Annotated in this window: 44 protein-coding genes and 1 pseudogene (2 of these 45 running past the window's edge); 19 read left to right on the top strand and 26 right to left on the bottom strand. The window is 58.0% G+C overall.

All coding sequences use genetic code 11. The features are described from left to right. Positions 1-1,309, top strand: the 3' portion of a protein-coding gene (locus Q7W83_RS14910) for an MBL fold metallo-hydrolase RNA specificity domain-containing protein (protein ID WP_224787788.1). 53 nt of this gene lie to the left of the window's left edge; the window shows 1,309 of its 1,362 coding nt (coding positions 54-1,362); its start codon lies beyond the left edge, outside the window; its stop codon occupies positions 1,307-1,309. Positions 1,310-1,383: 74 nt separating this feature from the next. Here the strand turns inward: Q7W83_RS14910 and Q7W83_RS14905 are convergent, their stop codons facing one another. Together Q7W83_RS14905 and arcD are read right to left on the bottom strand one after the other, a co-directional pair. Continuing rightward, positions 1,384-1,926: an Hsp20/alpha crystallin family protein gene (locus Q7W83_RS14905; protein ID WP_150636543.1), complete on the bottom strand. Its 543-nt coding sequence runs from the start codon at positions 1,924-1,926 to the stop codon at positions 1,384-1,386. 86 nt (positions 1,927-2,012) lie between these two features. Beyond that, on the bottom strand, positions 2,013-3,506 hold the full coding sequence (arcD, locus tag Q7W83_RS14900; RefSeq protein ID WP_150629460.1) for an arginine-ornithine antiporter: 1,494 nt from the start codon (positions 3,504-3,506) through the stop codon (positions 2,013-2,015). Between the two features lie 254 nt (positions 3,507-3,760). Here arcD and Q7W83_RS14895 point away from each other — a divergent pair, with 254 nt between their 5' ends. Next, entirely contained in the window at positions 3,761-6,043 is a 2,283-nt protein-coding gene (locus Q7W83_RS14895) for a heavy metal translocating P-type ATPase (RefSeq protein ID WP_473656276.1), read from the top strand. Positions 6,044-6,220: 177 nt separating this feature from the next. On the opposite strand, the gene Q7W83_RS14890 is transcribed toward Q7W83_RS14895, so the two are convergent. From Q7W83_RS14890 to Q7W83_RS14860, 7 genes are all read right to left on the bottom strand, one after another. Continuing rightward, positions 6,221-7,024: a 2OG-Fe(II) oxygenase gene (locus Q7W83_RS14890; RefSeq protein WP_473656275.1), complete on the bottom strand. Its 804-nt coding sequence runs from the start codon at positions 7,022-7,024 to the stop codon at positions 6,221-6,223. A gap of 85 nt (positions 7,025-7,109) precedes the next feature. After that, positions 7,110-7,919: a glycosyltransferase gene (locus Q7W83_RS14885; protein WP_473656274.1), complete on the bottom strand. Its 810-nt coding sequence runs from the start codon at positions 7,917-7,919 to the stop codon at positions 7,110-7,112. 478 nt (positions 7,920-8,397) lie between these two features. Further along, the gene (locus Q7W83_RS14880; RefSeq protein ID WP_150636551.1) at positions 8,398-9,099 is read right to left on the bottom strand and encodes a VIT1/CCC1 transporter family protein; all 702 of its coding nucleotides are present in this window, start codon (positions 9,097-9,099) and stop codon (positions 8,398-8,400) included. A gap of 46 nt (positions 9,100-9,145) precedes the next feature. Then, positions 9,146-10,117 carry an FAD:protein FMN transferase gene (locus tag Q7W83_RS14875; RefSeq protein ID WP_473656273.1) on the bottom strand — a complete coding sequence of 324 codons (972 nt, stop codon included), beginning with the start codon at positions 10,115-10,117 and terminating at the stop codon, positions 9,146-9,148. Then, entirely contained in the window at positions 10,101-12,281 is a 2,181-nt protein-coding gene (locus tag Q7W83_RS14870; protein WP_473656272.1) for a PepSY domain-containing protein, read from the bottom strand. Before Q7W83_RS14870 ends, Q7W83_RS14875 begins: the two co-directional genes overlap by 17 nt. 24 nt (positions 12,282-12,305) lie before the next feature. Further along, on the bottom strand, positions 12,306-12,776 hold the full coding sequence (locus Q7W83_RS14865; protein ID WP_150629448.1) for a DUF2271 domain-containing protein: 471 nt from the start codon (positions 12,774-12,776) through the stop codon (positions 12,306-12,308). A 92-nt stretch (positions 12,777-12,868) separates the two neighbouring features. Further along, positions 12,869-13,192: a PepSY domain-containing protein gene (locus tag Q7W83_RS14860; protein WP_473656271.1), complete on the bottom strand. Its 324-nt coding sequence runs from the start codon at positions 13,190-13,192 to the stop codon at positions 12,869-12,871. Positions 13,193-13,324: 132 nt separating this feature from the next. Here Q7W83_RS14860 and Q7W83_RS14855 point away from each other — a divergent pair, with 132 nt between their 5' ends. The 4 genes from Q7W83_RS14855 to Q7W83_RS14840 all read left to right on the top strand — a co-directional run bounded on the left by Q7W83_RS14855 (position 13,325) and on the right by Q7W83_RS14840 (position 20,437). Next, complete coding sequence (locus Q7W83_RS14855) at positions 13,325-13,984, top strand: response regulator transcription factor (protein WP_064677633.1); 660 nt, start codon at positions 13,325-13,327, stop codon at positions 13,982-13,984. After that, a complete protein-coding gene (locus Q7W83_RS14850; RefSeq protein WP_473656270.1) occupies positions 13,981-15,318 on the top strand; it encodes a sensor histidine kinase in 1,338 nt (445 codons plus the stop codon). The genes Q7W83_RS14855 and Q7W83_RS14850 overlap by 4 nt, the downstream gene beginning before the upstream one ends. 235 nt (positions 15,319-15,553) lie before the next feature. Continuing rightward, complete coding sequence (locus tag Q7W83_RS14845) at positions 15,554-17,455, top strand: potassium transporter Kup (RefSeq protein ID WP_150629442.1); 1,902 nt, start codon at positions 15,554-15,556, stop codon at positions 17,453-17,455. Positions 17,456-17,626: 171 nt separating this feature from the next. Further along, entirely contained in the window at positions 17,627-20,437 is a 2,811-nt protein-coding gene (locus tag Q7W83_RS14840; RefSeq protein WP_473656269.1) for a cation-translocating P-type ATPase, read from the top strand. Positions 20,438-20,542: 105 nt separating this feature from the next. On the opposite strand, the gene Q7W83_RS14835 is transcribed toward Q7W83_RS14840, so the two are convergent. From Q7W83_RS14835 to Q7W83_RS14805, 7 genes are all read right to left on the bottom strand, one after another. Then, complete coding sequence (locus tag Q7W83_RS14835; RefSeq protein WP_473656268.1) at positions 20,543-21,448, bottom strand: amino acid ABC transporter substrate-binding protein; 906 nt, start codon at positions 21,446-21,448, stop codon at positions 20,543-20,545. Positions 21,449-21,496: 48 nt separating this feature from the next. Next, positions 21,497-22,837 (bottom strand): putrescine-ornithine antiporter, encoded by a 1,341-nt coding sequence (gene potE / locus Q7W83_RS14830; RefSeq protein ID WP_150629436.1) that lies wholly within the window; start codon positions 22,835-22,837, stop codon positions 21,497-21,499. A 177-nt stretch (positions 22,838-23,014) separates the two neighbouring features. Then, the gene (locus tag Q7W83_RS14825) at positions 23,015-24,448 is read right to left on the bottom strand and encodes an efflux transporter outer membrane subunit (RefSeq protein ID WP_150629434.1); all 1,434 of its coding nucleotides are present in this window, start codon (positions 24,446-24,448) and stop codon (positions 23,015-23,017) included. Position 24,449: 1 nt separating this feature from the next. Beyond that, a complete protein-coding gene (locus tag Q7W83_RS14820; RefSeq protein ID WP_150629432.1) occupies positions 24,450-27,659 on the bottom strand; it encodes an efflux RND transporter permease subunit in 3,210 nt (1,069 codons plus the stop codon). Beyond that, positions 27,656-28,813, bottom strand: a complete 1,158-nt coding sequence (locus Q7W83_RS14815) for an efflux RND transporter periplasmic adaptor subunit (RefSeq protein WP_224788030.1) — start codon at positions 28,811-28,813, stop codon at positions 27,656-27,658. Before Q7W83_RS14815 ends, Q7W83_RS14820 begins: the two co-directional genes overlap by 4 nt. Positions 28,814-28,967: 154 nt before the next feature. Then, positions 28,968-30,158, bottom strand: coding sequence for a cation:proton antiporter (locus Q7W83_RS14810; RefSeq protein WP_150629429.1), 1,191 nt, complete (start codon positions 30,156-30,158; stop codon positions 28,968-28,970). Between the two features lie 164 nt (positions 30,159-30,322). Continuing rightward, positions 30,323-31,213, bottom strand: a complete 891-nt coding sequence (locus Q7W83_RS14805; protein WP_150629427.1) for a LysR family transcriptional regulator — start codon at positions 31,211-31,213, stop codon at positions 30,323-30,325. A 166-nt stretch (positions 31,214-31,379) separates the two neighbouring features. Between Q7W83_RS14805 and Q7W83_RS14800 the strand changes: the two genes are divergently transcribed. The 6 genes and pseudogenes from Q7W83_RS14800 to Q7W83_RS14775 all read left to right on the top strand — a co-directional run bounded on the left by Q7W83_RS14800 (position 31,380) and on the right by Q7W83_RS14775 (position 38,373). Next, positions 31,380-32,462, top strand: a complete 1,083-nt coding sequence (locus Q7W83_RS14800) for a 4-oxalomesaconate tautomerase (RefSeq protein ID WP_150629425.1) — start codon at positions 31,380-31,382, stop codon at positions 32,460-32,462. Between the two features lie 44 nt (positions 32,463-32,506). Further along, positions 32,507-33,832 carry a dicarboxylate/amino acid:cation symporter gene (locus Q7W83_RS14795; protein ID WP_458377423.1) on the top strand — a complete coding sequence of 442 codons (1,326 nt, stop codon included), beginning with the start codon at positions 32,507-32,509 and terminating at the stop codon, positions 33,830-33,832. Positions 33,833-33,970: 138 nt separating this feature from the next. Continuing rightward, positions 33,971-35,275, top strand: a complete 1,305-nt coding sequence (locus tag Q7W83_RS14790) for a CitMHS family transporter (RefSeq protein ID WP_150629421.1) — start codon at positions 33,971-33,973, stop codon at positions 35,273-35,275. Between the two features lie 91 nt (positions 35,276-35,366). Next, positions 35,367-36,620 (top strand): OprD family porin, encoded by a 1,254-nt coding sequence (locus tag Q7W83_RS14785; protein WP_473656267.1) that lies wholly within the window; start codon positions 35,367-35,369, stop codon positions 36,618-36,620. A 79-nt stretch (positions 36,621-36,699) separates the two neighbouring features. After that, positions 36,700-37,515: pseudogene (locus tag Q7W83_RS14780) on the top strand (cache domain-containing protein); the annotation flags it as partial. 36 nt (positions 37,516-37,551) lie between these two features. After that, positions 37,552-38,373, top strand: a complete 822-nt coding sequence (locus Q7W83_RS14775) for a methyl-accepting chemotaxis protein (RefSeq protein ID WP_473657629.1) — start codon at positions 37,552-37,554, stop codon at positions 38,371-38,373. 79 nt (positions 38,374-38,452) lie between these two features. Here the strand turns inward: Q7W83_RS14775 and Q7W83_RS14770 are convergent, their stop codons facing one another. Beyond that, the gene (locus Q7W83_RS14770) at positions 38,453-39,355 is read right to left on the bottom strand and encodes a LysR family transcriptional regulator (protein ID WP_473656266.1); all 903 of its coding nucleotides are present in this window, start codon (positions 39,353-39,355) and stop codon (positions 38,453-38,455) included. A 337-nt stretch (positions 39,356-39,692) separates the two neighbouring features. Here Q7W83_RS14770 and Q7W83_RS14765 point away from each other — a divergent pair, with 337 nt between their 5' ends. Together Q7W83_RS14765 and salA are read left to right on the top strand one after the other, a co-directional pair. Beyond that, positions 39,693-41,033 carry an MFS transporter gene (locus tag Q7W83_RS14765; protein ID WP_473656265.1) on the top strand — a complete coding sequence of 447 codons (1,341 nt, stop codon included), beginning with the start codon at positions 39,693-39,695 and terminating at the stop codon, positions 41,031-41,033. 176 nt (positions 41,034-41,209) lie between these two features. Further along, a complete protein-coding gene (salA, locus tag Q7W83_RS14760) occupies positions 41,210-42,493 on the top strand; it encodes a salicylate 1-monooxygenase (RefSeq protein WP_473656264.1) in 1,284 nt (427 codons plus the stop codon). A gap of 64 nt (positions 42,494-42,557) precedes the next feature. Here the strand turns inward: salA and Q7W83_RS14755 are convergent, their stop codons facing one another. From Q7W83_RS14755 to Q7W83_RS14745, 3 genes are all read right to left on the bottom strand, one after another. Next, entirely contained in the window at positions 42,558-43,172 is a 615-nt protein-coding gene (locus Q7W83_RS14755; protein WP_150629408.1) for a nitroreductase family protein, read from the bottom strand. 72 nt (positions 43,173-43,244) lie between these two features. Then, positions 43,245-43,598 (bottom strand): putative quinol monooxygenase, encoded by a 354-nt coding sequence (locus Q7W83_RS14750; protein WP_191623633.1) that lies wholly within the window; start codon positions 43,596-43,598, stop codon positions 43,245-43,247. A gap of 85 nt (positions 43,599-43,683) precedes the next feature. Beyond that, entirely contained in the window at positions 43,684-43,881 is a 198-nt protein-coding gene (locus Q7W83_RS14745; RefSeq protein WP_191623632.1) for a tautomerase family protein, read from the bottom strand. A gap of 161 nt (positions 43,882-44,042) precedes the next feature. On the opposite strand from Q7W83_RS14745, the gene Q7W83_RS14740 reads away from it, so the two are divergent. Then, positions 44,043-44,945 carry a LysR family transcriptional regulator gene (locus Q7W83_RS14740; RefSeq protein WP_150636571.1) on the top strand — a complete coding sequence of 301 codons (903 nt, stop codon included), beginning with the start codon at positions 44,043-44,045 and terminating at the stop codon, positions 44,943-44,945. A 5-nt stretch (positions 44,946-44,950) separates the two neighbouring features. Here Q7W83_RS14740 and Q7W83_RS14735 read toward each other — a convergent pair whose 3' ends face one another. The 6 genes from Q7W83_RS14735 to Q7W83_RS14710 form a co-directional block, all read right to left on the bottom strand. Next, positions 44,951-46,489: a cryptochrome/photolyase family protein gene (locus tag Q7W83_RS14735; RefSeq protein WP_473656263.1), complete on the bottom strand. Its 1,539-nt coding sequence runs from the start codon at positions 46,487-46,489 to the stop codon at positions 44,951-44,953. 25 nt (positions 46,490-46,514) lie between these two features. Next, positions 46,515-46,820 (bottom strand): DUF6482 family protein, encoded by a 306-nt coding sequence (locus Q7W83_RS14730; RefSeq protein WP_150636576.1) that lies wholly within the window; start codon positions 46,818-46,820, stop codon positions 46,515-46,517. Between the two features lie 13 nt (positions 46,821-46,833). Beyond that, complete coding sequence (locus tag Q7W83_RS14725) at positions 46,834-47,544, bottom strand: SDR family oxidoreductase (protein WP_150636578.1); 711 nt, start codon at positions 47,542-47,544, stop codon at positions 46,834-46,836. Continuing rightward, a complete protein-coding gene (locus Q7W83_RS14720; RefSeq protein ID WP_150629396.1) occupies positions 47,541-48,083 on the bottom strand; it encodes a DUF3833 domain-containing protein in 543 nt (180 codons plus the stop codon). Before Q7W83_RS14720 ends, Q7W83_RS14725 begins: the two co-directional genes overlap by 4 nt. Positions 48,084-48,220: 137 nt before the next feature. Then, complete coding sequence (locus tag Q7W83_RS14715; RefSeq protein WP_473656262.1) at positions 48,221-48,694, bottom strand: thiol-disulfide oxidoreductase DCC family protein; 474 nt, start codon at positions 48,692-48,694, stop codon at positions 48,221-48,223. Positions 48,695-48,865: 171 nt separating this feature from the next. Next, on the bottom strand, positions 48,866-50,689 hold the full coding sequence (locus Q7W83_RS14710; protein ID WP_150653377.1) for an NAD(P)/FAD-dependent oxidoreductase: 1,824 nt from the start codon (positions 50,687-50,689) through the stop codon (positions 48,866-48,868). A 244-nt stretch (positions 50,690-50,933) separates the two neighbouring features. Here Q7W83_RS14710 and Q7W83_RS14705 point away from each other — a divergent pair, with 244 nt between their 5' ends. The 4 genes from Q7W83_RS14705 to Q7W83_RS14690 form a co-directional block, all read left to right on the top strand. Beyond that, positions 50,934-52,829, top strand: coding sequence for a sigma-54-dependent Fis family transcriptional regulator (locus Q7W83_RS14705; protein ID WP_150653376.1), 1,896 nt, complete (start codon positions 50,934-50,936; stop codon positions 52,827-52,829). A 356-nt stretch (positions 52,830-53,185) separates the two neighbouring features. Continuing rightward, complete coding sequence (locus Q7W83_RS14700; protein ID WP_150636582.1) at positions 53,186-53,803, top strand: dTMP kinase; 618 nt, start codon at positions 53,186-53,188, stop codon at positions 53,801-53,803. A 440-nt stretch (positions 53,804-54,243) separates the two neighbouring features. Continuing rightward, on the top strand, positions 54,244-56,454 hold the full coding sequence (locus tag Q7W83_RS14695) for a putative bifunctional diguanylate cyclase/phosphodiesterase (RefSeq protein ID WP_473656261.1): 2,211 nt from the start codon (positions 54,244-54,246) through the stop codon (positions 56,452-56,454). Between the two features lie 163 nt (positions 56,455-56,617). Then, a protein-coding gene (locus Q7W83_RS14690) for a xanthine dehydrogenase family protein molybdopterin-binding subunit (RefSeq protein ID WP_473656260.1) crosses the window boundary here: on the top strand, positions 56,618-57,671 show its 5' portion. It continues 1,946 nt past the right edge of the window; the window shows 1,054 of its 3,000 coding nt (coding positions 1-1,054); the start codon lies at positions 56,618-56,620; the stop codon falls past the right edge of the window.

Raw genomic sequence — 57,671 nt, 5'->3', positions numbered from 1 at the left:
GCTGGAACATCGCGACCAACACGTATTGATCGATTGCGGCCTGTTCCAGGGCTATAAACAACTGCGGTTGCATAACTGGGACACGTTCCAGCTCCCGGTTGGTGAGCTCGGCGCCATCGTTCTTACCCATGCCCACCTGGATCACAGCGGCTACCTGCCTGTATTGGTGCGCAGCGGTTATCGCGGCCCGGTGTATGCCACACCCGCCACCTGTGAGCTGGTGAAAATCCTGCTGTTGGATAGCGGCCGCTTGCAAGAAGAGGCCGCCGAGTTCGCCAATCGGCATGGTTTCTCCCGGCACCACCCGGCTTTGCCGCTTTATACCGAGCAAGATGCCGAGCGGGCGCTGAAACTGTTGCGACCCGTGGAGTTGCATCACAGGGTCGAAATTGCCGCGGGCATGACCATCCAGTTTCGTTGCGCGGGGCATATATTGGGCGCGACGACGGTGGAGGTGATCGCCGATGGCATCACGCTGGTCTGTTCCGGGGATCTGGGGCGGCCAGATGATCCATTGATGTTCGCTCCAGAACCCGTCGAGCAGGCTGATTACCTGCTGGTGGAATCGACCTATGGAGATCGCAAGCATCCGGCCGAGTCACCTGAAGCGCAATTGGCCGAAGTCATCACCCGCACCTCGTTGCGTCATGGCATCACCTTGGTGCCGTCGTTCGCAGTAGGGCGCGCCCAGTTGTTGATGTACCACCTGTATCGGCTGAAACAGCGCCATGCGATTCCCGATGTGCCGATCTATCTCAACAGCCCGATGGCCACCGACGTCACCAGTTTGTACCAGCGTTTTCGCAGCGAGCACCGGTTATCCCTCGAGGAATGCGAAGGCATGTGTCACGTCGCGAAATTCGTGCGCAGCACTGCTGATTCGATCAAGCTGGATCAGCAACGCGCCCCGGCGGTGATCATCGCTGCGAGCGGCATGGCCACGGGGGGGCGTGTGATCCACCACCTCAAGGCGCTGGCCCCCAACCCGATCAACACGCTGCTGATGCCGGGATTCCAGGCCGGCGGTACCCGTGGCGCGCAAATCGTCGCGGGCGCTCCTTCGGTGCGCATCCACGGCAAGGATGTGCCGATCAGGGCTGAGGTGGTGCCGATGGAAACCCTGTCCGCGCACGCCGACGCCGATGAAATCATGCAATGGCTGCGCGGGTTCAAACGGCCGCCCAGACACACCTATGTCGTGCACGGAGAACCCAATGCCTCGGATGTGCTGCGCCGGCGTATCAGCCTGGAGTTGGGGTGGTCGGTTTCGGTGCCGGAGTATCGCGACAGCGTTGAGCTCACGCCCTGAGCCCGGTTCAGGTGAACGGTGCGATGACATAAAACCCCGGCCGTTTTCACGGCCGAGGCGGTGTAAGTCAAGCGTCAATCAGCCTTGATTGGCACAACTTTGTCGGCTTTCATGGCTTCGGGCTTTTTCGGTAACGAGATGCTCAACACGCCTTTGCTGAAACTCGCGTCGATCTTCTCGGCATCGACACCTTTGGGCAGGTTGAACACCCGCTCGAAGGAACCATAGTGACGCTCGCTAAGGTGATAGCCCTTCCTTTTTTCTTCCTTGTCCTCTTTCTTTTCGCCTTTGATGATCAGGCTGCCGTTGGACAGTTTGATCTCTATGTTTTTCTGATCCATGCCGGGCAGCTCAGCTGTGATTTCGTAGCTTTTGTCTTTCTCGGTGATGTCCACGGCAGGGAGGCTGCGACCGATCAGTTCCCGACGCCAGAGCGGCTCGACATCGAACAGCCCTCGACCGAATGGCGACAGCCCCGAGCCGCGATTGAAGTCTTCGAACAGGTGGTCAACCTGTTGCCGAAGCTTTTCCATCGGCCGCCAAAGGTCTGTTGTCAGCGGATGCTGGTTGGTTTTTTCTTCGGAAGTGACAGGCATTTTTTTCACAGAGTTGCTCATTTTCGGTTCTCCTCTTTGGATAGGAGGCGGACGGCGAACATCCAGTCTGCGGTCCACCACGACAGAACAAACACATGACACGGCCCCTACAACGCCAATGTCCCGGACCACAGCATCCAGCCGGCAAAGGCTGCCGCCGTCCAGATGATGATCAACAGCCCCGTCTCAGGGCCGCTGAGCGGTTGTCCCTGACGCGCTTTCATGCTGCCCAGGTAGATCAACGATCCGGGGGCGTAGAGCAAGGCGCTGAGCAACATGTATTTAGGCCCGGCGGCATACAGCAGCCACAGGCAATACAGCGTGGCGACCGAGGCGATGGCCATGTCGCGCAGTTGCAGGGCGCGGTGGCCGGCATAGGTCTGGCCCTGCCAGGTCAGCTTCAACGCATACAGACCGCTGAACAGGTACGGCAGCAGAATCATTGAGGTGGCCAGGGAGATCAGCGCGAGGTAGCTGGCGCTCGAATACAGCGTCAGTAACAGGAACAGTTGAATGCAGCCGTTGGTGATCCACAGCGCATGGGCTGGCACCCCTTGGCTGTTTTCCACAGCCAGCGCGCCCGGCATGACCTTTTCCTTGGCTGGTGTGAACACCGATTCCGCCGCCAGCAGGGTCCAGGCGAGCAGGGCGCCCCCCACCGAAATGATCAAGCCAATACTGATCAGCACCGCGCCCCATGGCCCGGCTGCGGCCTCAAGCACGCCGGCCATCGAAGGGTTTTTCAGGGCTGCCAGTTCAGGTTGTCTGAGAATGCCCAGCGACAACAGGGACACCGCAATCAACAGCAACAGGGTGATGACAAAACCGATGACCGTGGCGCGACCAACATTGGCCCGTTCTGCCGCACGCGCGGAGAACACGTTGGCCCCCTCGATCCCGATGAACACCCAAACGGTCACCAGCATGGTGCTTTTGACTTGGTCGAGGGTGCTGCCCAGTGCGGGCGAGCCCCAGAAATCGACACTGAAGGTTTCACGCTGGAAGGCCGCGATCACCAGACCGATAAACAGCAACAACGGTACGATCTTGGCGACCGTGGTCATCGCGTTGGCCCGAGCCGCGGTGCGCATCCCTCTGAGGATCATCCAGTGCAACGACCACAGCACCACGGACGCCCCGGCAATCGCAGCTTTGTTGTTGCCTTCGCCGAACAGCGGGAAGAAGTAACTCAGCGCGGCGAACAAAATCACCAGGTAGCTGACGTTGCCGATCCAGGCGCTGATCCAGTAGCCCCAAGCGGAGTTGAAACCGAGGAACTCACCGCCTAATGCACGGGCGTAGGCAAATACGCCGTTGTCCAGCGCCGGTTGGCGGTTGGACAGGGTTTGGTAGACCAAAGCGAGCGACAGCATGCCGACACCGGTGATCAGCCAGCCAATCAGAATTGCCCCGGCGCCTGCACTGGCCGCCATGTTCTGCGGCAGGCTGAAAATGCCGCTGCCAATCATCGAACCGACCACCAGGGCAATCAGCAGGCTCAGGGACAGACGCTTGGGTTCCACCTTTCGCAAACTGCCTGCAAGGGGGAGGGTGGCAGTCGGCGGATCGACCGGTTGAGTGCCTTGAAGGTGCGTAGCCATGAGAGCCTCCACGAAACGAGAGTTTCTGCACTCATCGACGGATGAGTGCGAATGCTGACTCTAATTTCTGCGTGAACGTCCAACGTCTGTTTGATATAGATCAGAAAGCCGGAAAACAGCCGTTTTATCCAGACACAACCTCAATGGCAGTACCCCGGCAGACACGAAAGACATTCGAGTCCTAAGCTCTACCTCGATGAGCGACAGATGTTTTTAACGCGAGGCATGAAATTCTTTTGAGGGGACTCTCTTCGATGCTCAGTAAGTGGCTGGACCCCGCGCTGTTGCTGCTCACCGCCCTGACGTTGCTGGCCGGGGGTGTTGCGTATGTTGCGCAGAAACCTGATTGGGCATCGCTGTGCTGGGCCGCGGGCAGTCTGGTGATGTCCGCGGTACTGCTCGTTGAAATCGTCAGGCGCCTGGCCCGGCGCGAGGCCGGTGTCGACCTGATCGCGCTGCTATCGATTGCCGCTGCCCTGGTCTTTGCGCAAACACTGGTGGCGGCCGTGATCGCCTTGATGCTGGCGACTGGTCGGACCCTGGAGTTTTTCACCAAACAACGGGCTGACCGTGAGCTTCGAGCGCTCATCGACCGTGCGCCACGTGTGGCCTGGTTGCAGGAGGAGGGCGGCTTGCGCGAGATCCCCGTTGAGCAGGTCCAGCTGAATCAAACATTGCTGGTGCGGTTGGGAGAGGTGATACCGGTCGATGGTCGTCTGCTGAGTCCTGCGGCCATTCTTGATGAGTCGGCGCTCAGCGGTGAGTCGTTGCCCGTCACCCGTCGAGAAGGTGAGCAACTGTCCAGTGGCGTTTCCAACGTCGGTGCGCCCATTCTGATAATTGCCACGCGAACGGCCGCGCAAAGTACCTATGCGGGCATAGTGCGCCTGGCCGAGGCAGCACGCCGTTCGCGCGCACCTTTCGTGCGCCTGGCGGACCGCTATGCAGTGATCTTCATCCCGCTGACGTTGCTGATTGCCGGACTGGCCTGGCAGTTGAGTGGCGATCCCTTGCGAGCGCTGGCGGTTCTGGTGGTGGCCACACCTTGCCCTTTGATTCTGGCCGTGCCGATTGCCTTCATGTCAGGTATTTCGAGGGCCGCGCGGCGCGGGATCCTGATCAAGGACGGCGCAACCCTGGAAGCGTTGGCCGGGGTCAAGCAGGTGTTTCTCGACAAGACCGGCACCCTGACCAGCGGCCATGCCCGCCTGCAATCGATAGAGGTCAATGGCCCGGGCGATCCGCAGCGTTTGCTTGGCCTGGCCGCTTCGCTGGCACAGGCCTCGACGCATCCTGTTTCCCAGGCAATTGTTGAAGCGGCGCATCAGCGTCAATTGACGCTCAGCGTCCCGCAGGCAGTAGAAGAAAGCCCAGGCTCCGGGCTTTGTGGGCGCGTCGATGGCGTGCAGGTGCGTTTCGGCACGTTGTCTTTTGCTGACAAAGACGCTCCTGCAAGCGACTGGGCCGCCGCCATGTTGCGCCACATGGATTACCTGGCGTGCAGTGGAAGCTTCATCGCCGTGGATGGGCAACTCGCGGGCCTGCTGGTTTTCTCGGACAAGGTTCGGCGCGAAACGCCGCAGACGCTGCGTCGACTGCGCAATAGAGGCATCGAAAAGATCGTCATGCTCACCGGGGATCGCCTGGAAACCGCCGAGATGATTGCGCTGTCTGCGGGGATTGACGAGTTGCGCGCCGGGTTGACCCCTGAGGACAAAGTGCGTGCTGTACAGCAAGGTTGCCTGCGCACCAGCACGCTGATGGTCGGCGATGGCATCAACGATGCCCCCGCGTTGGCGGCGGCCAACGTCGGCGTGGCCATGGGGGCCGGCGGCGCCACTGCTTCTGCGCAAGCCGCGGGTGTTGTGCTGTTGGTGGATCGTCTGGATCGTCTAGTCGAGGCGCTGGACATTGCCCGTCGCACCCGCTACATCGCCCGCCAGGGCGTGCTGGTCGGCATGGGAATGTCGTTGCTGGCGATGACGGTGGCGGCCCTTGGTTACCTGCCGCCGCTGATTGGCGCCGTGGTGCAGGAGGGCATCGACGTCGTGATCATCCTTAACGCCTTGCGGGCACTGGGGCCGTTGAGGGCGCGGAGGAAACGAAAGCTTGCCGCAGAGCATATCGATCGCCTGCAAGATGAACACCAGCAACTCGCCACCGTACTGAGTGATCTGCACCAACTGGCCAATGACTTTGCCCACCGCCCACTTGCGCAAGCACAGGCCGACTTGGTGGAACTGGTCAACAAGCTGCAAACATCACTGGCGCAGCATGAACGCGAAGATGAAAAAATGCTGTACCCGCTGCTGACGCGAAACATGCCGGGCGAGGATCCGATGTCGGCCATGAGCCACGCTCACCGGGAGATTTTTCGCCTTATCCATTTACTGGCGCGCATGAGCAGCGACTTCAGCTCCGACCCCGCCACGGCATCTGCTGATGAGATTCAGCATCAGCTGATTCGGCTGGATACCCTCGTGCGACTGCACTTTGATCAGGAGGAGGAACTGTTTCGTTATCTGGATTGGCGCTAGAAATTCAAGCAAGCCCATGTCGAAACGCAGGAGCAGCCAATGATGCAGGTGTGTCAGGTTCCCGCGACCAACCGTCAGTCACGGCCCCGAAAAACCGCAGCATCGAAGCGTGATGACCGATGAGGGCGGCGATAACTTACTCCTTGTCAGCCCGACTTCAAACACCGGGTAAGCTATTCAGTTTTTCTTCTTGATGAGTTTTCTTATGTAGTACTTGAGGCTAAAACGATCTTTGGGTCTTGGTTTGTAATGTGTTTTGTTTCTTTGTGCGGGGTCGACCACCTCGGTGGCTGCGGTGTAGTAATAGAGCGCTATAGACTTGCGAGTGATGTGTGGCGGCGTGGTTAATGGTTCAGGATGCCCGTGATTGCTGTCCGCGTCTGTATTGAAAATTACGCAGCGGTTATAAATCGGCAGGACTTTTTTAAGGCAAGTCTTCATGCCGGCGTCCCAAAGCTCCAGGTTTCCGCCGTATTCTTCTTGCCAGTCTTTGTTGAGATAGATAATGGCATTCAGTCTTCGGTAAATATTGAGTTTCTTGTTGAGTCTGAAGTCAGAGTGAACGCCGAGGTAGCCGCCGCTTTTTGTTTCATGCAGCCCACCGCCAGTGAAATAGGGATCAGGTATTAAGCCCTCTATACCTGTCAGCTTTTCAAGAAACTGCAACATGGGTGCGGAGTTAAAGGCGTTGAAAACAGCCTTCAGGTAGGGGGTGCATTCGTTGGGACTGATTTGCCGTTTATTCTGACCTTTATAACCACGCTCGTAGAGCATTTCGTTGGCAGTGGGCTCGGCGGGAAAGTTTGAATGAATATTCGCAATCAGATCTTCCGGAAGAAAATTATCGATGACGATGTGAGGGAATGGGGTGGCCTGGCCATAGCTGCTAGCTAGCGACTGACCAAAAGCGCTGGCGGCATTCTGGTCAAAATCGAGCTCGGGGGAGTGGGTGATGGGTAGCATTTTAATGTCAGGTTTCATCGCGACTCCAATGAAATAATATAAAAAATCCTTAAGTTCCTTCAGGTTGCATCGCAGACACTGCTCATGGGCGTGCTTTGGGTATTTAGCTTTTGCTTTTTTCCTTGGTCAGGCGCTGAAGGATACTGTTGTACATGACAGTTCTTCGATGAGTCGTTTCATAACCACCCGCTGCCGCGACAGTGCCCGACTGGATGTGATCAAGATAGCTGAACATCTTGCGTGGCGACAAACGCTCAACGACATAACCGAGTTCGGTCATACGGTCCTGGAGGGTATAGCCAGGTACACGATCGTCCATCAAAAAATGCAGGCCGTGCTGTTTGATCAGCTTGCAGTTCCATAGCGTACAGAAGCTTTTAAGGTAAAACTCCCTGTATGGTTTTGGCTCTCTGGAACGTAGCCCGAGGGAAAGTTTCATGCGTCTGGCGTGATGCTTTAATAGTCGTGAACTGAATCGCCAGGCCGTTCTAACGGTGCCGCGATTTAATTGTTCTACGCAACCAACGGCTACGACATTTGGATTGACTACGCATTTGTTTAACATCATCGAAAATACATTACTGTCGAAAATAAACGTATCAGTGTGCAGCAGGAACACATAGTCAGTCTCGATACGTTCCAACGCCATATCGAGTGCTTTGCCATGCGCAATATGGCCCGATTCCTTTTCTGGAGTGGTTCGCTCGATCAGGTTTATCCAGTCAAGTTCGCGCAAATACGTTGTGCTTTCATCGGCGGAGTAGTTGTCAACCACCCATACTGGAATGCCGGAATCGATCGCATACTGGTGCAATAGATCCAGGCAGATTTTGGTGATTTCTGGTGTTTTGTAATTGACAATAATAATACTGAAGGGTTTTTTGTTTTTTGTCGAAAAATCAGTGCCTTCCATTGTTTAGTTGCTCGATAGGATTTTGAAGATAAATGCGATTAATGGTAGCGCCGGTACAGAACTGCCGCTTGTTGTCGTGCGCGCTAAATTAACCTGATCTGAAATCATACCTTTATTAATCTACTTCGCGGTTGGTAAGTGTTTATCGCCAGTATAGTCGCTATAGCGAGTAGGGGTTGCGACATAATCGTATGAGACAGCTGCCAAGCAAGTAAATATTACCGTAGTGCTTTTTTACATTTATATGGCTATTAGAGAAGTATTCTCGAATGACAGCGAGTTGGATTCCCGTTCGGTGTCAGATGCATCGTGTTTCATTCGGTACCGCACCTAACGGTAGTGGCGCGGATTTCCAAATTGATCTGGTCGGGCACGTCGCCCTGACAGCGAGCGATTTCGTCGGCGTGGTTTAGCTCGTCAACCCGTAAAGGGCGCCCCTTTGGCTAGCGGGCGCCCTTTGTTTTTGGAGGACGTCCCGCTAGACCACTGCGCCAAACAAGTGCCCCACCAGCGCCGTAATACCCATGGCCAGCGCCCCCCAGAAGGTCACCCGCCAGGCGCCGGTCAGGATTTTGGCCCCGCCTGCCTTGGCGGCAATGGCGCCCAATGTCCCGAGAAACACCAATGACATGACCGAAATCCAGATCCCGACGCTGTGCTCCGGCGCGACAAACGTCACCGCCAGAGGCAACGCGGCACCCACCACGAAACTGGCAGCGGAGGCGAGGGCGGCCTGCAAGGGTTTGGCGGTGAGGGTGGCGCTGATGCCCAACTCGTCCCGGGCGTGAGCGCCCAGTGCGTCATGGGCCATTAATTGATCGGCCACTTGATGGGCCAGTTCGGGTGATACGCCGCGATGCATGTAGATGTTGGCGAGCTCGATGTGCTCGGCTTTCGGGTCGCTCGCCAGTTCTGCCCGTTCGCGGGACAGATCGGCCCGTTCGGTATCGGCCTGGGAGTGTACGGAGATGTACTCGCCAGCAGCCATGGACATGGCGCCGGCCATCAACCCCGCCATGCCGGTGACCAGCAACGTGGCGTGGCTGGCATTGGCAGCCGCGACGCCGATCAACAGGCTGGCGGTAGACACAATACCGTCGTTGGCCCCAAGGACGGCGGCGCGCAACCAGCCGATACGATCGCTTCGATGTGCCTCGGTGTGCCGGTGCATGAATTTCATTGTTTAACGGGACTCACTGTCATTAAGCGGTTCAAATCGGTCGGCATCAGCGGGTTTCAATCTGCGCCTGCAACTGGCCGCCGACAATGGATATTTCTTTGAACTGTTGCCCCTCGCGCAGCACGAACAACGCATCCATCCCGCGTTCCTGAGCCAGACGTGGGCCCTCGGTTTCGCCCAGGACCATCAGCGCCGTGGCCCAGGCATCGGCGAGCATGCACGAGGCCGCCACCACGGTGACGGCGGCGAGCGGGTTGCGCAACGGGGCGCCGGTAGCCGGGTTCATGGTATGAGCATAGGACTGACCGGCCACGTCTACCCAATGTCGATAGTCCCCGGAGGTCGCGATGGCGGCATCGCCAAGTTCCATCACACCCATGACTTCACGCACGCCCCGGTTGGGCTTTTCCAGGGCCACGGCCCAGCACTGGCCGTCAGGTTTGACGCCCCGGGCGCGCATCTCGCCATCGATGCCGACCAGGTAGCGGGTGATGCCCAAACCCTCCAGGCAACGGGCCAGTTCATCCACGCCGAACCCTTTGGCGATGCCACTCAAGTCAAGGTTCAGAGGCGCGCGCTTGCGCACCTGATTGCGTTGCGGGTCAACCACCATTGCGGCGCTGGCCAACAGCCGGGCGCTGGGCGCAATCGTGGCGAACGCTTGCTCGTTGACCGTTTGCTCTGCGGGGCCGAACCCCCAGGCGTTAACCAGATCACCGACAGCGATGTCGAAGGCGCCGCCCGATTGCTGACTGACCCGCAGTGCCGCAGACAGCACCGTGGCCAGTTCCTTGGGCACGGACACCCATTCCTGCTCGGGGGCGGCGTTGAGGCGGTTGAGGTCCGAGTCGGGTTTCCAGGTGGACATTTGCTGGTCCACCCGGGACACGGCGTGGGCCAGGCGCTGGCCGATTTCGTCAGTATCGATCCCGGCCTCGGCGTAAAACAGGGCGGTGTAGCGGGTGCCCATGGTTTCGCCGTTCAGGCTATAGCGCTGCAACTCAGTAGACGTCTTCACGGTAGCGTCCTTGTGCCTTGAGGGTCTGCACACTCAGGTTGAGAGGCGCCAACACTTCATCGAGGGCCTGCATCACGCCTCTGGCCATTTCGCGACTGCCACACACCAGCACTTGGGCACCTTTTTCAATCAGTCGGCGCAAGGCCAAGGCATCGCCGATCAGCCGATCTTGAACGTAGCTGCGGTCCTGGACCTGAGAGAAGGCGGCGCGCAGTGCCGTGAGGCGGCGGTCCGACAAGTATTGGTTGAGCTCCGGTTCGTAGAGAAAGTCCGAGGCCGGATTGCGCCCGCCCCAATACAAGTGCATCGGGTGTCGGGCCTTGTTGTTACGGATAAAACCGGCCAGGGGACCGATGCCGGTACCGGCGCCGATCAGGATCACCGGGTGCGTGCCCGATGCCGGACGAAATTGCGGGTTGGGCTGGATGAAGGCTTCGATCTGCGCACCGATGTCCAGGCCATGAAGGAATTCCGAGCACACGCCACCGTTGTGTTTACGCACACAGATCTCCAGCACGCCGTCCTGGGAGCCGCTGGCCAGCGAGTAGAAACGCGGGACCGGGCTGCCGGGGGGCACAATCCCGACCAGGTCACCGGCCAGGAAGTCCGGCAGCGCGCCGGGTGCCTTGAAGCGCAAGACGTGGGTCGGTGCGTTCACCTGTTCGCCGTAGACGATGCGCTCTGTCAGCAGCAATGGGTGGGTCTGTGGCGATTGCGGGGCATGGACCAGTGTCAGGTCATGTTTGAGCACGTCACCCAGCGCGTGGCCCCAGCGCGCAAACTCCTGAGAGGATTGGCGGTTGACGGTTTCCAGCGGCAGTAACGGCGAGCCACCGGCCTGCAACATCGCGTCCTGCACCTGATGGGCGAACTGACAGAACTGCGCAAACTGCCGGTCACCAAAGCCCAGCACGGCAAAGGGCAGGCCGGGCTTGAGGCCGGTGTTGGCCAGCCGCGCCAGGAATTGCGAAGCCGAGGCTGGCGCGTCGCCGTCACCGTAGGTCGCGGTGAGGATGATCACGCGTTGGGCGCTGCGGTAGTCGTTGGCGTATTGATTCATCGCCGCGCTATGCACCCGGTGTCCGGCCAGGTGCAAGGCGTCGTGCAAGGTGTTGGCGAAGCCCCAGGTGCTGTTGTTTTCACTGCCCACCAGAATCACGCTGTCGGCGGAGTGGGCCGGGCTGTTATGTCGGATGTTCGGGCCAGCCTTGCGCCGACGCCACCACAACAGGATGCCGGTCACGCTCATCAACGGTACGCAGAGGGCGCAGAGCCCCAGCGGCAGGCCCAGCCACCAGAGGCCTTCGCCAGTGTGCAACTGATAGATCAATTCGTAGAGGTTGTGCATCGAGTCGTGGGCTTGATAGGACAACAAGGCGCCGCTGGCCTGATCCACGTAGCCGTCGCCCTGGGCCGTGCGCAGGGAAAACACATCACTCGGGTTGCCGGGGCTCGGGTAGACCAGCTCGCGCAGGTCGTTGAGGTCGGTGGCCTGCAAGGCTTGCAGTTTCGCCACCGGCAAGGCCGGGCCGGCGCTGACGTGGGCGGGGAAGGCGGGCTCGCGTTGACTGCCGTCGGCGATAAAACCAAAGGTGGTGGCGGACATGTAGAGCCCGCTCAATGCCGACAGCAGCAGCCCGAGCAAGGCCAGCCGCCCGACTTCCGCATGCCAGCGCTGGCTGAACGTGCCCCGCAGTGGCCGCAGCAGGTTGCGCCAACCGCCCAGGCGCCGGGCCAGCAATAGCGCGCCGGACACCGACAGCATCAGCATGAACAGCGCGCCGGCACCCGACACCCCATGGCCCGGCGTGCCAAGAAACAGCGAGCGGTGCAGGTCTTTCACCCAGCGTGTGAACGCGGATGGCTCGTAAGGGGCGAGGCCTTGGCCGGTCAGTGGGTCGACCTTTTCCGCCCCGGCCTGGCCGTTCTGGTTGTAATAGACGATCACCGTACCGGACGCTGTGCGCTGGATCTGCTCCACGCCCGAAAAGTGGCTGGCAACGCGCCCGGCCAGTTGGCCGACGTTGAGTTGCCCGGCAGGCGTGGAGGTGCTGTGCAGGCGTTCCAGCGCCGGATCGACAGACAGGATCGCGCCGCTGATGGCCAACAACATGACCAACAGGGCGGCGATCAGGCCGGGCAGGGAATGGAACTGACGAAGCATGTTCAGCCTCCGGAAATGGGGGTGCTACAGATCGTAAGTAAAGGACTCGACGTAGGTACTGCCGGTCGCTGGCTTGCCGGCGCCCTTGGACGTCAACGGCACGCTGACATCGGCGCGAGCGTCGCGTTTGTCCTCGACGGCGCTGTCGATGCGGATCTGATACCCGGCATCAATCAGGGTGTCTGCCAGCTCGACGCTGACTTTGAGCGTGCGCCCACTGCCGACACTGGCGCCGCTGACGCCGTCAAACTCGCTCGGGTTCATCCCGCTGCCACGGGCCCAGTCGCCCAGGTGCTTGTAGTACTTGGCCTTCTTGCCGGCCACCCACAGGGTTTTCTGGTACTGGCCGTTGGCGTCGGTCACATAGATCGCCAGGTAGGCATCATTGCCGCTGTAGTCCTTGAGCTGGGTGGTCAGGGTCACTTCACGGGCCTGGGCCAGACCCGGCAGGGCAATGGCGCCGGCAAGGCAGGTGACTGCGATGATCTTTTTCATGAGGGTGTCCTTTTGATCGTTAGGTCGAGAGCCTGGACCTGCTTGCTGACAGCAACCTGAAGCGCAGGAAAAACTCATCGACAGGAGAGGCGTCATTCGCTGAGCGGGCTGCCGAGGTAATCCCTCGCATCGCCGTCGTCGCGGAAATGGATCTCGAGTGTGCGCAGGCGCAGCGAGGCCGGTGAGTAGCTGGCTTCGATGGCGTTGCCTTTGCGGTCCAACCCCTTGAGCTCGTAACAACCGTCGTCGACCTTGATGCGCTGCACGCTCCAGCCGTATTGCCGCTCGACCTGCTGACGCAAGGTTTCGCGCGGTTGCCAGTCGCTCACCGGGTCGCTGCAATCGTCATCGGCAAGGGCGTAACAACTGAGCAGCAGGCTCAACAGCGTGGCATGGGCAATAAAACCTGATTTCATGATCTGTCTCCTGCCGAGGTCGGCGTCTGTGGCATACCCTAAAGTGCATTCCTGACAACCAGCTGAATCTTCAGATTCACGTCAGGTAAGGCGATTAAGGTGCTGCACGACAACCATCACAGGAGGTGCCAGATGCGGGTTTTATTGGTCGAAGACGCAGCGGGGCTTGGGGAAGCGGTGCGCGAACAGATCGCCGATGACGGCCACGCCGTCGATTGGGTGCAGCGTCTGGACCATGCGCGCAACAGCGTGCGCACCACGCCTTACGACCTGATCCTTCTTGACCTGATGCTCCCGGACGGTCGCGGGCTGGATTTTTTGCGTCAGCAACGCTCGGCAGGGGACGTGACTCCGGTGATTATCCTGACGGCACAGGATCAGATCTCCGATCGAATTGCTGGCCTCAATGCTGGCGCCGACGACTACCTGGTCAAACCATTCGACCTGTTTGAACTCTCGGCCCGGGTGGCGGCGGTGGCCCGGCGTTACAGCGGCAATCCCAATCCGCAGATCAAGCTTGGTGATTTGCAGGTCGACATGAGCGCTCGCACGGTGCAGCGGGCCGGCGCGACGGTGGACCTCACGGCGCGGGAGTGGGCGCTGTTCGAGGCGTTTGTGCAGCGCCCCAGCGCGTTGCTGTCCAAGTCGCAGTTGGAAGAACGGCTGTATGCCTTCGGCGCCGAAATCGAGAGCAATACCATCGAGGTCTATATCAGCCGGCTGCGTAAAAAGCTCGGGCGCGACCTGATTGAAACCGTGCGGGGCATGGGCTACCGGTTGATGTCCGCATGAAGCCGTCGTCAAGCCTGCAAAAACGTCTCGGCTTGGGATTGACGTTGGGCACGACCTTGCTGTGGCTGGCGGCGACCGTCGGCGCCTGGCTGGTGGTGCAACATGAGTTGAACGAGGCGTTCGACAGTGCGCTGGAAGAGACCGCGCAGCGCATCCTGCCCTTGGCCGTGCTGGAAATCAGCAACCGGGAAGAACCCCAGGAGGCGCAACATGTCGCCACCCTGAAAATGCACAAGGAATACCTGACGTACCTGGTGCGCGATGCCAAGGGTCAGATCCTGATGCAGTCCCACGACGCCAACCCGAAGATCTTCAACCAACAACCGGCCGAAGGCTTTTCAACCACCAAAAAATACCGTCTGTACGGCGCGAGTGCGCTGCGTGAAACGGTGTTTATCGAAGTTGCCGAACCGCTGGAACATCGCCGTGAAGCGGCACGGGAAGCCTTGCTGGCCTTGTTGTTGCCGTTATTGGCGCTAATTCCCATCAGCCTGTTGGGCACCTGGATGTTTGTGCGCATCAGCCTGCGCAGCGTATTGGCCTATCGTCGTGCCGTGGAGGCTCGCGGGGTGGGTGATCTGTCGCCGATCAACGGGGCGCAATTGCCGGCGGAAATCGCTCCTCTGGCGGAGGCGGTCAATCATCTGCTGGAGCGCTTGCGCAAGGCCTTGGAGACCGAGCGCAGCTTTACTGCTAACAGCGCTCATGAACTGCGTACGCCGCTGGCGGCGACCCTGGCGCAAATCCAGCGACTCCACCATGAGGCGCCCGAGGGTCCGTTGCGAGTGCGTGCGGCGAAGATCGAAAACGCTTTGCGCGACTTGGCACGGCTCTCGGAAAAGCTCATGCAACTGGCCAAGGCCGAAGGCGGTGGGCTGTTGTCCGAAACGCCTCAGGACCTGATTCCGTTGCTGGCCCATGGGGTTGACGAGTGGAACCAACGCAGCGGCCAGCGAATTGCGTTGCAGTTACCCAGCCAGGCTTGCGTGTACTCGACCATCGACCCGGACGCCTTCGGCATTTTGCTGCGCAACCTTATTGAAAATGCGCTGAAGTACGGCGCGTCGGATCAACCGATCGAAGTCAGCCTCACCGAACAGGCCCAACTACGAGTCATCAATGGCGGCCCGGCGGTGCCGGCATCGGTATTGCAGCACCTGACCGAACGCTTTGTGCGAGGTCACAGTGAAATCAGCGGTTCAGGCTTGGGCTTGGCGATTACCAAAACCATTGTGCAGGGCGTAAACGCGAGAATGAATTTGGTCTCGCCAGCAACAGGTCGTCGGGATGGCTTCGAGGTGTGCATCTGGTTACCGCTGGCGTTGACTGAGTGAGCGAAACAACAGGACTACTCCCTATCGGGCACGAGTCTGATGTCTGACTGATCGAGTGATCAGGTGGTATCTGCCAAAAAATTTTTACGCTTTCTTTACGGCCAGTGTTTTTGTCGGAAACGATACTGGCCGCGATTTTTTGATCGTCCATGTGCCTTTCTTTCCCGGTGGCCTTGGAAAATGTATTGCCCAAGGATGGCGTGCAGTACTCCCCGAAAATTGAGAGAAGCGCCCCTTGAGTCAGACAGTGACCGTTGCAAACGAAGACTCCCCATCCAAAACGTCAGGAGTGGGCATGCTCGTCGCCGCTGTCGGCGTTGTTTATGGGGACATTGGCACCAGCCCCCTCTACACGCTGAAAGAAGTGTTTTCCGGCCACTACGGCGTTCAGGTAAACCACGACGGTGTGCTAGGGATTCTTTCGTTGATCTTTTGGTCACTGATCTGGGTCGTATCGATCAAATACGTGCTGTTCATCCTGCGTGCCAACAACCAGGGTGAAGGCGGCATCATGGCATTGACGGCTTTGGCCCGCCGCGCGGCCAGCCCTTATCCGCACATGAGCAAGGTACTGGTGCTGCTCGGTCTGTTCGGGGCGGCACTATTTTACGGGGACAGCATGATTACCCCGGCCATCTCGGTGCTCTCGGCGGTTGAAGGCCTGCAGCTGGCATTTGACGGAATAGAGCACTGGGTCGTGCCCCTGTCGGTGGTCGTGTTGGTGGCGCTGTTCTTGATACAAAAACACGGCACGGCACGCATCGGCATCCTGTTTGGCCCGATCATGGTGCTGTGGTTTGTGGTGTTGGGCGCGCTCGGAATCTTCGGCATTTTGCAGCGGCCCGAAGTGTTGCAAGCGCTCAACCCTGTTTGGGCGGTGCAATTTTTCGTGGTACATCCAGGAATGGGCGTGGCGATTCTGGGCGCCGTCGTGTTGGCATTGACCGGTGCTGAAGCGCTGTACGCTGACATGGGCCACTTTGGTCGCAAACCGATTTCCCGTGCATGGTTCATCCTGGTGTTGCCCGGGCTGGTGCTCAATTATTTTGGCCAGGGTGCCCTGATCCTGGAGAATCCGGAGGCGGTGCGCAATCCGTTCTATCTGCTCGCGCCGACCTGGGCACTGCTGCCGATGGTCGCGCTTTCCACACTGGCGACCATCATCGCTTCTCAAGCAGTAATCTCTGGTGCTTTCTCCCTGACACGCCAGGCCATCCAGCTAGGCTACGTCCCTCGGATGTTTATCCAGCACACTTCCAGCCAAGAGCAGGGACAGATTTACATCGGCACGGTCAACTGGGCGCTGATGGTCGGTGTCGTGTTACTGGTGATCGGTTTCGAGTCGTCCAGTGCCTTGGCCGCTGCCTATGGGGTCGCTGTGACGGGCACCATGTTGATCACCACCATTCTGTCTTCGGCGGTCGTGCTGCTCCTCTGGAGAACGCCCCGCTGGCTGGCCATCCCGATGCTGCTCGGCTTTCTGCTGGTCGACAGCCTGTATTTCGCGGCCAATGCGCCGAAGATTTTCCAGGGCGGTGCGTTCCCGGTGATTGCCGGCATCGGCTTGTTCATCTTGATGACCACTTGGAAACGGGGGCGGAAAATCATCGTCGAGCGGCTGGACGAGACCGCGCTGCCGCTGCCGTTGTTCATCAGCAGCATTCGTTCGCAGCCGCCGCATCGGGTGCAAGGTACAGCGGTTTTCCTGACGGCCAGGGCCGACGCCGTTCCCCATGCACTCTTGCACAACCTGTTGCATAACCAGGTGCTGCACGAGCAAGTGGTGCTGCTCACCGTAGTGTCCGAAGACAGTCCTCGAGTGAGTGCTGATCGACGCTTTGAGGTTGAAGCCTTTGGCGAAGGGTTCTTCCGGGTCAGTCTCCACTTCGGTTTCATGGAGGAGCCCGATGTCCCCGCGGCCTTAGGTCTTTGTCACTTGAATGAGCTGGATTTCAGTCCGATGCGCACGACCTATTTCCTCAGCCGAGAGACGGTGATCGCAACGAAGCGTATGGGTATGGCGCGCTGGCGAGAGGGGCTGTTTGCGTTTCTGCTGAAGAACGCCAATAGCAATCTTAAATATTTCAAATTGCCACTCAATAGGGTGATCGAACTGGGGACTCAGGTGGAGATGTAAGGACGAGCACGACCGCCTTTACAGCCTACGCCCTCTGAAGCACCCAGTTGGTAGAGTTGGCAAAACTGCTGCCAACATCTTCGGGTTAAAGAGAAAAGAGTTCTTCGGCAATCTGGTTCACTACGCTATCTATGGAACAACGGTCCACACTCCGTTGTGAAAGGGGATGCCATGAGTAGCGCAGTTGAGCCTGACAGTCGTCGCATCGCGTCTCCATACCTCGAAGAAGTCGAAACGATTGTCCATCGGCTGGATTCTGACATTCGTGCGGGCTTGTCCAATGCACAGGCTCAAATGCGCCTGTGCCGTGACGGGGCCAATGAGTTACGCACTCAACCGGTCAAACCCGCCTGGCATTACTTGCTGGCGCAATTTCGGGATCCGCTGGTTTATCTGCTGCTTGTCGCAGCGACCATTACCTTGGTCACCTGGTTCCTTGGAGAGGGGCGAGAATGGCCTGTTGATGCGGTGGTCATCACGCTGATTGTGCTGGCTAATGCGCTTTTGGGGTTCTTCCAGGAAACCCGCTCGCAACGAGCGGTTGCGGCATTGGCCAAACTGACTCAAACCACGTCCTCCGTCATTCGCGACGGAGTGTTGTCGCGCATCCCCAGTCACCAACTGGTGATCGGTGATCTGCTGGTGTTATCCGAGGGCGACTCGGTGGGTGCCGATGCCCGACTTATTCAGGCCAATGCCTTAGGGGTACTGGAAGCATCGCTGACTGGGGAAAGTGAAGCAGTCTGGAAAAATGCAGCACGTTTGCCTACCGAAGTGCCTTTGGCAGAGCGCTCCAACATGGTGTTCAAAGGCACCGCCATCGCCCAGGGTTCGGGGCTCGGCGTCGTCACTGCGATCGGTATGGCGACTGAAATCGGTGCGATCGCTCATCTGCTCGACGTCACGCAGGAAGAGGTCACGCCGCTGCAACAGGAAGTGCGCGAAATAGGGCGGATGCTCGGTATTGCTGTTCTGGTCATCGCTTCGGTTGTCGTCGTCGCTGTGCTGATGCTCACGGATATTCACAGTGCTGACGACGTATTGCGGGTTCTCCTGTTGGGGGTGTCTCTGGCGGTGGCCGCGGTGCCTGAAGGGCTGCCTGCCGTTCTGTCATTGGTGCTCGCTTTCGGTGTGCAAAGGATGGCTCGCAACAAAGCCATCATCAAGCAACTGTCCTCGGTGGAAACCCTGGGGTCGGCATCGGTCATCTGCACCGACAAGACAGGCACGCTGACTCGTTCCGAGATGACCATCCAGCAAACCATGACGGCATCCGGCAAGGCGGCGGTCAGCGGTGTCGGTTACGCCCCGCAGGGCCAGATACATCACCAGGACCAGCCCATGACTTGCGGCCCGGTGCACAGCGAAAATGTCCTGTTGTTACGCGGCGGAAGCCTGGCAGGCAATGCCGCGCTTGCGCAGCAGGAAGATGGCACCTGGGTGATTCAGGGGGATCCGACCGAGGGTGCCTTTCTGGTGGCTGAGCGCAAACTGGATGCACCTGCACGCAGCATCGAACGCTTCGAACGCGTGGCAGAAATACCGTTTACCTCCGATCGAAAAATGATGTCGGCACTGGTCATCGATCACGAGCACAGCGATGAGCAGCTGCTGATCAGCAAGGGGGCGCCGGATGTACTCCTTCAACATTGCACACAGGTTCAAGTCGGGATGGATGTCGTGCCACTCACCGACGACCTTCGTGCAAAAGCCTTGGCCGATGTGAATGAGTTGTCGGGGGCCGCGTTGCGCACACTTTCCGTGGCGTACCGTCCTTTGGCGGCCGGTGAAGATGTTGCGGCCGGTGAATCCCTTGAGGCAGGGCTTATTTTTATCGGTACGGTCGGCATCATCGACCCACCGCGCAAAGAAGTCGCACCGGCCATTGCCGAGGCCCATCGAGCAGGCATCCGCATCATTATGATCACCGGTGACCATCCGCGAACGGCGGCCCGCATCGCCGAGGATCTGGGCATCATCGAGGCCGGTGCCGGCGCGTTGACAGGTGCCGATCTGGATAAGCTGGACGATGAGGCTTTGGCCGAGGCGGTTAAATCGACCTCTGTTTACGCCCGTGTTGCGCCATCGCATAAGTTGCGGATTGTCGATGCGCTTCAGGCGCAGGGACATGTGGTGGCGATGACCGGGGATGGTGTCAATGACGCACCCGCACTTAAGTCTGCCGATATCGGCATTGCCATGGGCATCACCGGCACAGAGGTGACCAAGCAGGCAGGGAAAATGATTCTGGCTGACGATAACTTCGCGACCATTGTGTTGGCCGTTCGCGAAGGACGCGGGATTCTGGACAATATTCGCAAGTTCCTTCGTTACTTGCTGTCTTCCAACATGGGTGAAGTACTGACGGTCTTTCTTGCCGTCGTCGGGGCCGGCGTCGTCGGCCTGGTGGATGAGGAGGGCGGGATCATCCTGCCGCTGCTGGCCACCCAGATTCTGTGGATCAATCTGATCACGGATGCAGCGCCTGCCATTGCCATGGGCATTGACCCGCACAATAAAGACGTCATGACGCGTAGCCCGCGCAAGTCTACGGACAGAATCATCGATACACGCATGTGGCTGGGCGTGCTGCAGGTGGGGTTGGTCATGGCGTTGGCGACTTTGTTGACGATCGACTGGATGCTGCCAGGAGGGTTGATACCGGGAACCGATTCGCTGGATACGGCGCGCACCGGTGGTTTTACGGTCCTTGTATTGGCCCAGCTGTTTAACGCACTGAGTGCTCGCTCGGAGTCAGCCAGTGCATTCGTCGGGCTGTTCGCCAATCGATGGCTCTGGGGGGCAATTGCCCTGGCAGTGGACTTGCAGATTGCGGTGGTGCACTGGTCGCCACTCAACAAGGCTTTCAGCACGAGTGCATTGACGCTGAGCCAGTGGGGGGTTTGTTTGGCGATGGCGAGTGCGGTCTTGTGGTTTAGCGAACTGCGCAAACTTGTTTTGCGGTTGAAGGGCCCTGAATGAAAAAAGGATACGTGCCAAAGGTGCTGACAGTTCAGCATGGTCCATACGGAACAACTCCTGGCCCAACGTTGCGTGTTCATCAAGCCCGATATTTCTGGCTAGTCACTACGGTATCGCATAGACCTTGAACAGCTTTTTGGCCGTGTCGCTGGCGCCACCCAGGTATTTGTCGAATGCCTGCTCAATCTCGCCGGAGCGATACATTTCACTCAGTGCGGTGTCGACCAGCAAGCGGAAATTTTCATCGTCTCGATCCACCGCCATTGCAGTCGGCGCGTACTCAAAAATGCGATCCAGCAGAACCAGATTTCCTGCGGAGTAATGTGTACCGAGGAGGTTCTTGAGCACCATGCGCTCAGCAAAGAAGGCATCGGCTTTGCCTTCGGCAACCCGTTTGAGGCCTGCGTCAGTGTTCTCTACGGTGACCAGAGTGGCCACCACACCCAGTAATCGCATCTGCTGACGGATCCAGGTCTCGGTGACTCCGCCAGCAGTGGTGGCATAGGTTTGGTTGGACAGCCCACGATTGACCGTCGCTCGCCAGGTTGGCCCGGTACGCGCCACCTTGCCATTAAGCACATTGAGCAACGCCTCGGATGCATCCTGGCGCACCACGGCCGAAAGGCCGGCCGTGTAGATCGGCACCGAGTAGCTCACAGCCTTGCGCCGCTGCAGTGTGGGGGGTGTCGGCGTACAAAGAATGTCGATTTCCCCCGAGCTGACGGCACCCATCTCGTCGGTCGCTGTGACACGCTGGTAACGTATTTTCAACCCGGGCAAACCCAACTCGGACTTGACCTTGTCGGCGATTTTCAGACAGAGATCGATGGCATAACCGCTGGCTTCATCGGCTGCCTGGACGCTAAAAGGTGCAAAGTCCGGCAGGTAGCCGAGGGTGAAGGTGTTGCTCGCCCGTACGCGTTCAAGCGTGTTGGCATTGGCCAGTACCGGTACCAGCGTGAGCAGGCAGACGAGCAGCAGTTTGTTGGTTTTGGTCGATTTCACGTTCATGTCCTGGTTCCCCGAATTCAGATGTTTGTGCAGTCCTGAAATCAACGGTCAAGGGTTGTCGGCTCGGGTCTGAGCGGTTGGAGATACCTCGACAAAACGTTTGGCGAGGAAACCGTAGAGCAGGTAGCCAATCACCAGGACAAGGGTGCCGCCGAACACGGCGTCTTTGCCGCAGGCATACAGGGCGTACAAGGAATAGGCCACGGCAACCAGTAATAGCAATGTGTTGCGGGTGTATACGCCGGTACTGACTTTGGCTTTATGCATCATGACCAGCAGGCCGGTGGCCGCCGTCACATAGGGGATCAGGTTGGTCACTGCTGCCAGGCTGACGAGTTTTCCGAATTGGGCACTGGCATTGGGCGAAATGGTCGACAGCGCCAACAAGGTCTGCAACAGACCACAGACCAGCATGCCGACTATGGGGGCATTTCGTGCGCTGACCTTGGCGAACAGTTTCAGGAACATGCCCTGGTCAGCGGTCATCTTGGCGGTTTGTGCCAGGGTAAACTGCCAGCCCAGCAGCGAGCCGACACAGGCCATCACCGCCAGTGCCATGATGATGTTGCCGACCGAGGGGTTGAACATGTGTGCGTAGACGAGCGCAAACGGGGCCGATGAGTTGGCCAGTTCGGCATTGGGTATGATGCCTTGGATAACCGTAGTCGATAGCACATAGACCACTGCCGCACCGAGCGTGCCGAACAGGCAGGCCAGCGGCACGGTGCGTTTGGGGTCTTCCACGGCATCGGAGGCCTGGGCCGCCGACTCCATGCCGAGGAAGGCCCACAGGGTCAGGGGAATCGCCTTGCCAATGGCTTCGGAGATCGGCAGGTTGTTCGGGTTCCAGGCGGCAGCCAGCACATCCGGCTTGAACCAGAACCAACCGATGATGCTCAAGCCGGCCACCGGGATGATCACCCCCCACACGGTAATCGCACCGATCTTGCCGGTGATGCCGGGGCCACCAAAGTTGGCCACGGTGGTTAACCAGAGCAAGCCGACCGTTCCAATGAACAGCGGAATGGCGCCACTTCCCAGCCAGGGCACGAAGGATGTCATATACCCCACTGCGGAGATGGCGACCGCCACGTTGGCGATGGCCAGCGAAAGGAAGTACAGATACGAGCAGAGGAAAAATCCTGATTTTGCGTGCGCCTCTTCGGTGTAGGCGGACAACCCGCCTGGGCGCGGACAGTAGAGGCCACACTGGGAAAAGCAGTACGCGATGGCCATGGAACCGACGGCAGTGACGATCCATGACAGTAATGAAACGGCTCCGAGTTGGGCCATGCTCGTCGGCAACATGATGATGCCTGAGCCCATCATGTTCACTGTCACCAGTGTGGTGAGCCCCATGAGGCTCATTTTCTTGCTTGAGTCGGCCATCGGGAACTCCTTGATCTGCTCAACGCATTGATCCTGAATCCGGCGCTTGATTATTTGTCGTCGAGCAAGGGGTCAAACGAAATAGAGCCATTCGCCGTGCGAGATCTGTTCGATCACGCCGTAGGCGTGCAGGTCGCTCCGATCAGCCGCTCAGCCATCAATCTGTCTGAAGCCTGATCATGGTTTTTTTTCGCTGACGGTAGCCGTCAGCTTGTCCGCCTCGGTCACCCAACCGCCACCTGTTGCCTTGTACACATCGATCATGGCGGTGAACACCGAACCTCGGGTCTGGGTGTAATTCAACTCGGCATCGAACAAGCTGCGTTCGGCATCCAGGACTTCTATGTAGCTGGTGTATCCGTTGTCGTAGCGCAATCGCGCAAACCGGGTGTAGGTACGCAACGCCTCGACCTGACTGGCTTGGGAAGCCAACTGCTCGCGAGATTTGCTCGCCGCCACCAACGCGTTTTCAACGTCCCTGAAGGCTGATTGAATCGACTGTTGGTAGACCAGCAAGGTTTGTTGTTGAAATGCCTCGGCCTGTTGGACCTGACCGGCGATCCCGCCGGCGGTGAAAATGGGCATGCTCGCGGCAAGACCATAGGACCAGGTGGCGGACGGCCCGGTGAACAGATTCGAGAGTTGATTACTGACTGAGCCCAACAGCCCGGTCAGGGATATCGTCGGAAAGTACAACGCCTTGGCGGCACCGATTTGGGCATTGGCCGAGATCAGGTTCAGTTCGGCCTGGCGTAGATCGGGGCGTCGCTCCAGCAAATCCGAAGGCAACCCGGCAGGGACCGATGGCAGGGTTAGTTGCGTCAGATCACGGCCTCTGATGATCGGTCCTGGATTGCGTCCAAGCAGCACCGCCAGATTGTTTTCCTGTTGCGCCACCTGGGACTCGAATTGCGCTACAGAAGCCTGGGTGCGCTGGAACTCGGAGAGGTTTTGCGCCAGTTCCATTTCGGAAATGGTCCCGGCGCCAAAGCGTAGTTTAAAAATGTCGTAGGAGTCGCCACGGGCCTTGGCGGTGGTGCGGGCGATTTCCAGTTGTCGGTCAAGATTGCGTAGCGCTATGTAGCTGGATGCCACCGACGATACCAGGCTCAGAATGACTGTGCGCCGACCTTCCTCTGAGGACAGCAAGTCAGCACGCGCCGATTCATTGAGTCGCCGTAGACGACCCCAGACGTCCAACTCCCAGCTTACATTGAGGGTAGCCTGGTAGTTTTTGTAAATCGGATCAACGCTGGAATCCAATGGTACCGGGCCGTTGTCGCGCGGCGCCCTGGAGCGACTGCCTTGCGCGCCGGCGCCGATTTGCGGAAACATCTGCGAGCGCACCACGCCGTAACGCCCCTGAAATTCCTCGACCCGGGCGGCGGCAATCTTGATGTCCTTATTCTCCGCCAGCGCACTGCGGATCAAGTCATTCAACACCGGATCCTTGAACTGTTCCCACCACAGGGTGTTGGACAGATTGTTGGCCTCCTGGTCCGCATAACGATAGGCATCCGGGGCGTCTGTGGCAGGGCGCTGGTAATCCGGGCCGAGCATGCAGCCCGTCAGGCTCAGACAAATCAACAACGGGAGATGGAGTGTGCGCATCTCAATCCCCCTCATGTCTGTGCAGGGGGGCGCCGCCGGGAATCTCCCCGGGCGACGTCAAGGACGGCGGCGGGGTTGTCTGTTTGACCGCGCCTTTTTTCTCAGTCAATCGTTCAACGAGGTAGTAGAAGAGCGGGATAAAGAAAATGGCGATGACGGTCGCCGCCAGCATTCCGCCGATCACACCTGTACCGATGGAGTGTCGACTGTTTTCGGATGCACCGACGGCAATGGCCAGCGGAACACAACCCAGAATGAACGCCAGGGACGTCATCACGATGGGCCGCAAGCGCTCCCTGGCAGCCGTCATTGCAGCATCATAGGCGGACATGCCGCTTTCCCGGTTCAGTACCGCAAACTCGAAAATGAGGATGGCGTTCTTGGCGGCCAGGGCCACCAGCATGGTCAAGCCGATCTGGAAGTAGACGTCATTGCTCAACCCCCGGATCAGAACGGCAAGCAGTGCACCGAACAATGCAAAAGGCACCGCCAGCAACACGCCGACGGGCAGTGACCATTTCTCGTACTGAGCCGCCAGGATCAGGAACACCATGATCAGGCCGAAGATGAATACCTGAGAGGAGGCCCCCCCGCTTTTTTTCTCCTCGAAGGCCTCGCCACTCAAGGCCAGGGCGTAGTCGTTGGTCATGATTTCAGCGCTGATTTCTTCCAGGGCCTTGAGCGCTTGACCGGAACTGTAGCCCGGCGCCGCGTTGGCGGTAAGTTTGACTGCCGGGAAGTTGTTGAAACGAGTCAGCAAGTCGGGGCCGGTGACGTAGCGGGTGCTTAGCAGGGCTTTGAGCGGCACCATCTGAAGGTTTTTGCTGCGCACGTAAATCTGCTGGAGGTCTTCGGCCTTGAGCCGATAGTTCGGTTCCGCCTGCAAAATCACCTGCCACAGGCGGCTGAACTTGTTGAATTGAGAGACATAGAGAGAGCCAAACATGGTTTGCATGGTGCTGTAGACGTCTTCCACCGGCACACCCAGCGTCTCGGCCTTTTCACGGTCTACGTCGACCAGCAATTGCCGGGAAAACACGTTGAAGGTCGAGGTTATGGCACCGAGTTCCGGACGCTGCCTGGCTTTTGCAACAAGGTTGCCGACCATTTCAGCCAGTTGGTCGACGCTGGCGTCACCCTTGCTTTGAACCCATACCTCCATGCCGCCGGTAGTGCCCAGGCCGGGAATGGATGGCGGATTGACCGGAAGAATGATCCCGCCCTGTACCGTGGAAAAAGCGCGCGCAGCTTTCTGAATCACCGCAGGGGCACTTTGTTCCTTGATTGTTTCCGAGTCCTTGTAGCGCTCTTCGAAATCCTTGAACCCGACGAAGAAGGCGGCGGCATTGTTCTTGTTCTGGCCATCTAGCAGGCTGTAGCCGTTAACGATAGCGACGCCCTCGACCGCTTCATCGTTCATGAAGAAGTCACTGGCGACTTTGCCCACCTCGCCGGTGCGGTCCAGACTGGCGGCATCGGGCATGATCACGGCGCCCAGCAGATAACCCTGGTCTTCCGGTGGCAGGAAGGCACTGGGAATGCGCTGCGCCATCAGCAGAATCAGAGCAATCATGCCGGCAAAGAGTAACAACGCCAGGACAAAACGCTTGATCATGAACGCCACCGAGCGTGAATAGCCCTCGGTCATGCGTTCGAAGCTGCGTTCGAACCAGCGGAAGAAAGCGTTCTTTTCGCCGTGTTGGGGCTTGAGCAGCAGGGCTGCCAAGGCTGGCGAAAGTGTCAAGGCCACAAGGCCCGAGATCACCACGGAGATGGCGATGGTAATCGCAAACTGTTTGTAGAGTTGGCCAGTGATTCCCCCCATGAATGCCACCGGGATGAACACTGCGCACAGCACCAGCACGATAGCCACCACGGGGCCGGCCACTTCATCCATGGCGCGTTTTGCCGCGTCCTTGGGGTTCATCTTGTGCACGTGCATATTGCGTTCGACGTTTTCAATCACCACGATGGCGTCGTCCACCACGATGCCGATGGCCAGTACCATGCCAAACAGCGTCAGCATGTTCACCGAAAACCCAAGGGCCGACATGCCGATGAAGGTGCCAACAATGGACACCGGCACGGCGAGCACCGGGATCAGCGTGGCGCGCAAGCTCTGCAGGAAGATGAAAACCACCACGACCACCAACACCAACGCTTCGAAAAAAGTGTGAATCACCTCGGAAATCGACGCGCGGGTAAACGCGGTGGTGTCCATCACGATTTTGTATTCGATCCCTTCGGGAAAGGTCGTCTTCATTTGCGCCAGGGTTGACGTCACGGCTGCCGAGACATCGAGTGCGTTTGCCCCCGGTTGTTGATACACCGCGATCAATGTGGCGGGACGTCCCTGATAGGTGCTGCGCAGGGAGTAGTCTTTTTGCCCTAGTTCGGCGCGACCAATGTCTTTCAGACGAACAATGGCAGCCCCGTCGTTGCTGGCGCGCAAGATGATGTTTTCGAACTCCGCAGGTTCAGTCAGGCGTCCCTTGGTGGTCACGGCAAAAGACTGTTCCACGGCCTGGCCCGTCGGGGATTGGCCAACACGGCCCACGGCGAATTGCTGGTTCTGGTTGGTGACAGCTTTCTGCACGTCGGCGGCGGTAATCCCCAACTGAGCCATTCGATCGGGTTTGAGCCAGATCCGCATGGCGTAGTCCGGCGTACCGAAAATACTGGCCTGGTTGGCGCCCGGAATACGCTTGATCGCATCCAGGATGTAGAGGTTGGCGTAGTTGGCGACATAGGTACTGTCGTAGCGGTCGCCCGCCGAATACACGGCAAGAACCATCATGAACGCCGAGGATTTCTTCTGCACCTGGATACCCTGGCTCTGCACCGCGGAGGGCAATTGGGGCAGCGCCAGATTGACACGATTTTGTACGTCCACTTGGGCAAGCGAAGGGTCGGTGCCAATCTCGAAGAAGACGTTGAGGGTCATGTTGCCCGTCGCCGAGCTCGACGAGTTCATGTAGATCATGTTGTCGGCGCCGTTGACCTGCTGCTCGATTGGCGCTGCCACATTGTTGGCCACGACCTGTGCATCGGCACCCGGGTAGGTCGCTGAAACCGTAATTTGCGGTGGCGTGATGTCCGGGTACTGGGCGACCGGCAATTTAGCCATCGCCACTGCGCCAGCCAACGTGATGATGATCGAGATCACCGAAGCGAAGATGGGCCGATCAATGCAATAGTGTGAAATGCTCATGGGCTACGCCCACGGTCTTGCGCCGATTTGGCAGCTGTCGGTTTCGCCGCGGTCTCGCCTGCCTGCGCGGGGGGAGGGGGGGCGATGATATTCAGCGACCCTCCGGGCGTCACTCTGATTGCGCCGTCGACCACGATGCGTTCGCCCGCTTGCAACCCTTGGCTGATGAACCAGTCATCGCCATGCCAGTCACCCACTTCGACAATGCGTTGCTCGGGCTTGCCCTCTGCATTGATCACCCAGACGAAGTGGCTCTTGGCGCCCTCCAGAACTGCCTTCTGCGGCACAACAATCGCGTTCGGCCTGGAAGCTCCGATGGCCCGCGCCCGTACAAATTGGCCGGGACGCAGTTGGCCGTTCGGGTTGGCCACCACGGCGCGGACCAGAAAGGTGCCCGTGTCCTGGCTATAAGAGGGCGCGGCAAAATTCAGGCGACCACGGTCAGGTACCACTGAGCCGTCGGCCAGCACCACTTCTACGACAAACTCACTGCGCAAAGGGAATATGAGGTGCCCGGAGGCAATCTCGTCGCGGTACTTGAGCGTCTCGTTTTCCGAAAGACTGAAGTTGATGTAGATCGGGTCCATCTGTGAAACGGTGGTCAGCAGCCCGGATTCACCTGGCGTGACGTAACTGCCTTCCTGCTTTTTGGCGAAACTTGAAAGGCCGGTGAGGGGGGAGGCGATGGTGGTGTAACTGAGGTTCAACTGCTCGGTTCGAACCGTGCCCTCGGCGGCAAGCACGGCGGCACGGGTTTGACGCTCATCGCCGACGGCATTGTCCAGATCCATCTTGCTGACCGCATTTTGCGCCGCCAAGGGGCGGACACGGGCCAGTGTGGCCTTGGCCACTTCCCAGCGTGCCTGTTGTTGAGCCAATTGGCCCTGCGCCGACAGCAACGAGGCTTCAAAAGGTTTACGGTCCATCTGGAACAGCGTTTGCCCGCTTTTCACCCAATCGCCTTCGGTGTACAGCCGCTTTTCCAGAAAGCCCGCAACCCGGGCGCGGATCTCCACCTCGCGGGAACTCTGTGTCTGGGCAACGAATTCGAACGTCACCGGGGTGTCGCGCGCGGTGACCGTCATGACCGTTACATCGGGGGCTTGACGGGCCAGGGTAGCGGGCTCTTTGCCGCAACCGGCAACCAGGCTCAAGACCCCTATCATTATGGCGATGGGCAAACCAACGAGCCGTCTGACAACATTCATGTTTCCACCCATAACCTGCTCCGTGATGGTTACTCGAAAGAAGCATAGCCACTTTCATCACAACGCTAGCACCGGCAAAAGGTGGCATTTCTGACAAAAATCAAGGATCACGATATGTCAGTCGAGAGACCCATGGAATGGCACTCAAACCATGCAGCAGCACGCTGAGTAAAACGGTACAGACCGCGGCAGCGATCAAGGTACGACTGGCTTGTAGTGGGTAGTCCAATATCATCACTGCAAAGACGATGCTCGCCAGGCCTCGCGGGCCGAACCAGCCGATGAACAGACGGGTTTCGAAATCGTAGCGAGTTCCTGCCAGGCTGATGAGCACAGGCAGTACGCGAATCACGGTCAGGCTGAGCACTGCATAGAGCCAAGTGTCCAGGGTAAGACTGCTCCAGGCCCGAGGGATGACCAGCGCGCCAAATACGACCCAGGTAATGACCGATAACAGGCTGGCGAACTCTTCGTTGGCCTCGAGCAAGTGTTGCTTTTGCTCGGTAAACAAATAGCTGGCGAGCAACCCGCCGACGAACGCGGCGATAAACCCGCTACCACCTAAAGCTTGTGCTGTGGCAAAGCAAAGTATGGCTAACCCGGGCAGTGTCAGTTGTGACCACATGGGTGTTTGCCAATGGTGTTTTCCGGAGTAACGCTGCAACAGCCAGGCGCCAAGCGTAAGAGCGACACCGGTGACTGCACCGATGCCCAGCTCCTCGATAACCAACTCCACGGCCAGCGAAAGGGGAGACGGCGTATGCTCTTCGACCAGCAGGGCCAGGAACATCAATAGCACCGGAACGCAGATACCATCATTCAACCCGCTCTCTACGTTCAAGCCTTCACGCACGGACGCCGGGACCTTGGGATTGCTCACAACGGCCTTGCCCAGTGCCGCGTCGGTGGGAGCCAGTAGGGTTGCCAGTATGGCGACTTCAATCGGCGGTACCTGGGGGAATATCCAGATGCCGACCAGCCAACCACCTAGCATGGTCAGTGGTAGCCCTATCATCAGCAAGCGCAGCGGCAATCCTTCGTGCGCTCGTAGAACCTTGAGGTTGGCGTTGGCTGCATCGCTGAAGAGAACAATCGCCAATGTCAGCTCTGCCAGGATTCTGAGGCCGTCCTTGTCAATCCGAGGTAGCAGAATACCCAGACACGCCGGGCCGAGAATCAGACCGGCAAGCATGAACATGAGCGGACCATTGAGCAGGCGTGACTCGAAACGCCCCGCGAATATGCTGTAGGTCAGGAGAAAAGCGGCAAGCAGGGCCAGGTTCTGATACATCGTTGACCTGCTTGTACAGGTGGATGCTACGGCAATGGCGCCATTGCTCTTATGGCGCGGTCACTACGCAGGATAGTCAGGTTATTAGGATGCGCGGGTTTTTCTGGGTCCCTGACTTCAAATCCAGCGGTCCATTAACCTCTTCAAGCGTCACATCAACGCGTTCATTTCTCCCATTGTTCAAGCAGAATCGAAACAAATTTTTCCGCCGCTGGAGATAGCGATGCTCCTCGTCGGTAAACGAGCCCCAATGATCGGTTCACAATAGGCTCTATCAAAGGGATGCTTACCAACGTTGGATGATCCACGGCAGGCATCGCCAGGCTTGGCATTGCCGACACGCCTAACCCGGCTTCTACCAGGCCCAGTGAAGTAGAAAGGTGTTGCACCTCATAGAACCACTGCGGACGCCAGCTCAGGCCTGACAAAGCGTGGTCGAGCAACATGCGGTTGCCGCTCAGGCGACCGACACCAATCAGGCGGTAATTGCTGAGTTCAGACCAGGTTACCGAGCTACGCTCGGCCAGCTCATGATCGCGTCGACACGCTAAAACAAAAGGCTCATTGACCAGCGGCACGAACTCTATGTCCGGGTGCTGGCCGCTCATCATGTTGATGCCAAAGTCGGCTTCGCCACGCAGCACAGCTTCCAGCCCTTCGTTCGCACTGAGATCAAGCAAGCGAATGCGGATTTGTGGATAGCGCTCGTTGTAGAGGCGGATGACCGAAGGGAGGAAATAGAAAGCTGCGGTCGGGATACAGGCGAGGGTTACACGGCCGCTCTGGCGCTCCGCCAGCTCTCGGATGTTGAGTATTGAGTCGTCAAAGTCATCCAACAAGCGTCGAGCCTTGGGCAGGAAATCTCGCCCAACGCTGGTGAGGCTTACCCTTCTTGTGGTGCGATCAAGAAGTGCTGTTCCCAATCCCTCTTCAAGCTTTTTCATTCTCCGACTCAACGCGGGTTGAGAGAGATGCAATGCATCGGCAGCTTCGTGGAAGCTTCCAAGTTCAGCGATCTTCACGAAAGATCGGATGTCATTGAGCTCATAATTCACTTTTTTATCTCATCGGACGAGTGTTGTTCTGCTCAGTCATCCTAGATTTATCATTCGTCAAACGCAATAATCAGGCTGATATTTGCATTGGAAACAATTTTTAAAGCCTGCGACTCTTGCTCACAAGACATCAATTACCCCGATTGATTAACAAGAGTCAGTGTTCATGCAACGAATTCCCTGTGTGCTAATGCGCGGTGGTACTTCCAAGGGCCCAGTGTTTCTCGCCTGGGATCTACCAGTTGCGATAGAAGAGCGTGACGAGCTGTTGCTCAACCTCATGGGCTCTGGCCATGAGCTGGAAATTGACGGCATCGGTGGCGGTAGTCCACAAACAAGCAAGGTGGCTATCGTAAGCCCGTCGCTCCACCCTGACGCTGACGTCGACTATCTGTTCGTCCAGGTCATGGTGTCCCAGCGTCGGGTCGATACCGCGCCCAATTGCGGCAATATGCTGTGCGCCGTCGGCCCGTTTGCCATCGAGCAGGGTCTGGTTAAAGCCTCCAAAGACCTGACCCGCGTACGCATTCGCAACATCAATACGGGTACGTTTGTAAACGCAGAGGTACACACCCCCGAAGGGAAGGTCAGCTATGAAGGCGACACTGCCATCGATGGTGTGCCGGGTACCGCTGCTCCTGTGCAACTGACCTTCCTCGATGCCGCAGGCAGCAAGACCGGTAAACTTTTCCCAACTGGGCAGACCCAGGACGTGATTGACGGTATCCCGGTAACCTGCATCGACATGGCGATGCCGATGATGATCGTCGAGGCCAGCCAATTGGGTAAACGCGGTGATGAGAGTCCTGCGGAACTGGATGCCGATAAAGCGTTTCTGCATCGCCTGGAGTCGTTGCGACTGCAAGCTGGCCTGGCGATGGGGCTGGGTGATGTCAGTGACAAAGTGATCCCCAAGCCAGTACTGGTGTCACCGGCCAAGGCGGGCGGCACCATTCAGGTGCGCTACTTCATGCCACACAACTGCCACCGGGCTTTGGCGATCACCGGTTCCATCGGCCTGGCAACCGCTTGCGTCACTGAAGGCAGTGTGGTCGCGCAATTGCTCGGCGGGGTCAGCGAGCCGCGCTTGAAGCAAGTACGCATTGAACATCCAAGTGGTGGAATAGATGTCGTATTGTCCTATACGGGCGCTCAGGGTGAGACCATTCGCGCCTCAGTCGTGCGAACATCGCGCAGGCTTTTCTCCGGTTATGTCTACGCCACGGCTTCCCAACGACTCGCCGGATAATGTCCCCCAGTCATTGCCGTCTTTGCATCAGCACAATTCTAAAAATGGGTGATGCCATGAAAGTTGTAAAATCGCTCTACTTCCAGATTCTCTGCGCCGTGCTGTTGGGCGTACTGGTCGGACATTTTTGGTCGCAACAGGCCATTGCCTTGAAGCCACTGGGTGATGCCTTCATCAAACTGATCAAGATGATGATCGCTCCGGTCGTGTTCTGCACCATCGTCACCGGTATCGCCGGTATGAGCGATAAACGCTCCCTCGGACGCCTGTTGAGCAAGACCATGCTGCTGTTCCTGGCGTTGACTGTGATCAGTTTGATTATCGGCCTGGTGTCGGTCTACCTGTTCAAACCGGGTGCGGGCATGAACATTGACCCCACACAGTTGAGCACCAAGGGCCTGTCGCAGTACACCGACTCTGCCGCGAAGCTGGGAGTGGTCGAGTTTTTCATGCACATCATCCCCGATACCTTCATTGGCGCATTCAATAAAGGTGAAGTGCTTCCTGTGCTGTTCATTGCGGTGCTCAGCGGCTTTGCTCTTTCTGCCATCGGAGAGCGGGGCAAGCCGGTACTGGACGTGCTGGAATCTGCCTCGCACATGGTGTTCAAGATCTTCTCCTACCTGATGCGCTTCGCTCCGATCGGTGCGTTTGGTGCGTTGGCCTTCACCGTGGGCCAGTACGGCATCACGTCTCTGGGCTCGCTGGCAAAGCTGATCATGACGTTGTACATCGCCTGCGCTTTCTTCGTCTTTGTGGTGTTGGGGAGTATTTGCAGGGCCAATGGCTTTAGTCTCTGGAAGTTGCTGCGCTATTTCCGCGAAGAATTCCTCGTGGTGCTCGGGACTTCTTCGACAGAACCGGTGATGCCGCGGATGTTGGAGAAGCTTGAGGCGCTGGGCTGCAAGAAAGGCGTGGTGGGATTGGTGTTGCCGACGGGTTACTCATTCAACCTCGACGGCACGGCGATCTACCTCTCGCTGGCCGCAGTGTTCATTGCTCAGGCCTGCAACATCGAGCTGAGCCTGACACAGACCGTGACCATGCTGGCAATCATGCTGTTGTCCTCGAAAGGTGCCGCGGGTGTCACGGGTGCCGGTTTTGTCGCGTTGGCCTCGACCCTGACCGTGATCCATGACATTCCCCTGGCTGGCCTTGCCCTGCTGATCGGTATCGATCGCTTCATGTCGGAAGCCCGGGCCTTGACCAGTTTGGCAAGCAACGCCGTGGCGACCGTGGTGATGTCCATCTCGGAAAACGCCTGCGATCGCGAAACACTGATGCGCACTCTTGACGGCAAACCGTCGCCTGTCCTGGCACCCACCCAGAGTGAAAACTGGGACGGCCACAAGGTCACGGAGCAGGTCTGACCGGTCACCGCTGAAAAGTCCAAAACCAACCTTTCATTCAATTTCCCGCCAGGCACCGTTGATCGTGCCGCCTGGCGGGTTCGGGGTCGTGCGCCTGCGCGTCGGCCACGCTAATCATAAGAACAAGAGAACTGACCTATGCTCGCATTTCTTGGTTTGGCCATGGTGGTGGTTTTCACCTACCTGATAATGTCGAAACGCCTGTCGCCGATAGTTGCCCTGACTCTGGTGCCGATTGTCTTTGCGGTCATTGGCGGTTTTGGCGGCACTACGGGCAAGATGATGCTCGACGGCCTGAAGATGGTTGCTCCTTCGGCTGCGCTTCTGCTGTTCGCCATCCTGTTCTTCGGCCTGATGATTGATGCCGGGTTGTTCGACCCGTTGATTCGCAAGATTCTAAAGCGCGTAAACGGCGATCCGATGAAAATCGCGATTGGCACCGCACTGCTGTCACTGGTGGTCGCCCTCGACGGCGACGGCACCACCACCTACATGATCACCTGCGCGGCAATGCTGCCGTTGTACAAGCGTATCGGCATGAACCCGATGATTCTGGCGACCATCGCCATGTTGTCCTTGAGCATCATGAGCGGCATGACCCCATGGGGAGGACCCGCTACAAGGGCAATCGCGGCACTGGGCCTGGATGCCGGCGAATACTTCGTGCCCTTGCTGCCGACCATGATCGGCGGCGCGATGTGGGTGGTGTTCACCGCTTTCCTCCTGGGCCGAGCCGAGCGTAAGCGCATCGGTAATGTGCAGCTACAGAGCGGCGGCGGTGATTGCTACATCGACGCGATCCTGGGCGATACCCCGCACAAGCGGCCCAAACTTGCCTACGTGAACCTGTTGCTGGTGATCGCGGTCATGGTTGCGCTGGTCATGGGGATCATGCACTCGGCGATCCTGTTCCTGATCGGCTTTGTCCTGGCTCTGATGATCAACTACCCGCAACTGGATATTCAGAAAGAGCGCATTCTTGCCCATTCCGGCAATGCGATGACGGTGGTGTTGCTAGTGTTTGCCGCCGGTATCTTTGCCGGGATCTTCTCGGGCACCAAGATGGTCGACTCTCTGGCGCAAACGCTGGTGGACTGGATTCCGCCATCCTGGGGGCACCTGTTCCCACTGGTGGTGGCGATCACCAGCATGCCGCTGACCTTTGTTCTGTCCAACGATGCTTACTACTTTGGGGTTGTACCGATCCTGGCCAACGCGGCCGCAGCCTATGGCATTGACCCGGTCGAAATCGCCCGTGCCTCGATACTCGGACAACCTGTACACCTGATGAGCCCTCTCGTGGCTTCGACCCTGTTGCTGGTGGGGATGGTTGATCGCGATATCGGCGACTTCCAGAAAGCCACCGTCAAATGGGCTGTACTGACTTCCCTGGTGATCACGGCGATAGCCCTGTTGACCGGTGCGATCAGTCTCTTCACCTGATTCAACCACACCACTTGTTTTCTCCTGATGCGCCTCACCCGTGAGGCGTGCGATGTCCTGCACTCCAAATAACAACAACGAGTAGTTTGCTATGACCAACTTGTTCACCCAACGAGCGCTGTTTTCATTTCTTGGTTTGTTGCCGCTGGCCAGCGCCAGTGCGGAAGGATTTATCGATGACAGCAAGTTAAAGCTGCAACTGCGCAACGTCTATTTCAATGAAAACTTCCGCGACGAGCATGGCTTGAGTGCGAAATCTGCAAGGACGGCGAAGAGCGAACGAACCGAGTGGGCGCAGGGATTTCTGTTGGATTATCAGTCGGGATTTACGCCTGGCACTATCGGGTTCGGGGTGGATGCCCTTGGCCTGCTGGGGGTCAAACTCGACTCCGGCCGTGGTCGTAGCGGTACTGGATTGTTGCCTGTCCATGATGACGGTCGTGCAGCTGACGAATTCGCAAGTCTGGGCATGACCGCCAAAGCGCAACTGGCCAAGACTACGGTCAAATACGGCACCTTGTTACCCAAGACACCGGTGCTGATCTACAACGATGCGCGTCTGTTGCCGCAAACGTACCAAGGCACACAGATCAATAGCGTCGACATCGAGAACCTGACGCTCACCGGGGGCTACCTGGATCGATTCAAACTGCGTGATTCCTCAGACAGCATGCCTATTGTTCCCGACGGATATGGCGGAGATAAATCAGGCGACTTCAGCTATGCAGGAGCCGAATACAAGGTGGGGAAAAACCTTCGCTTGAGTTACTTCTACGGCGAACTGGAAAACTTTTACCGTCAGAATTTTGCAGGTGTCCAGCACGATCTGCCCTTGGGCGGCGGTGTGCTGACCAGTGACTTGCGCTACTTCAACAGTGTCGATAACGGCTCTGCCTACGGTGGCAAGATCGACAACAACATGCTGAGCGGACAATTGTCCTACGCCATCTCCGGCCATACCTTCGGTGGCGGATACCAGACTCTCAATGGTGATGCAGGATTGCCCTACATCAGTGGCGCAACCGTTTATTCGTTCAGCAACGCCGGGATAGGCAAGTTCATCGAAGAGGATGAAAAAACCTGGATGCTTAATTACGGCTACAACTTTGCTGCCCTCGGCGTGCCGGGCCTGACTTTCTCGACTCGTTACCTGAGCGGTAACGACGGTAAATCCAACACCACGGTCAAGGAGTGGGAACGTGACGCCGAACTGGCGTACGTAGTGCAACAAGGCACCTTCAAAGGCCTGGGTGTGCGGTTGCGAAACTACGTTTACCGCTCTGACTATTCCCGTGGTCGAGATAGCAACCGGATCTACTTCACTTACGACATCGCTCTCTGGTGATCCCATGAACGCGGCCAAGTGACGTTCGCTGGCCGCGTTTTCGCCAGCGGCTTCATAGGATTGGGTGAAGGAATTCAAGATGTCGTTAAAAACCAAAATACTGTTGCTGACCTTATTACCAGTGATGTTGTTTGCGCTGGTTTCAGGTTTGAGCACTCGCGGCACTTTGCAGTCCCAGGCCGAGCAAGAAGTCGCTCAGACCCGCGAGCGATTGCTTGAAGAGAGCCGCACTCGGCTCAAGGATTACGCGAGCATTGCTCGCACTTCCGTAGCCGAACTTTATGATCGAGCCGCTTCCGGAGATGCCGCCAGCCGAGCCTTGGCGATCAGCCGCTTGTCGAAAGTGAAGTATGGTGATGACGGTTATTTCATCGGTTATGACAGCCAGGTTATACGCCTGTTTCGCGGTGACAGCAGCGAAGGAGTCGGGACCAATATGAGTGATCGCAAAGACATCAACGGGATTTACTTGAACCGCGAAATGGTCGCAGCGGCAAAAAATGAGACGCACTTCGTCACCTATTCAGGTGGCGTGGTCAATACCGACAAGGTGGTGCCGAAGCTCGCCTATAGTTTTTATTTGCCCAAGTGGGACATGGTCGTAGTGACCGCAATTAACCTGGACAGTATTGAAGTCCAGGTTGCCAAGGTGCGGGCCGATGTTGATCTGCGGGTGCGCAGCTTGATGTACAGCATTGCCATCATCGCTTCGGTGCTGGTCGGCATGATCGGGGTACTGACTCTACTGCTGGTCAAGCGCAGTTTGCGCCCCTTGAACCTGATCCGAACCCATCTTGACGAGATTGCAGCAGGTGAGGGGGATCTGACCCGGCGTCTGCCGCTTGTCAGTCGGGATGAGCTGGGACAACTTGCCGGTTCGTTCAACGCGTTTATCGAAAAGATTCACAGCCTCGTCAGCCAGATCGTCGCCATGAGCGAGCAGTTGAATGGATCTGTGAGCCATGTGGCCGAGCAGAGCAGACAGATCGACCGCGCTATGGATGAGCAGCGCCAGGAAACCGACCAGGTGGCCGCGGCCATCAACGAGATGTCGTCTGCTGCGCAAGAAGTATCGGTCAGCGCGCAAAATGCTGCAGACGCTGCTGTCGAGACCGACAGGCACTCCCGACACGCCAGGCAAATAGTCAATGGCAGCATTACTCGAATTCAGGCACTGACCGTTGAGCTTGATGAGAGTGGCCTCTCCATGAAGAGTCTTCAAAACGATGTCACTTCTATTGTCACCGTGCTGGACGTCATTCGCTCGATAGCCGAACAGACCAATCTACTGGCACTCAATGCGGCCATTGAAGCTGCCCGTGCCGGTGCTGCCGGGCGCGGGTTTGCGGTGGTGGCTGACGAGGTGCGAGCTTTGGCCAGTCGGACTCAGCGCAGTACCCAGGAAATTCAGGCGATGGTTGAGCGTCTCAAGAGCACTACGGGTGGCGTAGTCAGTGCAATGCACCAATCCACGCAAGCCGCACAAGACGCGAACGCGCAGGCTGATCAGGCGGGTGAGTTTCTGGGCAACACCGTCGAACTGATCGCAACCATCAATGCAATGAACGCGCAAATCGCCGCCGCGGCAGAGGAGCAGACCTCGGTGGCCGAAGAGATCAACCGCGGGGTGCATCAGATCGCGCGCGCAATTGACAGCGTCGCCAACCAGACTCAGATCGGGGTCAAGACAGTTTATGAGTTGCATATGATCGGTAATCGTCTGCAAAGCTTGCTGGGGCAATTCAAAATTTGACTCGCCCTGCGCGGCGCTTGGAATGAGTACCGCGTCTGCCTGGCGCAGACGTAGAAATGGCTGGGGCCGAGGGCACGCCTCAATCAGAAAACAGTTCGAACATCAGCTGGCGAAGCCAACGATTGGCGGGGTCCTTGTTATAGCGCGCATGCCAGAACAGATTTATTTCGATGTTAGGCAGTTCCACTGGCGTCGGTAGAACCGCAAGCCCAAAGGGTTGTTCGCAACTGCTGGCGAATCGTTCAGGCACGGTTGCCAGTAAGTCGGTGCGTTGAAGTATGTGACCGACTGCGACGAAATGGGGAACCTCGAGGCGTATCTTGCGCTCGATGCCGGCCCGGGCCAGAAACGTATCGACTTCGCCGTGCCCCGTGTTCGCCGCTACGACCCGGACGTGGTCAAAACTGCAAAAACGCTCAAGCGTTAATGGCTCCCTGGTAGCCGGGTGGTCCTTACGGCAAATGCAGACATAGCGATGGTGAAACAGGCGTTGCTGAAAAAATCCGGCTTGCAGGTGCGGCAGTAATCCAACGGCGAGGTCGATCGCACCGTTTTGCAACCCTTCGGCCAAGGTATCGGAGGTGTTGCGCAACGTGCTGATCGAGCAGCCCGGAGCGCGTTCAGCCAGCGCGTCCATCAGCCGCGGCATGAAGTAGATTTCACCAATATCGGTCATCGCCATCGTAAATCGACGATTGCAGTTGAGCGGATCAAACGTGTCCTGTCGGCTCAGCGCATCACGTAAGGTCTGGATGGCCAGTGCAACCGGCTCAGCTAACTGCCGGGCGTAGGGCGTGGGCTCCATTCCTTGATAAGTGCGAACGAACAGCTCGTCGTTCAAGGTGACACGCAGTCGCTTTAACGCGTTGCTGACAGCGGGCTGGGTCAACCCAAGGCTATCCGCCGCTGTTGATACCCGGTGGTCAATCAGCAGTTGGTTGAACACCAGAAGCAGATTGAGATCCAGCTCACGTAATTCCATAACGCCTCGTGCAGATTACGCGGCCATAGCGGCGATAGATTCATGCCCGTTGTGGGGCCTGCACCGCGCTGAAATTGCCGCTGCAAGCGCCAAAGCCTAACAAGTGCCAGACCGCTGCGTCCATCGTGAAATCGATGTGGGTTTTGCTCCCCTTCGATCTTTATTCACGTTCGAAATAATGCCTATTCATCTGGCTGCATTTATCACCGTCGATCGTTTGCCCATCATCGAATCCATGTCCGGTGCTGAACGCTCTGCGTAACACCATTGGGCACCGCGCAATTTCCGGAGGCATCAGATCCTCCGGCTCTATAACAATGACAAGAAGAGCGATGCCATGCGTACGATTGATGTCTCAGCCCTGATTGACGGGGCACGTTTCAATGCCTTCCATGCGCGCGTGCTGTTCTGGTGCGCGCTGATCATCATTTTCGACGGTTACGATCTGGTCATCTATGGGGTCGTATTGCCCTCACTGATGGCCGAGTGGGGGCTCAGTTCATTACAGGCGGGGGCGTTAGGCAGCTGTGCGCTGGTGGGCATGATGTTGGGTGCGTTGTTTTTCGGTTCACTGTCGGATCGTATAGGCCGGCGAAAAACCATCATGATGTGTGTCGCCATCTTCAGCGCAGTCACAGCGATTAACGGCTTGGCGAAGAGCCCCGAGGCGTTTGCGCTTTGCCGGTTCATCGCCGGCCTTGGTATCGGCGGGGTGATGCCCAACGTGGTCGCGTTGATGAACGAGTACGCGCCAAAGAAATCCCGTAGCACGTTGGTCGCAATCATGTTCAGTGGCTACTCGTTAGGCGGAATGCTGTCGGCGAGCCTGGGCATGCTGCTGATCCCACAGTGGGGATGGCAAGCGGTGTTTTATGTAGCGCTGATTCCTCTGTTGGCCTTGCCCTTTCTGATCCGCCAATTGCCAGAGTCGATGGATTTTCTTTTGCGCACCGGGCAGACCGTCAAGGCCCAAAACCTGTTGGCACAAGCTGCACCGTCTTATCAACCAAGCGCAAATGACCAACTGAACCAGATGGTCGCCAAAGGCACGACTGTGTCGATTGCGCAGCTGTTCCAGGACGGGCGCAAGTTGAACACCTTCATGCTGTGGCTGGCGTTTTTCTGTTGTTTGCTGATGGTGTATGCATTGAGTTCCTGGCTGCCAAAACTCATGACTGCCGCAGGTTATGGATTGAACTCAAGCCTGGCGTTTCTGGTGGCGCTAAACGTCGGCGCGATTATTGGCGCGGTGGCCGGTGGATGGTTGGGGGACCGTATTGGAATCGCCAAAGTCTTGTTCGCGTTTTTCAGCTGCGGAGCGCTAGCCCTGAGCCTGCTGGCGCTCAAGGCGCCGTTACCGATTCTTTACGTGCTCATCGCGATAGCCGGGGCCTGCACCATTGGCACGCAGATCCTGGCCAACGCTTGCACGGTGCAGTATTACCCCGCGCACATACGGTCTACAGGGCTGGGTTGGGCGATGGGTGTCGGTCGCACCGGAGCCATCATCGGTCCATTGTTAGGAGGCGCACTGCACGCTTCATCATTGCCGCTGCAGGCGAGTTTTCTGATCTTCGCCGTACCTGGACTGATAGGGGCCATCGCTATTCTGGTGTTTCTGATTCAGAACTCTCCAGGCCGCCAGGCTGCTTCATCCAAACACCCCGTGCCGCAGTAACGATTGCAGAAAAAGGCGAGCTCAAGGAAGAACTCGTCTGGCCAATGATCGATCATCCTGAAAAGCAATATTCATATGCGTGATGGCATGTATGAGAGTTGCGGTATTTATCAATAGCGCTCGGATGGCGATGATTTGGTGACTCCAATAACAATCAGCCTCATGGGTAACTTGCTATGCGTACTTCTCAATCCAAATTGCAAATCGGCATTGTTGGCGGCGGTATTGCCGGCGTGGCTCTGGCCCTGGACCTGTGCCGTCATTCCCACCTGAACGTGCAGTTGTTCGAATCGGCACCCGCGTTTGGCGAGGTCGGCGCGGGTGTCTCTTTCGGCTCGAATGCCGTGCGTGCCATTGCGGGTCTGGGTATTGCCGAACCCTACCGCAAGATTGCCGACCAGACGCAGGCCCCCTGGCAGGACATCTGGTTCGAATGGCGCCGTGGTGAAGATGCCGGCTATCTAGGCGCTAGCGTGGCCGAAGGGGTAGGGCAGTCGTCGGTACACCGTGCTGACTTCCTCGATGCTCTGGCCAGCCAGTTGCCCGAAGGGATCGCCCAGTTCGGCAAGCGCGCCGTCAGCGTGGAACAGGATGCCGAGCAGGCTCGCGTACTGTTTACCGATGGTACTGAGCATCGATGCGACCTGTTGATCGCCGCGGACGGTATCAAGTCTTCCATTCGTGATCATGTTCTGAACGGTCTTGGCCAACCCCTGGTGGCACCGCGTTTCAGTGGTACCTGCGCTTACCGCGGGATGATCGACAGCCAACAGCTGCGTGCGGCGTACCGAGCTCGGGGTATCGATGAGCACTTGATCGACGTCCCGCAGATGTACCTGGGGCTCGACGCACACATCCTCACATTCCCGGTCAAGCAAGGCCGGCTGATCAACGTCGTGGCCTTCATTTCCGATCGCAGTCGCCCTGATCCAGCCTGGCCGAGCGATTCGCCATGGGTGCGTAATGCCAGCCAGGAAGAAATGCTTTCTGCCTTCAATCATTGGGGAGACGCTGCACGGGTACTGCTCGAATGCATTCCAGCCCCCACTCTTTGGGCGCTGCATGAGCTCGCTGAATTGCCAGGCTACGTGCACGGCCGCGTAGGTTTGATCGGCGATGCGGCGCACGCCATGTTGCCGCACCAGGGCGCCGGCGCAGGTCAGGGCCTGGAAGATGCCTGGCTTCTGGCGCGATTGCTGGCCGACCCGCAGGTCCTGGACAGCCAGCCACAAGCGGTGCTCGCGGCTTACGACGTCATCCGTCGTCCCCGTGCCTGCCGTGTGCAGCGTAGCTCCTGGGAAGCCGGGGAGCTTTATGAACTGCGTGATCCGGCTGTGGCCGATGACGAACAGTTGCTGAGCAAAACCCTCGCCGAGCGTTTCGACTGGCTGTGGAATCACGATATGCAATCCGATCTTCAAGAGGCTCGTGCCCAATTGGGTTGGCGAGCACTCGCCTGAAGAACTTCACCGACAAGTACGCAGGGACCGTCCCGCAGCTCTGGCTATCGCTGGCAGCATTCGCTTACACGAACTGCAAAACCTCGTTAACGGCTTTACGAGGTTTTTGCGGCCAGTTGGCCGAGCCAGGGTAGCCAACGGTGATCAACATCACCGGGATCTCCGTAGCAGAAAGACCAAATGCTTGCGCCACTGCCGACGGGTCGAACCCGATCATGGGTGTCGAAACAAGGCCTTGTCCTTTGGCCGCGAGCATCAGGGTCATGGCCGCCAGCGAACCTGAGCGGATCGCTTCGTCGCGCTGTAACTGCGGGTTGTTCTGGTACATGCCTTGAGCGGCGCCAACCCACATGTCGTAGATCGCCTGATCAATGATCCCTGCATCCAGTGTCGGTCTCAGGGCTAAAGGCAGGGTTTCATGGGGATTGAGAGTGCCACAGACAATGAAGGTCACGGCAGCATCCATGACTTTCTGTTGACCGTAGGCCAATGGCAGCAAGCGCGCCTTTGCTTCGGTGCTGCGAACGGCCAGAAACTTCCAGTTTTGCAGGTTGAAGGCCGAAGGGGCGTGTGTGGCCAGATCGATCAGGTCAGTAACCTGTTGATCGGTCAACTCACGTTCAGTGTCATAACTGTTGGCGGAAATTCGGGACTTGATAATTTCAGCAATAACGGACATGGAGATCTCTGTGCAGGGAAGGGGATGTGCGCAGTCCCGGTGGTTGCCGTCGAGTCTGCGCCTTCGTTGAACTCAGCGGCTGAAGCCGTCAAAAGGGGTCATGTAGACCGCGCCGAACGGGTCCAGGCGTTTACGAACTTGTGCATTCGGTGTGCCGTAGACCACAAGGCTGGTCACGCTGCACAGTTCAAGGAAGCGTTTGCCGAACGGTGCGAAGGTGGTGTCTACGTGACTGACGACGGCATCGGCGTTATAGCGTTCAAGGATGTGAACGGTGCTGTTGTCTTCGTTGACGCTGTATTCGTAAACCAGGGTGCCAGGTTCGGTTCGGGTAGCTGTCACGATAGTCGAGATCAGCGCCTTGAATTCTGCAAACGCTTCGGGCTTTACCGCGAGGGAGAACAGGCAAGAAATATGAGGGTGCATGAGTAGCCTTTGCGTCAGAAACTTCATTAAAAGCCTGTTGAGGATGCATCGCGGGCCAAGCCGATGCATTCGCTGCTGATGGGGATCAGGATTTCTCGGGCGCGTCCCCGAACAGTTTGCCGGCGCCAGCCCAATCCGACGCCGCAACGTCCTCGAAAATGACGTAGATGTAGTTGGCATCTGTACCGGTGTGTTTAACGATGCTTGCGGTGATGTCTGCGGCAACAGCGGCTTTTTGCGCGTGTTCTTTACCTTCGAACCAGCTCACTCGTACGACGGGCATGAGGGTGTCCTTTTTTGGGCATTGATGATCAGGTGCGCGACGTGCGATCACGATCTGCACCGTTGCATGACTGGAGCCCATATTACTGTTGAGCCTTCTGGCGATAAACGACCTAAAACTATAATCTGGGTAGCTATAAACTCTACAATTATCGAGCCGGCATGGTACCTATCGATTCGTTTCAAGGGGTCATCACGTTCGTCGTGGCGGCGCGCTCGAGCAGCTTTACCCAGGCCGCCGAGCGCCTCGGCGTGTCAAAATCCGCCGTAGGCAAAGCCATTGCGCGTCTGGAAGAGCGCTTGGGCACACAGCTATTTCATCGCACCACTCGCCGGATTTCCCTGACCGCGGATGGTGAGGCTTATTTCGTGGCGTGCTCTACGGCCCTTGAGGAAATGGGTGCTGCAGAAAGCGGATTGGGGCCCGGCGTTGGTGAGCCCTCCGGACGCCTGCGAGTAGACATTCCTGTGGCATTCGGGCGTCGGGTCGTGGCGCCATTGCTGTTTGAGATCGCCAACAAGTACCCGGCTTTGCAACTGAGTCTGACGTTTTCCGACCACCTGGTTGATCCCATCGAGGAGGGTATCGATTTACTGGTCCGCTTCGGAGAACTTCAAGACACCAGCGGCCTGGTGGCGCGGCGCCTGACCCGACAACGCTGGGCTATTTGTGCCGCCCCCGACTACCTGACGCGTTTTGGTGTTCCGCAAACACTGGAAGATCTGAGCCATCACCGTTGCATCGTCGGGCACCGGCGCGGCCAGCCGTTGGCGTGGCGAGTCATGCAAGCAGGGGAGACCGTCCGTTACGCGCCACCCTCAGCCCATCAGATTGGCGATGGCGAAGCCATGATTCTCGCCGCAGTCGCCGGCACAGGCTTGTGCCAGATGCCACGCAGCCTGTTCCAGGACGATATCGAAGCGGGCAGGCTGGTGGAGGTTCTGCACGTGTATGAGCCGGAACCTGTCGATGTGCATGCGGTGTGGCCGAAGGTGTCGCATCTGCGGCCGAAGGTCAGGTATGTGGTCGATGAGCTGGTCAAGCTATGTGAGCATTGGCAGTGATGCCGTCACAACGACTCCCCGTTATCCAGTTTGGCGAGCAATTTCTGGCCCCGCTCCCAGAGCGCTTGCTGCTTGGGTTCAGTCATGCGGTCGAGATTTTTGTAAACCATGCTCATGCGCTGATTGCTGCGAAGCAGGTCGCCGTGACGCATCAGGAAATGCCAGTAAAGTGAATTGAAAGGGCAGGCGTCGTCTGTCGTGCTTTCACTGACGTTGTACGCGCAGTTTCGGCAGTAGTCAGACATGCGCTTTATATATTGGCCACTGGCACAGTAAGGCTTGGAGCCCAGGTAACCGCCGTCGGCGTGCATGACCATGCCCAGTGTGTTGGGGAGTTCGACCCAGTCGAAGGCGTCCATGTAGATCGCCAGGTACCAGTCGCAAATCTGGCTCGGCGCGATGCCGGACAGCAGCGCAAAGTTGCCGGTGACCATCAGCCGCTGGATATGGTGGGCATAGGCATGTTTCAAACTTTGGCCGATCGCCTGGCTCATGCAGTTCATGCGGGTGTCGCCCGTCCAATAGAACTCCGGAAGTGATCGGCTGTTGCCGAACAGATTACCGCCGGCGTAATCGGGCATTTTCAGCCAGTAAACGCCCCGTACGTATTCACGCCAGCCGATGAGTTGGCGGATAAACCCTTCGGCGGCATTGAGTGGAATCCGCTGCGCCCAATACGCAGCCTCCACGTCGTGGCACAACTGACGCAGATCCAGCAGGCCAATATTGAGCGCCGCACTGATACGCGCATGGAACAGAAAGGGTTCATCGCTGGCCATGGCATCCTGATAGTCGCCGAATCCTGTCAGGCCGTAATCCAGAAAATACGCCCACAGCGCCTGCGCGTCGGCATGGGTGACCGGATAGTTGAAGTCGTCGAGCGCGCCGTAGTGATGGTTGAAACGCGCCCTGACCAGCGCAAGCACCTCGCGGGTGATGGCGTCGTCGCTGAAGCGGACCGGGTAGGGCGCTTTCACCCCTTTGGGCAGAGCCTTGCGGTTCTCGGCATCGAAATTCCATGCGCCGCCCACCGGAGAGCCATCGCCATTGAGCAACAAACCGCTCTTGCGCCGCATCTCGCGGTAGAAGAACTCCATGCGCAACTGCTTTTTGCCTTCCGCCCAGGCGCTGAACGCTGCGCGACTACACAGAAAACGCGTGTCGACGTGCCAGTGGATGGGCAAGCCACAGTCCTTGAGCGACTGTTCCAGCCGCCAATCCCCGCACTCGGTGACGTGCACTTCATCTGCCTGCAACAGCAGTTGCCAGCGTCGCAACTCACTCGCCACTGAACCGCTGTTATGCGGATCATCCAGGGTGACGTACTCGACCTGTATACCCTGGTCTTGCAGCGCCTTGGCGAAATGGCGCATGGCACTGAAGATCAAGGCAATCTTCTGCGGATGGTGGGGCACATGGCTGGCTTCCTCCATGACCTCGACCAGCAGCACCGTATCGCACTCGGCATCGAGTTCCTGTAATGAAGCCAGGCCAAAGGACAACTGGTCGCCCAGTACCAGGCACAACCGACGGCGTTTGTTCATTCAGTTCAGTCCAGCGTCATCCGGTTCATAAAGGCGTGGTCAGCGAAAACGGAATTCGCAGATCCTCGACGGGCCCGGCATCCCGGCCGCACATCTCGTCGTGCACGCATTGCTGCACCAACACGCAGGGAAATGCCGGCACGGTGTGCATCAAGTCACGCAGGTGGGTGATTGACCGCAGGTGCATTGGCTTGGCCGCATCGTCGAGCAAGGTGAACTGGCCATGATCCAGACGGATCCGAGCCAGATAAAAACCACCTTCGAGTGACAGCAACTCCAGCTCGCGTATTTCGCTGTTGGCCGCGCGCTCGATCAGGGTTTGCAGGTTCATGCTTTCTCCTTGCCTACCAGGGTAGGCGTTCTCCATCGTAGGCAAAGAAATGGCCGCTATCGGCCGGCGTCAACTGGTCAATCAAGGTCAAAAGTTCAGCCGCGGCAACGTCTGCCGGACGTGCGCTAGAGGCCCCACGAAAAGGTTGCGACAACCCCGACACGACGGTACCTGGATGCAGACTCAGCAAGCGGCTCTGCGGACGAGTGCGGGTCAGTTCGATGGCGGCGGTCTTGATCAGCATGTTCAGCGCAGCCTTGGAGGCGCGATAGGCGTACCAGCCACCCAAACGGTTGTCGCCAATGCTGCCGACCTTCGCCGAAAGCATCGCCATCGCGCCTCGGGGATCAAGCAGCGGCAGAAAGTGCCGCAACACCAGCGCCGGTCCCAGCGTGTTCACTTGAAACACGGCTTGCAGCGCCTCCGGCTCAATCGCGCTGTAGCTTTTTTCTGGCTTGACCTGGCCGCGATGGAGCAGGCCGGCGGCGTGGACGATCAACTGATATGGCGCTTCTGCTGCCAACTCGGCGGCGGCGCTGGCGATCGTTTCAGGTTGTTCCAGATCCAGCCCGGGAACTGTAGTGCGCCCCAACTCGCGAACCCCGACACATCGCGGGTCCTGATTGAGCAGCTCACAAAAAGCCATGCCGAGGGCACCACTGGCGCCGATCACCAGAGCGCGATAACCGTCACCGAGGGAGGCCAGGGTGAACGCGCTGTTCATGGGGTTTCTCCTGTGCCTTGGCGACGGAAGAACAACGTCACCTGGCCGACGTCTACGCCGAACTTGGACATGCTGGTACGGTTGATCAACGTGTCTTCGTCCATCAAGTACATCCAGTCGTCCATGCTCACTTCATACGTTGAGCCATCAACCGGCAAGTTCAGGCGATAACGCCAATGCAACGCATTGCCGGCGACTTCCCCCTGAGCGACACCCACCACATCATCCGCGCGACCGCTCCAGCGCCCCTGACCCTCGGGCGTGAGGGTCCAGACGCGGCGCTGACGGGTGCCGTCGCTGTACAGGAAACGCTCATCAAGAATCAGGTTGTTGCCCTCACGACGGCTGACGATGTTGACCTCGAAGCGCTTGGCCACCTCACCGGAGCGCTTCTGAAACATCCCCCAGGCTTTGACGGGTTTGCTGAAAAAGCGCTCCAGGTCTAATGCCGGTTGCTGATTCGCATAGTGGGTGACGTCCACGCTTCCACAGCTGGCAAGGCTGAGTATCAGAGCCAATAAAACCAAACGTCGGGTCATTGCCTTTCTCCCTGAGTGCACAGGTGACGAGGGTGAGTTTTCGAAATACACGCATGTACAGTAAATCGATCTTGTACGGGTCTATGGCGCCTGCCGAAGGTCAGAAGCCGGCTACTTGCATCACCTTCGCCGCCCGCTCAGTTGCAGGAATCGCGGCGTGGTTTCAAAGTGGCTGGCTCGTCTGGGGCGGGTTGTGATTCCGGCACCTCGCAACGGTCATCGACACACCGACGGCGGCCATCCGGATGAGGAAGCCACGCCAAGTGGGGGCGCAAGCGGCAGAAGAGGCGATAACCAACGGCCAGCAGCGGCCGGATGGCAGGCCATGTCAGTGGCGTGGCCCAAAACCCCAGGCCGGCGGCACGCCAACTCCATAGAGTGGCGTCCAGGCCTTTAACCCAGTGGCCATCAGCAAAAGAGGCATGAAGCGACGCCTGCATTTGCTCGAACGTGAACCCAAGTGCATTTGCGTCAAAATCTGCGTTGTTAATGTCAACACACAGCAGTCGATTCTCTGCGGCGTGTCGGCGCAGGATGATGATTTCGCGCGCGCACAGCGGACATGTACCGTCAAAGTACAGCGTCAGTGGCCAAGGCTCTTTGTTGTACATTGATTATCGTCTTGTATAGGTTTTGTATAAGATAGACCCAAAAAAACGAACTGACAATCACGTCATTCCTTCAAGCAAGAAGGGGAATGGCACCCACCGCTCATCACGCTGAACAAGGGGCGCCGGGGACTTTGTGGAAAGGCGCCCAACCATGGCTGGGCGCCATTTGACTCAGCCAGTGTGGTGGCTCTCGGCAAGGCCGTAGACGGATGTGTCGATGCCTTCGAAGCGCGCCTTTAACTGCAGCGCCAGATACAACGAATAATGCCGTGACTGATGCAGGTTGCCACCATGGAACCAGAGGTTTTCCTGCTGCGTTGGCTTCCACATGTTCCGCAGCTCGCCCTCGTACGGGCCAGGATCATTCGTGGTGCCAGAACCCAGGCCCCAGCAGCGGCCGACCTTGTCAGCGACTTCCTGGGAAATCAGCTTCGCCGCCCAACCATTCATTGAGCCATAGCCCGTGGCGTAGACGATGAGATCTGCCGGTAGTCGGCTGCCATCGTTGAGTACGACGGCGTCTGCTTCGATGCGTTCGACACCCAGGCCAGGCGCGCTCTTGAGCTTGATCGTTCCATTAGCGATCAGTTCGGAGGCGCCGACGTCGATGTAGTAACCAGAACCCCGGCGTACGTACTTCATGAAAAGACCAGACTCGTCGTCACCGAAATCGAGCATGAAACCGGCCTTGGCCAACCGCTCGTAGAAGTCCTTGTCACGCTCCTTGATCGCGTCAAAGATGGGTTGATGAAAACTTGGCATCACCTTGTAGGGGATCGAGGCGAACAGCATGTCAGCCTTGTCCGTGGTCAACCCCGTCTCCAGGGCGTCTTCCGAGTAGAGCCCGCCGAAGACGAGGTCCATTAAACTGTCGGAACGCACGATGTGGGTGCTGGAGCGTTGCACCATGGTCACCTCGGCGCCGTTCTCCACGAGGTCGGCGCAGATATCGTGAGCCGAATTGTTCGCCCCGATGACCACCGCGCGCTTGCCGCTCCAGGCGTCTCCGCCGGGGTGGCGACTGGAATGATGCTGCTGGCCATTGAAAACCTCGGCACCCGGATACTTGGGAACATTGGGTACGCCGGACATGCCGGTGGCGAGGATCAACTGGGCAGGCTGTAACGTCACACGCTCGCCATCGCGCTGAACTTCAACCTTCCAGGTGCCGCTTTGCTCGTCAAAACTGGCGCTCACGCATTCTGTACGCGGCCAATAATTGAGCTCCATGACTCGGGTGTACATTTCAAGCCAGTCGCCAATCTGGTCTTTTGGGGTGAAGACGGGCCAGTGATCGGGGAAGGGCAGGTAGGGCATATGGTCGTACCAGACCGGGTCGTGCAGGCACAGTGACTTGTAGCGACCGCGCCACTGATCGCCAGGACGCTCTGCTTTGTCGACGATCAGCGTGGGCACGCCCATTCGCTTGAGCCGCGCCGCGAGCCCCAGCCCACCTTGGCCGCCGCCGACGATCAGGCAGTAAGGTTGGGTGGTGATGCCCAGCGAAGCTTCTTCATCGCGACGGCGTTCCAGCCAGTTGCGTTTGTCGGCATGGGCGTGACCATGATTGGCACCCATTGGCCGACGGCGGCCCCTGGGTTCTTCAAAGCCTTTGAGCTCGCGCATGGTCGTCAGCAGCGTCCAGCACAAGCCCTCTTTCAGACGCACGTAGCCTTTACCTCGCGCCGCCTCTGTTTCCAGGCTGATCCAGCCTTCGAGCACACCGTTGTTCAGCGTCGCCTCACCCTCAAGTTCCCATCGCTCTGGACGAGTCTGGTCGAGACGTGTTTCGAGCATGTCCCGGATAGCAGGCTTGCCTTCCAGGGTCACCAGGTTCCAGCTGAAAAGCAGCAGGTCACGCCAGTGACACTCTTCGGCAAACAATTCCAGTGTGCCGTCCAGATCACGTTGGGCGAGACGCTCGCCGAGGCTTTCGACCCACGCCGCGAGCTGAGCAGTTGGCGTTTGCAGAGGTGTTTCGATAGCGATGTTCATGGGCTTCTCCCGTTCTTGTTGTTTTTGTAACAACTTACCCTAGAGCAAGGCCCGGGCCATCTTCATGAAAGCCCCGTTGCAGAGCGGCTGACGCAGTACTGCTCAGGCCTTTGCCCGGATCTATGTCACGATTCTGGGAATGGCGGATGACAGAGTGTCACGCGGCGCATAGAGCGCTCTTCGCGGTCTTTTCATATAAGCTGCGAACAGCCCCGTGTCCTAACCGTAGCGGAGAACAAGAACAATGAAGCCGGCCTTTATCAACGCCCATGCACAGCAAGTGCTACAAGCCGTACAGGGCACCTCTGCCAGCCATGGCCATGCTACTGACCTGGCTATTACACGGTCCTGGCGTCGTTGCCTGGATCAGCATCAGCTCGATCCCGCCAGCCGCCGCGCGCCTAATGTCGTTGAGCACCCACGCTTACAGGATCACCGCGCACCCCTGGAACACATCATCTCCGTGGCGCACTGGCAGATGACCAGCTTGCACCAACAACTAGGGTGTGACGGCCACGTGGTGCTACTCACCGATGCCCGCGGTGTGGCGATTGACAGTGTGTTCAACGAATCCGAACGAGCCGAGTTCCAGCGTTCCGGACTGTGGCTCGGTTCGGTATGGAGCGAGGATTGTGAAGGTACCAACGGTGTCGGCACCTGCTTGGTCGAGCGACAGCATGTCACCATCCGCCGTGATGAACATTTCCGTGGCAAGCACGCCGGCTTAACGTGTTCGGCCAGCCCGATATTTGATGCGCGCGGAGAGTTGCTCGCCGTTCTTAACCTCTCTTCTGTGCGAGAGGAACAAAGTCTGCAGCAGCACTTCAAAGCCATGGCGTTGACCAACCTGACCGCCAATTTGATCGAGAGCTGTTATTTCCTGGGGCATGATCCGCAACGATACTTGCTGCGCTTTCACCCTGAGGCAGGCTTCGTTGGGCTGTTGGGTGAAGGTCTGCTCAGTTTCGACGAGAGTGGCCGTATCTGTTCAGTCAATCATGCTGCGCTGGATCTGTTGGGCCTAAGCCGAGACCAGGTGGTTGGGCAATCTCTGACGATGCTGCTGGAAACACCTATCGAGCAGGTGATGAGTCAGGCCAGCACTCAGCCGAGTGTCTGTTGGCCAATGCGGCTGGTGGACGGACGCCAGCTCTACGGACAGTTGCGAGAACCCTTACGCCAGCTGCCTTCAGTCACTCCTGCAAGCCCAAAAATCAACGACGTGCACGTGTGCCTGGAAGACCCGCGCCTGCAACGCGGCTTTGCTCGCGCATTACGAGTTTTGGAGCGTGACGTTCCGGTGTTTTTACAAGGCGAAACCGGTACCGGCAAAGAAGCTTTTGCGGCGGCCCTACACCGTGCCAGCTCCCGAGCGAATCAGCCGTTTGTGGCGATCAATTGCGCGGCCATTCCAGAAACGCTGATCGAGAGCGAGTTGTTCGGCTATCGCGGCGGCAGCTTCACTGGCGCACGCAAGGACGGGATGATCGGTAAGCTGGAGCAGGCCCATGGCGGCATTCTATTTCTCGACGAGATCGCCGATATGCCACTGGCGTTACAGACTCGCCTGTTGCGTGTGCTGGAGGAACGGCAGGTGGTGCCGCTAGGTGGCGCGACGGCACGTCCGCTCGACGTACGCCTTATCAGTGCCAGCCACCAGGATTTGCACGCCTGCGTGGCCGAAGGGTGCTTTCGCGAAGATCTGTTTTATCGCATGGCTGGATTCGCCGTGCAGCTCCCGCCGCTGCGGGAGCGTTCAGACAAGGGCCGTTTGCTCGACCTGTTGCTGCACGAGGAGGCAGCAGGCGTCAGAGTCCGGCTGGAGGTGGGCGTCAGAGAGCGCTTGCTGGCGCAACCCTGGCCGGGCAATGTTCGGCAGCTGCGTACGTGTCTGCGCACACTGGTAGCGTTGGCGCTGGAGGGGCATGTCACTCTGGAAGACTTGGCGGAGTTGCTGCCGGCAGCGCCAGCGACAGCCGCGCTGGCCGAAAATCCGCTTGGAGTATCCGAACGGCAGACGCTGCTGACGTTGATTGAGGCGGAACACTGGCATATCGCCCATGTTGCCGCCCGATTAGGAATTAGCCGCAATACGCTCTACCGCAAATTACGTCAGCACGGTATTTCACGACCCGGTTGAACACAGAATGAAATCGTCGCGTTTCCTGCCGCAGTGGATTTGGGCTGAGACAATAGAGGTCGAGCAGAAGAGGGCGCTAATGTGAGAAGCAACCATTATCGCCATAGTTTCTCCGCATTTGATTGGCCTCAGTTCAAGGCATGGAGGTGTCTACGAAACCCGGGACGATTCACGTTGAAGGCTGTTGATAAGCGGCTGTGACCCTGGATTTTGGGACTCGTTAGCCACAAACCAAGTTAGAGTGTCCATCAATGTCTGTTCCTAAAGGCCTTCCACTCGATTCGCGTAGTCGCGTCAAGCGGTTCCAGCGAAGGAACGGGGCAAAAAATAACCGTATATCAATCGTTAGTTGAAGAATGAATCGTCCGCTGTTTGTTTCTCTAGATGGGCCCAAGGGCGCCGGCAAAACCACACTGTTGGAAGCCGTGACGAAAGCACTTAGGGCAGACAACAAAAAGGTGATCCGGCTTTGCGAGAAAAAAAGCGATCCCTATAGAGGCGAAACAATGACCCTCGTTAACGAGCTCGTTAGAAATCCCTCCCGGGATTTGGAGTTGAGGGTCTGTGAGCGCTTTGCTGATAGCCGTCACTGGATTTCCCGGCACGTGCTGACTAAACAGCCACTAGACAGCATTATCTTGATCGATCGCTGGTACCCGTCTGATGCCGCGTTTCGCCGGATAGTCCCGTTTGCAGAAATTCTACAGTTGAACATTGATCGAAACGTGCGAGTGCCAGACCTGCATGTCGGGGTTGTCACCGCCCCTGATATTTCATGGGCGAGGGCTGCGGCACGCGGGCGTGGCCTGGGCAGTACTGTGATCCATAAGCTGGAAGAACATGTCGCTTGTACAAAGGCGTTCGAGCAAGCAATTGCAGATCACGGCTGGGTTTTATGCCGTAACGAAGGAACGATCGAAGACGCAACGATGCAGGTGGTTTCTGAGATCTACAGAGTCCTTCAGTGCCCGTAGGCGAAGTTCGCTGCACCGGCCTTGATCAGAGGGTTCAAGCGTCGATTGCTGGAGATGTATGCCAAGAGGACAGGACCCATGTGCACCGATAGAGTAATACGTGATTTAACAAGTGGGCCATGTCATATGTTCATAGGCAGGCCGTTACTATGTTCTGCGGCACGTCCGAAGGCTAATGGCATGGAAATGTTCATGGGTCCAAGTTCATGGGAACCGGGCTGCAGCTTCCGAACTGTCCGGCCCAGCAGAACGGAGCACCCCGACCATTCCAGCCAAACGGCGGCAATCTGATACCGTTTTTTATGTTGGATCTGAGCCTTTTTTTTGCGGGTCGGTGCTCTATAGAGTGCGCGTCCGACGCACTAGTGGACAGTGATCGGCCGCCCACTGTTTCAGGCTCTCTGAAGACCGGACGACCTCGAGAGTCTTCAGGAACCACCATGAATACTCGTCCGAGCTTTCACAGCAAGACCTTCCCCGAGTCGCAACGTGACATTCTCGGCATGATCGCGACCGACCATCATCTGGGCGACATACTCTGCGCCATCTGTCAGATGCACGACGCACAGACCCCCGAAACCTTCTGCTCTATCCTGCTCACTGATGCCGAGGGCAAACACTTGCTAAGCGGCGCGGCGCCCGGGCTGCCGGCCGAGTACAGCGAGGCGATTCATGGAATGCCCATTGGTCCACAGGAAGGAACCTGCGGCACCGCAGCATTCCGGCGCGAGCTTGTGGTCACCGAAGACATCGCCCAGGACCCAAACTGGGAGCGTTTCCGCAGCCTGGCGCTGGGGCATAACCTGCGTTCCTGCTGGTCGGTGCCGTTGCTCTCCCATCAAGGAAACGTGTTGGGTACATTTGCCCTGTACCAGAACCGCGCCCATGCGCCGGACGAGGCGCAGATTCAACGATTGGCCTTTGCAGCCCAACTGGCAGTCATTGCGATCCGCCGCGAACGTGACGGCCAACGTCTGGAGGAAAGCGAACAACGTTTTCGATCATTGTTCACCTACAACCCCAACCCGGTGTTCGCCCTCGATCTGGCCGGCAACATCCAGAGTGTGAATCCGGCAGGCCTGAAGCTGAAACCGCACACCGCAACCGATTTCCTCGGTCATCACTTTTCCCGCCTGTTGCTCGAAGAAGACCTGGAACGGGTCAGTCAGCATTTTTCCGCAGCCCGCGCTGGAGAGCCTCAACGCTTCGAGGCACGGCTTCTCGACGAGAGTGATAAATTGCTGACCATGGACATTTCCAACCTGCCGATCATGGTCAACGGAGAGATCGTCGGGGTATTTGGCATAGCCCGAGACATCAGCGAGCAGAAGCATTTCGAGCGCCAATTGAGCTTCAATGCCAGCCATGACCGGCTGACCGGTTTGCTTAACCGTGTTTCGCTTGAAGACCGGCTTGTTCTGGATTGTCACATCAGTCGTCGGCGTAAGCGTCGTCTGGCGGTGATGTGCATTGACCTGGATGGATTCAAATCCATCAACGATTCGATCGGGCATTACTTCGGCGATCAGGTGCTGATTGAGGTGGCGCAGCGTATGACCCGGCAGGTTCGTCCCGGTGACACCATCGTGCGCATGGGCGGTGACGAATTTATCGTGCTGCTGCCGGACCTGCTTCGTGATGAGGACGTTGTACCGGTGGTCGAGCGCTTGATGGCCAGCATTGCCAGACCCTACTGCATCCAGGGCATTGACCTGCACGTGAGTGCAAGTATCGGCATCACCCTGAGCGATGGTCACATCGAGCAGCCGATGCAGTTGATCCAGCAGGCTGACATGGCCATGTACAAAGCCAAGCAGCAAGGGCGCAACAACTTTCAGTGGTACACCAGCGATCTCAATCAGCGCGTTTGCGAGCACGCGAGCCTGCGCAATGACCTGCAAAAGGCTATCGAAACTCAATCGTTCAAGCTGCATTATCAACCGCAGATAGAGGCGCGCACGGGGCGGGTGGTCGGGATCGAAGCGTTGCTGCGCTGGGAGCATCCTGAAAAAGGATTTATCTCACCCGCTGTGTTTGTGCCGGTGGCAGAGGACAGTGGTCAGATCATCCCGCTGAGCCTTTGGGTACTCGATACGGCCTGCGCGCAGCTGCGCCAGCTCGGCGAGCAGGGCATCACCGGCATCTCGATGGCGGTGAATATTTCGCCGATGCATTTTCAGCGTGGCCATTTCGTCCAGTATGTCCAAGCCACCCTGGAGAAACACGGACTCTATGGTGAGCAACTGGAGTTGGAGATCACCGAATCGCTTCTGTTGCATAACGCTGAACAGGCGATCGACACGTTGCACCGGCTCAAGGCATTGGGGGTGCGCATTGCGCTCGATGATTTCGGCACCGGTTTTTCCAGCCTCAGCTACCTCAAGCGTTTGCCCATCGACAAGATCAAGATTGACCGCTCGTTCATCCAGGAAATCGCCACCGACCATCACGATGCTGCGATCACCCAAGGCATAATTTCCATGGCCCATCACCTCAGCCTGACGGTGGTCGCCGAAGGTGTGGAAACGGCGTCTCAGGTGGATTTCCTGAAGGGCAGTCGCTGCGATGTTTTTCAGGGGTATTACTTTGCCAAACCAATGCCCTATGCAGACATCGAAGCTTTCCTGAGCCATCCCGCGTCCCATCCCTGACCGCCAATTCTGTCTGGACCCAGACCTGAAAATCAGACGCTAAGGCAAATTTTCAGACCCCAGCGCAGAACTCCCTCTCCCCAGGCAAGGCGCTCCCTGCGCCTTTCTCACACACTCGGCTCTAACGCTATCGCGCTGCACAACAACAAGAGCCGCGAAAAAAATGACTAGTTTCCAGCCTGCTACCGAAAGCCAGACCGGCCACATCGGCGCCCGTCAGACCCGTGTCGAGGACGCCGCATTGTTGCGCGGCCTCGGCTGTTATGCCGATGACGCTGCGATCCCTCCGGGAACGCTACACGCGGCGATCATCCGTTCACCCCACGCTCATGCGCGGATCACCTCGGTGGACTTTTCCAGTGCGCTGCTGATGAAAGGCGTGCACGGCGTGCTGGTCGGCGAAGACGTCAAACGCTGGGCGCTGCCGTTTCCGGTGGGTGTGCGTCAGCCGATGGAGCACTGGTGCGTCGCCGTCGACAAGGTGCGTTACGTCGGAGAGCCGGTGGCCGTGGTGATCGCTGAGAGCCGCTATCTGGCCGAAGACGCCATCGAAGGGGTGCGCGTTGAATACGAGCCGCTGCTCCCGATCATTGATCCGGAACTGGCCACCGCCGAACAGGCACCGATCCTGCACGAAGCAGTCGGCAGCAACGTGGTCAACGAACGGCGCTTTCGTTATGGCGAGCCGGAGCAGGCGTTCGAGCAGGCGCCGCACAAGGTCTCGCTCAAAGTGAAGTTTCCGCGCAGTTCCTGCACACCCATCGAATGCTATGTGGTGTTGGCTCAGTACGAACGCGCCACCGGCATTTATGACGTGCTGGCCAATTTCCAGGGCCCCTATGCGTTGCACACGGTCATGGCCCGGGCACTGAATGTGCCCGGCAACCGCTTGCGTTTGCGTACACCGAAAGATTCCGGTGGCAGCTTTGGCATCAAGCAAGGGGTTTTCCCTTACGTGGTGATGATGGGCTTGGCGTCACGCAAGGTCGGTGCACCGGTGAAGTGGGTCGAGGACCGTCTGGAACATCTTCAGGGGGCTTCTTCGGCGACCAATCGGGTGACCGAAATTGAAGCGGCGGTAGAAGCAGACGGGCGTATCACCGCTTTGCGTTATGACCAGATCGACGATTGTGGTGCCTACCTGAGAGCGCCTGAACCGGCGACTTTCTACCGCATGCACGGCAACCTGACGGGGGCCTACGCGATCCGTAATTTGC

Source organism: Pseudomonas sp. 300 (assembly GCF_055803035.1).
The sequence above is the reverse complement of the archived record's forward strand: the minus strand, read 5'-3'. Positions and strand labels throughout refer to the sequence as shown.

What these genes read in the sequence shown, in the direction of transcription:
- Q7W83_RS14755 (WP_150629408.1), bottom strand. Translation starts at nt 43,172, where the DNA reads ATGTCCGTTATTGCTGAAATTATCAAGTCCCGAATTTCCGCCAACAGT.
- Q7W83_RS14790 (WP_150629421.1), top strand. Translation starts at nt 33,971, where the DNA reads ATGCTCGCATTTCTTGGTTTGGCCATGGTGGTGGTTTTCACCTACCTG.
- Q7W83_RS14735 (WP_473656263.1), bottom strand. Translation starts at nt 46,489, where the DNA reads ATGAACAAACGCCGTCGGTTGTGCCTGGTACTGGGCGACCAGTTGTCC.
- Q7W83_RS14835 (WP_473656268.1), bottom strand. Translation starts at nt 21,448, where the DNA reads ATGAACGTGAAATCGACCAAAACCAACAAACTGCTGCTCGTCTGCCTG.
- Q7W83_RS14905 (WP_150636543.1), bottom strand. Translation starts at nt 1,926, where the DNA reads ATGAGCAACTCTGTGAAAAAAATGCCTGTCACTTCCGAAGAAAAAACC.
- Q7W83_RS14710 (WP_150653377.1), bottom strand. Translation starts at nt 50,689, where the DNA reads ATGAACATCGCTATCGAAACACCTCTGCAAACGCCAACTGCTCAGCTC.
- Q7W83_RS14765 (WP_473656265.1), top strand. Translation starts at nt 39,693, where the DNA reads ATGCGTACGATTGATGTCTCAGCCCTGATTGACGGGGCACGTTTCAAT.
- Q7W83_RS14720 (WP_150629396.1), bottom strand. Translation starts at nt 48,083, where the DNA reads ATGACCCGACGTTTGGTTTTATTGGCTCTGATACTCAGCCTTGCCAGC.
- potE (WP_150629436.1), bottom strand. Translation starts at nt 22,837, where the DNA reads ATGGCCGACTCAAGCAAGAAAATGAGCCTCATGGGGCTCACCACACTG.
- Q7W83_RS14795 (WP_458377423.1), top strand. Translation starts at nt 32,507, where the DNA reads ATGGGTGATGCCATGAAAGTTGTAAAATCGCTCTACTTCCAGATTCTC.
- arcD (WP_150629460.1), bottom strand. Translation starts at nt 3,506, where the DNA reads ATGGCTACGCACCTTCAAGGCACTCAACCGGTCGATCCGCCGACTGCC.
- Q7W83_RS14775 (WP_473657629.1), top strand. Translation starts at nt 37,552, where the DNA reads ATGAGCGAGCAGTTGAATGGATCTGTGAGCCATGTGGCCGAGCAGAGC.
- Q7W83_RS14850 (WP_473656270.1), top strand. Translation starts at nt 13,981, where the DNA reads ATGAAGCCGTCGTCAAGCCTGCAAAAACGTCTCGGCTTGGGATTGACG.
- Q7W83_RS14810 (WP_150629429.1), bottom strand. Translation starts at nt 30,158, where the DNA reads ATGTATCAGAACCTGGCCCTGCTTGCCGCTTTTCTCCTGACCTACAGC.
- Q7W83_RS14700 (WP_150636582.1), top strand. Translation starts at nt 53,186, where the DNA reads ATGAATCGTCCGCTGTTTGTTTCTCTAGATGGGCCCAAGGGCGCCGGC.
- Q7W83_RS14705 (WP_150653376.1), top strand. Translation starts at nt 50,934, where the DNA reads ATGAAGCCGGCCTTTATCAACGCCCATGCACAGCAAGTGCTACAAGCC.
- Q7W83_RS14730 (WP_150636576.1), bottom strand. Translation starts at nt 46,820, where the DNA reads ATGAACCTGCAAACCCTGATCGAGCGCGCGGCCAACAGCGAAATACGC.
- Q7W83_RS14785 (WP_473656267.1), top strand. Translation starts at nt 35,367, where the DNA reads ATGACCAACTTGTTCACCCAACGAGCGCTGTTTTCATTTCTTGGTTTG.
- Q7W83_RS14740 (WP_150636571.1), top strand. Translation starts at nt 44,043, where the DNA reads ATGGTACCTATCGATTCGTTTCAAGGGGTCATCACGTTCGTCGTGGCG.
- Q7W83_RS14880 (WP_150636551.1), bottom strand. Translation starts at nt 9,099, where the DNA reads ATGAAATTCATGCACCGGCACACCGAGGCACATCGAAGCGATCGTATC.
- Q7W83_RS14865 (WP_150629448.1), bottom strand. Translation starts at nt 12,776, where the DNA reads ATGAAAAAGATCATCGCAGTCACCTGCCTTGCCGGCGCCATTGCCCTG.
- Q7W83_RS14855 (WP_064677633.1), top strand. Translation starts at nt 13,325, where the DNA reads ATGCGGGTTTTATTGGTCGAAGACGCAGCGGGGCTTGGGGAAGCGGTG.
- Q7W83_RS14890 (WP_473656275.1), bottom strand. Translation starts at nt 7,024, where the DNA reads ATGAAACCTGACATTAAAATGCTACCCATCACCCACTCCCCCGAGCTC.
- Q7W83_RS14750 (WP_191623633.1), bottom strand. Translation starts at nt 43,598, where the DNA reads ATGCACCCTCATATTTCTTGCCTGTTCTCCCTCGCGGTAAAGCCCGAA.
- Q7W83_RS14825 (WP_150629434.1), bottom strand. Translation starts at nt 24,448, where the DNA reads ATGCGCACACTCCATCTCCCGTTGTTGATTTGTCTGAGCCTGACGGGC.
- Q7W83_RS14885 (WP_473656274.1), bottom strand. Translation starts at nt 7,919, where the DNA reads ATGGAAGGCACTGATTTTTCGACAAAAAACAAAAAACCCTTCAGTATT.
- Q7W83_RS14770 (WP_473656266.1), bottom strand. Translation starts at nt 39,355, where the DNA reads ATGGAATTACGTGAGCTGGATCTCAATCTGCTTCTGGTGTTCAACCAA.
- Q7W83_RS14895 (WP_473656276.1), top strand. Translation starts at nt 3,761, where the DNA reads ATGCTCAGTAAGTGGCTGGACCCCGCGCTGTTGCTGCTCACCGCCCTG.
- salA (WP_473656264.1), top strand. Translation starts at nt 41,210, where the DNA reads ATGCGTACTTCTCAATCCAAATTGCAAATCGGCATTGTTGGCGGCGGT.
- Q7W83_RS14695 (WP_473656261.1), top strand. Translation starts at nt 54,244, where the DNA reads ATGAATACTCGTCCGAGCTTTCACAGCAAGACCTTCCCCGAGTCGCAA.
- Q7W83_RS14840 (WP_473656269.1), top strand. Translation starts at nt 17,627, where the DNA reads ATGAGTAGCGCAGTTGAGCCTGACAGTCGTCGCATCGCGTCTCCATAC.
- Q7W83_RS14715 (WP_473656262.1), bottom strand. Translation starts at nt 48,694, where the DNA reads ATGTACAACAAAGAGCCTTGGCCACTGACGCTGTACTTTGACGGTACA.
- Q7W83_RS14860 (WP_473656271.1), bottom strand. Translation starts at nt 13,192, where the DNA reads ATGAAATCAGGTTTTATTGCCCATGCCACGCTGTTGAGCCTGCTGCTC.
- Q7W83_RS14820 (WP_150629432.1), bottom strand. Translation starts at nt 27,659, where the DNA reads ATGAGCATTTCACACTATTGCATTGATCGGCCCATCTTCGCTTCGGTG.
- Q7W83_RS14870 (WP_473656272.1), bottom strand. Translation starts at nt 12,281, where the DNA reads ATGCTTCGTCAGTTCCATTCCCTGCCCGGCCTGATCGCCGCCCTGTTG.
- Q7W83_RS14725 (WP_150636578.1), bottom strand. Translation starts at nt 47,544, where the DNA reads ATGAACAGCGCGTTCACCCTGGCCTCCCTCGGTGACGGTTATCGCGCT.
- Q7W83_RS14800 (WP_150629425.1), top strand. Translation starts at nt 31,380, where the DNA reads ATGCAACGAATTCCCTGTGTGCTAATGCGCGGTGGTACTTCCAAGGGC.
- Q7W83_RS14745 (WP_191623632.1), bottom strand. Translation starts at nt 43,881, where the DNA reads ATGCCCGTCGTACGAGTGAGCTGGTTCGAAGGTAAAGAACACGCGCAA.